The sequence below is a fragment of the Labedella phragmitis genome, from assembly GCF_004078635.1.
Classification (GTDB): Bacteria; Actinomycetota; Actinomycetes; order Actinomycetales; family Microbacteriaceae; genus Labedella; species Labedella phragmitis.
The window spans coordinates 57009-112023 of sequence record NZ_RZNB01000002.1 but is presented as its reverse complement, the minus strand read 5'-3'; the positions used below and the strand labels follow the sequence as shown (position 1 = coordinate 112023).

The 55015-nt window shown below is 70.8% G+C and carries 56 protein-coding genes and 2 pseudogenes (2 of these 58 only partly in view); 23 read left to right on the top strand and 35 right to left on the bottom strand.

Translation table 11 applies throughout. The features are described from left to right. Positions 1 to 442 carry the 3' portion of a GNAT family N-acetyltransferase gene (locus ELQ90_RS05235; protein ID WP_243696024.1) on the top strand. The gene continues 38 nt to the left of window position 1, outside the view, so only the last 442 of its 480 coding nucleotides appear in the window; the start codon falls outside the window, past its left edge; its stop codon occupies positions 440 to 442. A gap of 24 nt (positions 443 to 466) precedes the next feature. On the opposite strand, the gene ELQ90_RS05230 is transcribed toward ELQ90_RS05235, so the two are convergent. Continuing rightward, on the bottom strand, positions 467 to 1429 hold the full coding sequence (locus ELQ90_RS05230) for a cation diffusion facilitator family transporter (RefSeq protein WP_128494233.1): 963 nt from the start codon (positions 1427 to 1429) through the stop codon (positions 467 to 469). 270 nt (positions 1430 to 1699) lie between these two features. On the opposite strand from ELQ90_RS05230, the gene ELQ90_RS05225 reads away from it, so the two are divergent. Beyond that, complete coding sequence (locus ELQ90_RS05225) at positions 1700 to 2305, top strand: PepSY domain-containing protein (RefSeq protein WP_128494232.1); 606 nt, start codon at positions 1700 to 1702, stop codon at positions 2303 to 2305. Between the two features lie 84 nt (positions 2306 to 2389). Here the strand turns inward: ELQ90_RS05225 and ELQ90_RS05220 are convergent, their stop codons facing one another. The 3 genes from ELQ90_RS05220 to ELQ90_RS05210 all read right to left on the bottom strand — a co-directional run bounded on the left by ELQ90_RS05220 (position 2390) and on the right by ELQ90_RS05210 (position 4807). After that, positions 2390 to 3961: a bifunctional phosphatase PAP2/diacylglycerol kinase family protein gene (locus tag ELQ90_RS05220; protein ID WP_128494231.1), complete on the bottom strand. Its 1572-nt coding sequence runs from the start codon at positions 3959 to 3961 to the stop codon at positions 2390 to 2392. Positions 3962 to 3991: 30 nt separating this feature from the next. Beyond that, a complete protein-coding gene (locus tag ELQ90_RS05215) occupies positions 3992 to 4174 on the bottom strand; it encodes a hypothetical protein (protein ID WP_128494230.1) in 183 nt (60 codons plus the stop codon). Positions 4175 to 4255: 81 nt separating this feature from the next. Beyond that, the gene (locus ELQ90_RS05210) at positions 4256 to 4807 is read right to left on the bottom strand and encodes a hypothetical protein (protein ID WP_128494229.1); all 552 of its coding nucleotides are present in this window, start codon (positions 4805 to 4807) and stop codon (positions 4256 to 4258) included. 144 nt (positions 4808 to 4951) lie between these two features. Between ELQ90_RS05210 and ELQ90_RS16915 the strand changes: the two are divergent. Then, positions 4952 to 5407: pseudogene (locus ELQ90_RS16915) on the top strand (ribonuclease H family protein); the annotation flags it as partial. A gap of 304 nt (positions 5408 to 5711) precedes the next feature. Here the strand turns inward: ELQ90_RS16915 and ELQ90_RS05200 are convergent. From ELQ90_RS05200 to ELQ90_RS05180, 5 genes and pseudogenes are all read right to left on the bottom strand, one after another. Continuing rightward, complete coding sequence (locus ELQ90_RS05200; RefSeq protein WP_128494227.1) at positions 5712 to 6026, bottom strand: hypothetical protein; 315 nt, start codon at positions 6024 to 6026, stop codon at positions 5712 to 5714. Beyond that, positions 6023 to 6775, bottom strand: a complete 753-nt coding sequence (locus ELQ90_RS05195) for a class I SAM-dependent methyltransferase (RefSeq protein WP_128494226.1) — start codon at positions 6773 to 6775, stop codon at positions 6023 to 6025. The genes ELQ90_RS05200 and ELQ90_RS05195 overlap by 4 nt, the downstream gene beginning before the upstream one ends. 46 nt (positions 6776 to 6821) lie before the next feature. Then, positions 6822 to 7028, bottom strand: a pseudogene (locus ELQ90_RS05190) (DUF3072 domain-containing protein); the annotation flags it as partial. Positions 7029 to 7325: 297 nt separating this feature from the next. After that, positions 7326 to 7841 (bottom strand): YflT domain-containing protein, encoded by a 516-nt coding sequence (locus ELQ90_RS05185; RefSeq protein WP_243696023.1) that lies wholly within the window; start codon positions 7839 to 7841, stop codon positions 7326 to 7328. A gap of 53 nt (positions 7842 to 7894) precedes the next feature. After that, complete coding sequence (locus ELQ90_RS05180; RefSeq protein WP_208020575.1) at positions 7895 to 8080, bottom strand: PspC domain-containing protein; 186 nt, start codon at positions 8078 to 8080, stop codon at positions 7895 to 7897. 276 nt (positions 8081 to 8356) lie between these two features. On the opposite strand from ELQ90_RS05180, the gene ELQ90_RS05175 reads away from it, so the two are divergent. Then, positions 8357 to 8683: a hypothetical protein gene (locus ELQ90_RS05175; protein WP_128494224.1), complete on the top strand. Its 327-nt coding sequence runs from the start codon at positions 8357 to 8359 to the stop codon at positions 8681 to 8683. A 94-nt stretch (positions 8684 to 8777) separates the two neighbouring features. On the opposite strand, the gene ELQ90_RS05170 is transcribed toward ELQ90_RS05175, so the two are convergent. The 6 genes from ELQ90_RS05170 to modA form a co-directional block, all read right to left on the bottom strand. Then, a complete protein-coding gene (locus tag ELQ90_RS05170) occupies positions 8778 to 10583 on the bottom strand; it encodes a cation:proton antiporter (RefSeq protein ID WP_128494223.1) in 1806 nt (601 codons plus the stop codon). A gap of 107 nt (positions 10584 to 10690) precedes the next feature. Then, positions 10691 to 12094 (bottom strand): dihydrolipoyl dehydrogenase, encoded by a 1404-nt coding sequence (lpdA, locus tag ELQ90_RS05165; RefSeq protein WP_128494222.1) that lies wholly within the window; start codon positions 12092 to 12094, stop codon positions 10691 to 10693. A gap of 114 nt (positions 12095 to 12208) precedes the next feature. Then, the gene (locus tag ELQ90_RS05160) at positions 12209 to 15388 is read right to left on the bottom strand and encodes a DEAD/DEAH box helicase (protein WP_243696022.1); all 3180 of its coding nucleotides are present in this window, start codon (positions 15386 to 15388) and stop codon (positions 12209 to 12211) included. 73 nt (positions 15389 to 15461) lie between these two features. Next, positions 15462 to 16214 (bottom strand): sulfate/molybdate ABC transporter ATP-binding protein, encoded by a 753-nt coding sequence (locus tag ELQ90_RS05155; RefSeq protein ID WP_166408860.1) that lies wholly within the window; start codon positions 16212 to 16214, stop codon positions 15462 to 15464. Next, positions 16211 to 17041, bottom strand: a complete 831-nt coding sequence (locus tag ELQ90_RS05150) for an ABC transporter permease (RefSeq protein WP_243696021.1) — start codon at positions 17039 to 17041, stop codon at positions 16211 to 16213. Before ELQ90_RS05150 ends, ELQ90_RS05155 begins: the two co-directional genes overlap by 4 nt. Then, complete coding sequence (modA, locus tag ELQ90_RS16910; RefSeq protein WP_128494219.1) at positions 17031 to 17846, bottom strand: molybdate ABC transporter substrate-binding protein; 816 nt, start codon at positions 17844 to 17846, stop codon at positions 17031 to 17033. Before modA ends, ELQ90_RS05150 begins: the two co-directional genes overlap by 11 nt. A gap of 124 nt (positions 17847 to 17970) precedes the next feature. On the opposite strand from modA, the gene ELQ90_RS05140 reads away from it, so the two are divergent. The 4 genes from ELQ90_RS05140 to ELQ90_RS05125 are packed head-to-tail and all read left to right on the top strand — an operon-like array spanning position 17971 to position 21692. Further along, the gene (locus tag ELQ90_RS05140; RefSeq protein ID WP_243696020.1) at positions 17971 to 19056 is read left to right on the top strand and encodes a ThiF family adenylyltransferase; all 1086 of its coding nucleotides are present in this window, start codon (positions 17971 to 17973) and stop codon (positions 19054 to 19056) included. A gap of 6 nt (positions 19057 to 19062) precedes the next feature. Then, on the top strand, positions 19063 to 20274 hold the full coding sequence (locus ELQ90_RS05135; protein WP_128494217.1) for a molybdopterin molybdotransferase MoeA: 1212 nt from the start codon (positions 19063 to 19065) through the stop codon (positions 20272 to 20274). Positions 20275 to 20311: 37 nt separating this feature from the next. Beyond that, positions 20312 to 21286 carry a bifunctional molybdenum cofactor biosynthesis protein MoaC/MoaB gene (gene moaCB / locus ELQ90_RS05130; protein ID WP_341810220.1) on the top strand — a complete coding sequence of 325 codons (975 nt, stop codon included), beginning with the start codon at positions 20312 to 20314 and terminating at the stop codon, positions 21284 to 21286. Continuing rightward, a complete protein-coding gene (locus ELQ90_RS05125) occupies positions 21279 to 21692 on the top strand; it encodes a molybdenum cofactor biosynthesis protein MoaE (protein WP_128494216.1) in 414 nt (137 codons plus the stop codon). The genes moaCB and ELQ90_RS05125 overlap by 8 nt, the downstream gene beginning before the upstream one ends. Before the next feature lie 19 nt (positions 21693 to 21711). Here ELQ90_RS05125 and ELQ90_RS05120 read toward each other — a convergent pair whose 3' ends face one another. Continuing rightward, positions 21712 to 21966: a MoaD/ThiS family protein gene (locus tag ELQ90_RS05120; RefSeq protein WP_128494215.1), complete on the bottom strand. Its 255-nt coding sequence runs from the start codon at positions 21964 to 21966 to the stop codon at positions 21712 to 21714. After that, complete coding sequence (gene moaA, locus ELQ90_RS05115) at positions 21959 to 23026, bottom strand: GTP 3',8-cyclase MoaA (protein ID WP_128494214.1); 1068 nt, start codon at positions 23024 to 23026, stop codon at positions 21959 to 21961. Before moaA ends, ELQ90_RS05120 begins: the two co-directional genes overlap by 8 nt. Positions 23027 to 23095: 69 nt before the next feature. Here moaA and ELQ90_RS05110 point away from each other — a divergent pair, with 69 nt between their 5' ends. The 4 genes from ELQ90_RS05110 to ELQ90_RS05095 all read left to right on the top strand — a co-directional run bounded on the left by ELQ90_RS05110 (position 23096) and on the right by ELQ90_RS05095 (position 26559). Continuing rightward, the gene (locus ELQ90_RS05110; protein ID WP_341810219.1) at positions 23096 to 24805 is read left to right on the top strand and encodes a molybdopterin-dependent oxidoreductase; all 1710 of its coding nucleotides are present in this window, start codon (positions 23096 to 23098) and stop codon (positions 24803 to 24805) included. Between the two features lie 98 nt (positions 24806 to 24903). Next, positions 24904 to 25497 (top strand): sulfite oxidase-like oxidoreductase, encoded by a 594-nt coding sequence (locus ELQ90_RS05105; protein WP_128494212.1) that lies wholly within the window; start codon positions 24904 to 24906, stop codon positions 25495 to 25497. 64 nt (positions 25498 to 25561) lie between these two features. Continuing rightward, the gene (locus ELQ90_RS05100) at positions 25562 to 26275 is read left to right on the top strand and encodes a ferredoxin reductase (RefSeq protein WP_128494211.1); all 714 of its coding nucleotides are present in this window, start codon (positions 25562 to 25564) and stop codon (positions 26273 to 26275) included. A gap of 2 nt (positions 26276 to 26277) precedes the next feature. Then, positions 26278 to 26559, top strand: coding sequence for a DUF6510 family protein (locus tag ELQ90_RS05095; RefSeq protein ID WP_128494210.1), 282 nt, complete (start codon positions 26278 to 26280; stop codon positions 26557 to 26559). Between the two features lie 17 nt (positions 26560 to 26576). On the opposite strand, the gene ELQ90_RS05090 is transcribed toward ELQ90_RS05095, so the two are convergent. Beyond that, positions 26577 to 28991, bottom strand: coding sequence for an ATP-binding cassette domain-containing protein (locus ELQ90_RS05090; protein WP_128494209.1), 2415 nt, complete (start codon positions 28989 to 28991; stop codon positions 26577 to 26579). Between the two features lie 99 nt (positions 28992 to 29090). Between ELQ90_RS05090 and ELQ90_RS05085 the strand changes: the two genes are divergently transcribed. Further along, a complete protein-coding gene (locus ELQ90_RS05085) occupies positions 29091 to 30992 on the top strand; it encodes a DEAD/DEAH box helicase (protein ID WP_128494208.1) in 1902 nt (633 codons plus the stop codon). A 48-nt stretch (positions 30993 to 31040) separates the two neighbouring features. Here ELQ90_RS05085 and ELQ90_RS05080 read toward each other — a convergent pair whose 3' ends face one another. After that, positions 31041 to 31592, bottom strand: coding sequence for an MOSC domain-containing protein (locus ELQ90_RS05080; protein ID WP_128494207.1), 552 nt, complete (start codon positions 31590 to 31592; stop codon positions 31041 to 31043). Positions 31593 to 31733: 141 nt separating this feature from the next. Here ELQ90_RS05080 and ELQ90_RS05075 point away from each other — a divergent pair, with 141 nt between their 5' ends. From ELQ90_RS05075 to ELQ90_RS05065, 3 genes are read left to right on the top strand one after another with little or no spacing between them, the layout of a single operon-like run. Next, complete coding sequence (locus ELQ90_RS05075; RefSeq protein WP_128494206.1) at positions 31734 to 32807, top strand: LolA family protein; 1074 nt, start codon at positions 31734 to 31736, stop codon at positions 32805 to 32807. Further along, positions 32804 to 33760 (top strand): ABC transporter ATP-binding protein, encoded by a 957-nt coding sequence (locus ELQ90_RS05070; protein WP_128494205.1) that lies wholly within the window; start codon positions 32804 to 32806, stop codon positions 33758 to 33760. The genes ELQ90_RS05075 and ELQ90_RS05070 overlap by 4 nt, the downstream gene beginning before the upstream one ends. Further along, complete coding sequence (locus ELQ90_RS05065; protein ID WP_128494204.1) at positions 33747 to 34613, top strand: ABC transporter permease; 867 nt, start codon at positions 33747 to 33749, stop codon at positions 34611 to 34613. Before ELQ90_RS05070 ends, ELQ90_RS05065 begins: the two co-directional genes overlap by 14 nt. Positions 34614 to 34660: 47 nt before the next feature. Here ELQ90_RS05065 and ELQ90_RS05060 read toward each other — a convergent pair whose 3' ends face one another. Continuing rightward, the gene (locus tag ELQ90_RS05060) at positions 34661 to 35218 is read right to left on the bottom strand and encodes a TetR/AcrR family transcriptional regulator (protein WP_128494203.1); all 558 of its coding nucleotides are present in this window, start codon (positions 35216 to 35218) and stop codon (positions 34661 to 34663) included. A gap of 77 nt (positions 35219 to 35295) precedes the next feature. Between ELQ90_RS05060 and ELQ90_RS05055 the strand changes: the two genes are divergently transcribed. Further along, positions 35296 to 36366, top strand: coding sequence for an SDR family NAD(P)-dependent oxidoreductase (locus ELQ90_RS05055; RefSeq protein ID WP_128494202.1), 1071 nt, complete (start codon positions 35296 to 35298; stop codon positions 36364 to 36366). A 63-nt stretch (positions 36367 to 36429) separates the two neighbouring features. Here ELQ90_RS05055 and ELQ90_RS05050 read toward each other — a convergent pair whose 3' ends face one another. Next, the gene (locus ELQ90_RS05050; protein ID WP_208020574.1) at positions 36430 to 37359 is read right to left on the bottom strand and encodes an aldo/keto reductase; all 930 of its coding nucleotides are present in this window, start codon (positions 37357 to 37359) and stop codon (positions 36430 to 36432) included. Between the two features lie 96 nt (positions 37360 to 37455). Between ELQ90_RS05050 and ELQ90_RS05045 the strand changes: the two genes are divergently transcribed. Both ELQ90_RS05045 and ELQ90_RS05040 read left to right on the top strand, forming a co-directional pair. Continuing rightward, positions 37456 to 38088, top strand: a complete 633-nt coding sequence (locus ELQ90_RS05045) for a TetR/AcrR family transcriptional regulator (protein ID WP_128494201.1) — start codon at positions 37456 to 37458, stop codon at positions 38086 to 38088. Then, positions 38085 to 40292, top strand: a complete 2208-nt coding sequence (locus ELQ90_RS05040; RefSeq protein WP_128494200.1) for a YhgE/Pip domain-containing protein — start codon at positions 38085 to 38087, stop codon at positions 40290 to 40292. Before ELQ90_RS05045 ends, ELQ90_RS05040 begins: the two co-directional genes overlap by 4 nt. 81 nt (positions 40293 to 40373) lie before the next feature. Here the strand turns inward: ELQ90_RS05040 and ELQ90_RS05035 are convergent, their stop codons facing one another. Next, positions 40374 to 41327 carry a helix-turn-helix transcriptional regulator gene (locus tag ELQ90_RS05035; protein WP_128494199.1) on the bottom strand — a complete coding sequence of 318 codons (954 nt, stop codon included), beginning with the start codon at positions 41325 to 41327 and terminating at the stop codon, positions 40374 to 40376. 133 nt (positions 41328 to 41460) lie between these two features. Here ELQ90_RS05035 and ELQ90_RS05030 point away from each other — a divergent pair, with 133 nt between their 5' ends. Continuing rightward, a complete protein-coding gene (locus ELQ90_RS05030) occupies positions 41461 to 41778 on the top strand; it encodes a DUF7882 family protein (RefSeq protein WP_128494198.1) in 318 nt (105 codons plus the stop codon). A 68-nt stretch (positions 41779 to 41846) separates the two neighbouring features. Next, positions 41847 to 42710: an Fpg/Nei family DNA glycosylase gene (locus tag ELQ90_RS05025; protein WP_128494197.1), complete on the top strand. Its 864-nt coding sequence runs from the start codon at positions 41847 to 41849 to the stop codon at positions 42708 to 42710. Here the strand turns inward: ELQ90_RS05025 and ELQ90_RS05020 are convergent. The 6 genes from ELQ90_RS05020 to ELQ90_RS04995 form a co-directional block, all read right to left on the bottom strand. Further along, on the bottom strand, positions 42703 to 43299 hold the full coding sequence (locus ELQ90_RS05020) for a uracil-DNA glycosylase family protein (protein WP_243696019.1): 597 nt from the start codon (positions 43297 to 43299) through the stop codon (positions 42703 to 42705). The two genes, ELQ90_RS05025 and ELQ90_RS05020, sit on opposite strands and share 8 nt — an antisense overlap. An 82-nt stretch (positions 43300 to 43381) precedes the next feature. After that, a complete protein-coding gene (locus ELQ90_RS05015; RefSeq protein WP_166408858.1) occupies positions 43382 to 44356 on the bottom strand; it encodes an NAD(P)-dependent alcohol dehydrogenase in 975 nt (324 codons plus the stop codon). Positions 44357 to 44421: 65 nt separating this feature from the next. Beyond that, positions 44422 to 44643, bottom strand: coding sequence for a helix-turn-helix transcriptional regulator (locus ELQ90_RS16905; protein WP_279432121.1), 222 nt, complete (start codon positions 44641 to 44643; stop codon positions 44422 to 44424). Next, entirely contained in the window at positions 44640 to 45077 is a 438-nt protein-coding gene (locus tag ELQ90_RS05005) for a hypothetical protein (RefSeq protein WP_128494194.1), read from the bottom strand. Before ELQ90_RS05005 ends, ELQ90_RS16905 begins: the two co-directional genes overlap by 4 nt. A gap of 144 nt (positions 45078 to 45221) precedes the next feature. After that, positions 45222 to 46025: a sulfite exporter TauE/SafE family protein gene (locus ELQ90_RS05000; protein WP_128494193.1), complete on the bottom strand. Its 804-nt coding sequence runs from the start codon at positions 46023 to 46025 to the stop codon at positions 45222 to 45224. A 103-nt stretch (positions 46026 to 46128) separates the two neighbouring features. Further along, a complete protein-coding gene (locus ELQ90_RS04995) occupies positions 46129 to 46623 on the bottom strand; it encodes an Lrp/AsnC family transcriptional regulator (RefSeq protein ID WP_243696018.1) in 495 nt (164 codons plus the stop codon). 68 nt (positions 46624 to 46691) lie between these two features. On the opposite strand from ELQ90_RS04995, the gene ELQ90_RS04990 reads away from it, so the two are divergent. Both ELQ90_RS04990 and ELQ90_RS04985 read left to right on the top strand, forming a co-directional pair. After that, positions 46692 to 47162 (top strand): DUF2000 domain-containing protein, encoded by a 471-nt coding sequence (locus ELQ90_RS04990; RefSeq protein WP_128494192.1) that lies wholly within the window; start codon positions 46692 to 46694, stop codon positions 47160 to 47162. An 84-nt stretch (positions 47163 to 47246) separates the two neighbouring features. Continuing rightward, positions 47247 to 47483 carry a DUF1653 domain-containing protein gene (locus tag ELQ90_RS04985; RefSeq protein ID WP_128494191.1) on the top strand — a complete coding sequence of 79 codons (237 nt, stop codon included), beginning with the start codon at positions 47247 to 47249 and terminating at the stop codon, positions 47481 to 47483. A gap of 42 nt (positions 47484 to 47525) precedes the next feature. Here the strand turns inward: ELQ90_RS04985 and ELQ90_RS04980 are convergent, their stop codons facing one another. The 7 genes in view from ELQ90_RS04980 to ELQ90_RS04950 are tightly spaced (at most 3 nt apart) and all read right to left on the bottom strand, a layout consistent with a single transcriptional unit that may run on beyond the window. Beyond that, positions 47526 to 48716: a M20 metallopeptidase family protein gene (locus ELQ90_RS04980; RefSeq protein ID WP_128494190.1), complete on the bottom strand. Its 1191-nt coding sequence runs from the start codon at positions 48714 to 48716 to the stop codon at positions 47526 to 47528. Beyond that, positions 48713 to 49354, bottom strand: a complete 642-nt coding sequence (locus ELQ90_RS04975) for an FMN-binding negative transcriptional regulator (protein WP_128494189.1) — start codon at positions 49352 to 49354, stop codon at positions 48713 to 48715. Before ELQ90_RS04975 ends, ELQ90_RS04980 begins: the two co-directional genes overlap by 4 nt. Next, positions 49347 to 50210, bottom strand: a complete 864-nt coding sequence (locus ELQ90_RS04970; RefSeq protein WP_166408856.1) for an alpha/beta fold hydrolase — start codon at positions 50208 to 50210, stop codon at positions 49347 to 49349. The genes ELQ90_RS04975 and ELQ90_RS04970 overlap by 8 nt, the downstream gene beginning before the upstream one ends. Next, complete coding sequence (locus ELQ90_RS04965) at positions 50210 to 51697, bottom strand: amidohydrolase (protein ID WP_128494187.1); 1488 nt, start codon at positions 51695 to 51697, stop codon at positions 50210 to 50212. The genes ELQ90_RS04970 and ELQ90_RS04965 overlap by 1 nt, the downstream gene beginning before the upstream one ends. Further along, positions 51694 to 52482, bottom strand: coding sequence for an ABC transporter ATP-binding protein (locus tag ELQ90_RS04960; RefSeq protein ID WP_128494186.1), 789 nt, complete (start codon positions 52480 to 52482; stop codon positions 51694 to 51696). Before ELQ90_RS04960 ends, ELQ90_RS04965 begins: the two co-directional genes overlap by 4 nt. Continuing rightward, positions 52479 to 54221 carry a dipeptide/oligopeptide/nickel ABC transporter permease/ATP-binding protein gene (locus tag ELQ90_RS04955; protein WP_128494185.1) on the bottom strand — a complete coding sequence of 581 codons (1743 nt, stop codon included), beginning with the start codon at positions 54219 to 54221 and terminating at the stop codon, positions 52479 to 52481. The genes ELQ90_RS04960 and ELQ90_RS04955 overlap by 4 nt, the downstream gene beginning before the upstream one ends. Positions 54222 to 54224: 3 nt before the next feature. Continuing rightward, on the bottom strand, positions 54225 to 55015 hold the 3' portion of the coding sequence (locus tag ELQ90_RS04950) for an ABC transporter permease (RefSeq protein WP_128494184.1). It continues 265 nt past the right edge of the window; the window shows 791 of its 1056 coding nt (coding positions 266–1056); its start codon lies off the right edge, out of view; its stop codon occupies positions 54225 to 54227.

The window sequence follows — 55015 nt, the reverse complement described above, 5'->3', positions numbered from 1 at the left end:
CGACCGCCCGGACGTCCTCGCCCTGCTCGACGAGCACCTCTCGGACATGTTCGCGACCTCGCCGGCCGAGAGCGTGCACGCTCTCGACCACGGCGCGCTGGGACGCGCCGACATCACCTTCTACACGGCGCGCGACGGCGACGGCGCCCTGCTCGGCTGCGGTGCCCTCGCCGAACGCGGTCCGGTGGACGGGGAGATCAAATCCATGCGGACGACCGCAGCGGCACGCGGGCGGGGTGTCGCGAGCACCATCCTCACCGCGATCCTCACGGCCGCACGGGAACGCGGATATAGCGAGGTCCGACTCGAGACGGGCGCCGAGGACTACTTCGCGGCGGCCCGTCGCCTCTACGCCCGGCACGGCTTCACGGAGTGTCCGCCGTTCGCCCCGTACGTCGAGGACCCGCACAGCGTCTTCATGCGGCTCGCCCTCTCCGACTGAACCGACTCGACGCCGCGCTCGCCGTCAGAACGTGAGGGAGGCCTCGTCCTCCACGGAGAGCGTCAGGACGGCCGAGCCGATCGCCGGAATCTCCTCGATCCTCCGCTCGAGCGTCCGGAGTCTGAGGGCGATGCCGCTCTCGCGGTCGTCGCCCGCGAGGTCCACGGCCGCGACGAGCGACAACCGTTCGGGACCGATGAACTCGAGATGGAGGTACGTGATCCGCTCGATCTCCGGCAGCTCGAGGAGCGCGGTGCCGACCCGCTCGCGCACCTCCGACGGCGGTACGACGCCGACGAGGAACCGTCGGTTCCGACCGATGAGGACGATCGCGACCACGCCGAGGAGGACACCGATCGCGATCGAACCGATCGCGTCGAAGACCGCGCTCCCCGTGATCTCGTGGAGTGCGATGCCCGTCGCGGCGAGCACGAGCCCGATGAGCGCGGCGGCGTCCTCCGCGATGACCGCGCGCAAGGTGGAGTTCGAGCCGTTGAGCGCGAAGTCGACGGCCGACCGCCCGAGCCGTCGAGCGTCCCTGCGCACCTGGACGATGGACTGGACGAACGACGCGCCCTCCAGGACGAACGCGACAGCGAGGACGATGTAGGCGATGAGGAAGTCGCTCGCCGGCTCGGGCTCGAGCAACTCCTGGACGCCATGGGTCACGGACACGACGGCGCCGGCCGTGAAGAGTCCGACCGCGGCGAAGAGCGACCAGACGTACGACTCCCGGCCGTACCCGAGCGGGTGACCGGCGTCGCTCGGTTTCGCGGCCTTGCGATCGGCGACGATGAGGAAGATCTCGTTGCCGGCATCCGCCCACGAGTGTGCTGCCTCCGCGAGCATCGACGCCGAGCCCGTGAGGAGCGCCGCGATGGATTTCGCGATGGCCACGAGGACGTTGGCGACGAACGCGACGACGACGGCGATGGACTTCTTCGGTGGCTCCGGCGACGGAGCGGGGACGGCCGATGACGCGCTCATGCATCGACGCTATACCCACCTGAACGCGCGTTCAGGTGGCTTCAGGGGCGGTTCAGCACCACCACGGCACCATCGACTCATGACCACGAACTCCGACTCCCCCGAGAACCGCCCCAGCCCTCCGACGCCGGCACGACGCCCATCGCGTCGTCGGGCTCCACACCTTCGAACGCCGAGCCGGTCGAGGGCACCCCGACCGCCGGCGCCGCTCAGCACAACGCCACTGCGCACGCGTCCGCCGCTCCTGCGACGCCCCCGCGCCGCCGCCGGGTGAGCAAGCGCACCCTCTGGATCGGCGGCGCCGTCGCCGGTGTGCTCGCCCTCGGCGGCGCGGGCATCGCGATCGCCGACGAGCTGAACGACGGCGGAGACGCCCTCGACGACGCGACGCGCGACCGTGTGGCCGCAGCGGCGACCGCGTACACGAAGGGCGGCGAGCTCATCGACGCTGAACGCGACGACGACGGCGGCTACGACGCCGAGGTCCGGCTCGACGAGGGCACCGAGGTCGACGTGCAGCTCGATGACGACTTCACCGTGCTCCCCGGTGCGAGTGAGACCGCCGACGGCGGCCGGTCCGACGACGCGGACGACCGCACGGACGACGAGGACACGAGCGGTCGCGGCTCCGGCGATCAGGGCGCCGACTCGCGGAACTCCACCGACGCCGACGACGTCCCGCCCACTGCCGACGAGACGGCTCGGGCATCCGACGCCGCTCTCGCCGAGACCGGCGAGGGAGAGGTCGTCGACGTCGACCGCAGCGACGACCGCGACCACGCCTTCGAGGTCGAGATCCGCCTCGCCGACGGTTCCGAGGTCGACGTCCACCTCGACGCCGACTTCACCGTCGTCAGCAGCACTCCCTCCGACTGACCACGAGAGGCGGGCCACCCGACGAACGCCCCGCCGAGCGCTGAGCTCGACGGGGCGTTCGTCGTCCACCGCGAACGGGCCGCGTCACTCGGGCCGCGCGTAGACCGCGAGCCCCCCGGGAACGATGCGCAGACGAGCTGAATAGTCCGACCGGGCGAGCTCCTCCTCCACCTCTCCGTCGCGACCGAAGGCCGCGAGGTCCGCTTCCGTCGACCGAACACGGATCTCCACGCTCTCGGCCGTGAACATCGTCGTCGCGCTCCTCAACGGCAGCACCCTCAGCGCGCGGAGGACGGCGCTCGTCTTCCGACCGAAAGCGAGAGACGCGATCGCGTGGAGCCGCGAGCGCGCGTGCAGGATGCGCACGTCGAGCTCTCCGCCCTCCAGGCGCAAGCGGCGCATCGGGGCGACGGTGTGCGAGAAGTTGGGATCGACGCCCACGAAGACGCTCCACACCCGCATGTCCTCGCCGTCGACCGATACCTCGAGCGGTTCGGCGTGCCGCAGGACGCGCCAGAGCGCGACGACACCCGCCGCCCACTTGCCGAGGCGCTTCTCGAGCTTCTCCCGCTCCACCACGAGAGCCGGGTAGACGCCGACGGATCCGGCGTTCAGGACCGTCACGGGATCGCGGTCGTCGAAGGCCACCTCGGCGACGTCGGCGGTCACGCCAGATCCGACCTGGACGGCGTCGATCGCCTCGTCGACCGACTCGATCCCCGTCGCGCGCACGAAGTGGTTGAAGGTGCCGCCGGGGAAGGCCGCGAAGGGGATGTCGTCGGCGCGGATGCGATCCGCCACCGTCGCCACCGTCCCGTCGCCGCCGCACACACCGATCGCGAGGGGTCGCGGATCCGCGGCCGCCGCCTCGTCGACGAGGCGCGCGAGGTCCTCGTCACCGCTCAGGACGTGGACGCGGGCGTCCGGCAGGCGCCGGCGGATGATCTCCTCGGGATCGGCGCGCACGACGCTCTTCCCGGAACCCGGGTTGAGGAAGACCACGAGTCCCTCGCCCGTCGCGAGCGCGGGCAGCTCGACGCGGATTCCGGGCGTCGGCCCGCCGCGTTCGTTCTTCGGGCGCATCGGCAGCGCGAGCCGCCCCAGAAGCGCGACGGCCGCGCCGATCGCGACTCCGCCCACGACGTCCGAGAGCCAGTGCGCCCCGACGTGCACGCGCGAATACGCGACGCCGGCGGCGAGCGGCGCGACCACGGCGGCGGAGCGCGGTGACTCGAGGGCGACGCCCGTCGCGAAGGCGGCGGCGCTCGCCGAGTGGCCGGATGGGAACGACGGCGAGGTCGGCGGCGTCCGGAGGCGCCGACCGACGGGGATGTCGTCGAGCAGCGGTCGGTCTCCACCGAAGACGCGCTTGCCCACGAGATTCGCGATCATGCTCGCGACCGTCAGGGACGCGACGCCGCGCAATGCCGCCCGTCGGCTGCCGACCACGGCGAGGACCGCTGCGATCGCGAACCAGAGCATTCCGCGATCCGCCGCACGACTCAGCGCGACGAGCGCCGAATCGGCCGCGGGGTGGGTCCGTCGGCGATTGACGCGGCGTCCCGCCGCGGCGTCGACACGACGGACCCAACGAGGCAGATGCCGGAGACGCCGGATCGCGACGATCGGCTGACGCCACCTGCTGGGCGTCGTCATCCGGTCACCTGTGCACGCATGCCTCGAACGTTACCCGTCGACGCGGGAATCGTCCTCGCCCTCGGCCTGCGAGGGGTGTCCGAGCTCCTCGTCGCCGGCGTTCTGCGGCTCCGGCGACTCCGCGTCCGTGTCCTCACCCTCTGCTTGCGACGGCTTGTCGAGCGCGGGGTCGTACTCCTCGTCGGAACCGGTCGTGGGGGTCGATTCGGTCATGTGCCGCTCCTTGTCGTGGTGTCTCGGTGAACGTCTCCCACGCTACGCGGGGCGCTCCCCCACGCACCACGGGGTTGCGCGTCACGCGCCGGCGGGAGGGTCGACGAGCAGACCGACTCGATCGTCCAGGTAGTCGCGGAGCGGTGTCGGGATCGCGGAGCCCTGCCCCCAGCGGACGACGGGCACCCCGTCCACCACGACGATCGGTCCCGACGATGCCCGCAACGAGGCGTCGTCGAGATCGAGTGCGCGCCACCCGAAGTTGACGGTCTCACCCTCGGGGAATCGGCCGCGCGCCGCGGCGGCGCGATACTCGGCGCGGTCCCGCGCGGATTCGGACGTGTAGCCGCGCCGGCCCGGGTCGACGGCGCGCGTCGTCGATCCCGTCGCGAAGGCCGCTCCGTCGGCGTCGATCAGGAGGACGCCGAGGCGCCACGCACGACCGACGGGCACCATGACGGGTTCCCGGGGGACGAGGAACCGACGACGTCGGCCGATGTATTCCGCGAGCGCCTCGTCGCGAGCGCCCGCCGCCGTGAGCCGGGCCGCAGCCTCCCCCAGGAGCGCTCGCACGATATCGCCGACGTCGACGCCGTCCGGCCGCGCCGACGGTTCCGCGGGGTCGAGATCCATTCCCCCATCATGCCGACCGGCGGCCCCAGCCGCTCCCTCTTGCGGATGCTCTCGTGCTCCTGACCGCCGGGGCGGGTACTCGCGGGACCGGACGGCGCGTCCTGCGCGGATACGATGGGACGGCACCACGACGGAAGGGCTCGAATGACCATCACGGCCGCGGCGGACGGATCGGCGCTCGGCAACCCGGGGCCGGCGGGGTGGGCCTGGTACGTCGACGACGACAACTGGGCGGCGGGCGGGTGGAAGCACGCGACCAACAACCAGGGCGAGCTCATGGCCGTCCTCGACCTGTTCCGGTCGACGGCGCACCTCCCCGACGACCTCCACATCCTGTGCGACAGCCAATACGTCATCAATTGTGTGACCAAGTGGATGCCGGGCTGGAAGAAGAAGGGCTGGCGGAAGGGTGACGGCAAACCCGTCATGAACGTCGACCTCCTCCGGGAGATCGACGAGGCGATCGTCGGGCGCTCCTATCGCTTCGAGTGGGTGCGCGGGCACGTCGGGCACGTGCTCAACGAGGCAGCCGACACACGCGCTCGCGCGGTCGCCGAGGCGTTCCAGCGGGGCACGGCGGTGCCGACGGGGCCGGGGCTCACGCTCGGCGGCGCGGCCGCGGGCGCGCGTCCGTCGAGCCGAGTGGAGCCGACCTCGTCCGAGCGGACGGTGACCTCGTCTCCGTCGGCCTGTCCGACGCGCACCACAGGCGGGGACGCGGATCGATCGCTTCGTGCGGAGGCCCCCAGCCTGTTCAGTTTCGACGACCTCCCGGACGACGGGACTGCGGGCAGGGAACTCACGGGCAGGGAACTCACGCTCACCCTGACCGACGCCGACTACGCGCGGCTCGTCGAGCGCGCGCGTCGAGCGGGACGGACGCCGGAGCAACTGCTCCGCGACCTCATCTGACGGGCGGTCCCTCGGTCGAGGTCGTGATCCGACCGCGACCGAACGGCAGCCACGGCGCGACGTACACGACGTGTGTCGTGCCGGCTGGAACCCGGGCCTCGGCAGCGCCGTACCGCCAGATCCTGTTGAACAGGTAGATCGCAACGCCGGTGTCTCCGGCGGGCAGCTGCCATGTCCCGACACCCCACTGTGCAGGCTGGCCCCGGCCATCGACGACGACGGTGGGACGCACGCCGAGGTGGAGCGACAGCCGCGGTCGCACGAGGTCGAGGACGACGCGGTGCGGCGCCGGGTCCGCGCGGCTCATCGAGCGGCCACCGGTGCCCGGCCGACGGCGTACCGGAAGACGTTGGCCAGGAGATAGCCGCCGTCCGGACGCCGGAACGGGGCGGCAGCGGCGAGGACGACGCCGCTGTCGTCGGAATGGGGGTCCTCGTCGAGGAGCACGCCGCGGAGAAGCGCGTCGTCGTCGGCAGGTTCCCACGGCACGTCCACCACCCCGGCTTCCACGAGCCCGAGCCCGGCGTCCTCGAGAACGGCCTCGAGCCCGCCCGGAAGGCGCAGGTCGCCGTCGGGCGGCGTTTCGTCGCCGGATGCTGCGGCGAGGGCGCTCTCGATCGCGTCGAGGTCGTTGAGCACCCGGTCGGCCCAGTTCGCGATCGCGATCACACCTCCGGGTCGGACGACGCGGAGCGCCTCGGCGATGGCAGCCGACGTGTCGTCGGCGTACTGCAGCGCGTTGACGGCCGTCACGACGTCGAAGGTCGCGTCGGGCCACGGCACGGACTGCCACGAGCCCTCTCGCACCTCCGCCTCGGGAGCACGTCGACGTGCCCGATCGACCATTCCGGCGGCCGGGTCGAGCCCTGCCGCTCGGGCGCCGCGTTCCCCGAGCGCGGCCAGCAGCTCACCGCTTCCGCACCCCACGTCGAGCACCCGGGCGCCGGCCTCCACGCCGCATGCCTCGAGGAGGCGGAGGTGGACGGGGCGGGGGATGCTCCCCCACGAGTGCGACCACTCCTCCGCGATCTCGGACCAGTCCTCAGCGTCGCTCATCGGCGCATCCTCGGACGCCCGTTCCCCACGTCCGATCGATCAACGGTTACTGTCCCCGACCCGTCTTCGCCTGCAGACGCTCGATGTGCTCGGAGGCCTCGGCCTTCGTGAGGTCGGCGGAGATCTCCTCGCCTGCCTCGCGGGCGAGCGTGTCGAGGTAGCTGCGCTGGGCACCCGTCATCGGCTCGTCTCCGGTCACCCAGTCCTCCGGGTCCTTCACCGCCGTGTCGCCGCTCGCACCACCGAGCGTCTCGTCGCCGAGCGCGTCTCCGTGGGTCGTGGCGTCGGGTGCGCCGGCCGAGCCGCTGTCGTTGCCCGGGTTGGTGTTGCCGGGGTCGGGCTCGTTGTGGGGCTGCGTGTCGTTGCCCGGGTTGGTGTTGCCCGGATCCGGCGTCGCCGTGGCCTCGGTGTCGTTCCCGGGATTCGTGTTGCCCGGGTCGGCCGCGTCGGTGGTGGCGTCGACGGGATTGTTGTTCTCGGGGACCGTGTTCTCGTTGCTCATGGTGGTGACGCTACTCCGCACCACCGACGACGAGGAGGGGTTGCGTGCTCAGCTCGACCGGCGTGCGAGGATCTGCTCCGCCCGCGTCGCGTACTCGGCCTCGACCTGCAGTTCGTAGCGGCCGGCCTGCAGGCTCTGCACGGACGTGAAGTCGCGACGTCCGCCCGTGGCGACGTGACCGAGGAAACCGAAGAGGGCGCCCCACAGCGCGCCGAGGGCCAGCGCGGTGAGGATGATCCCGATCCAGACGACACCGGGGACGAAGAGGCTGAAGAGGAGTCCGGCGAGGAGGCCGAACCAGGCTCCACCGGCGAGGCCCCGGAGGGCGGCCGTGCCCTTCGTGAGTCGACCGGAGACGTCCTCGACGGTTCGGACGTCGAAGCCGACGATCGACACCCGCTCGACCGGGAACTCCTGATCGGAGAGGAAGTCGACCGCCGCCTGGGCGTCGAGGTACGCGGTGAAGCTCGCCACGGTCCTCTTCCAGGCGGGGTCGAGGGGCTGTCCCGTCGTGCCGCCGAATACGGGGGCGCCGGGGGTGCCGGACGGATCTGCGTTGGACATGATGCGACTCCTTCGATGAGCGGTGCTGTCGGCGGATGGTGGCGCGCAGTCGGTCAGACCTCTTGAGGGATGAGGATCCAGAGGACGACGTAGATGATGAGCTGCGTCCCCGGCAGGATGAAGCTCAGCAGGGTGAGGACGCGAACCGTTGTCGGGTTCCACTGGTAGCGATTGGCGATGGCGGCGCAGACACCGGCGATGACGCGGCCGCGACCGCGGCGGGGACGGACGAGATTCATGGCCACAGCCTGACAGACCCTACCTCCGCCTTCCAGGGGGTGGACCCCCGTATCCGCACTCGAACACCTGACCTCGCACTCCTCGCCGCCGGAACCGACGAGCACGACCACTGCGCGCCGACCTGGGGTACTGCGGTCACGTGGCGCCGACAGCCCACCTGACCGGTTGGCCCTCTGGATCATCGGGTCGACGTCGTCGCGCCATCCGGTTGCGCACACGCCGCCGCGGGGTCAGGCTGGAGAGGTGGAGCCGAGCCGACGAAGGAGGACGAGCGCATGACCGACCGATCCGATCGACCTGACCGTGAAGCCACGCCCGCCGATCTGCCCGGACCGGGCGACACCATCGACCCCGACGCGCATCCCGCTCACCTCGAGGAGTGGCGCAGTGATGCCGTCCCCCCGTCGGACGTCGACGAGGAGGCCATCATCGACGAGGATTCGCCCGCGACGATCCAGACGGACCGCGGGGACACGATCGTCGTCCCCGACGAGGACCGCCCCGTCGACCTGGCCGACGACGGGCTCGCCGACGACGCGCTCGTCGACGACGGGTTCACCGACGAGGAATCCATCGAGGACGGCTTCGTCGAGGAGCAGTGAACGTCGAGGAGCAGTGAACGCCGAGGAGCAGTGAACGCCGAGCAGCAGCGGCCGAACAGAGAACGCCGGGCGGTGAGCACCCGCCTCCCGCCCATCACAGTTCCGGTGGCGCCCCTTGGAGCTCGATGCTGATCTGCGCGGCGTCGAGAGTCGCAAGAGCGGTGTCGAGGGTCTCGGCATCGAACGTACCGTCATCGCGGGCATCGAGGAGGGCCTCGCGCTGAGCCGTCACGACGGCGAGGGCGACGGCGCGGACGCGGGCGTGTCGCTCGACGCGCTCGCGTTCCGCGGCCCCGCCGGCGAGGGCATCCGTCTCCTCGACCTCCGGAGACAAGGCGCCGTCGTCATCCCGGGCGCGATCATCCACAGCGCGATCGTCGACGGCGCCGTACTCCGACAGCGACCGCTCCCCCGCACCGATGTCGGCCTCGGGACGACGAACGGCGGGTACGCCGTTCTCCTCGCGTACGCGATGCGCCACGTCCGCGAGCATCGCGAGGAGTTGAGCGCGTTCGGCGCGTTGCGATTCCGGATCGGGCCCAGCGGGCCGCAGCCGCTTCACGACGAAGCCGAGAGTCCCGCCCTGAACGAGGAGCGACGCCGCCGCGACGATGAAGGCCACCAGCACGAGCAGTGAGCGGTTCGGAGTGTCCGCCGGCAGGGTCTGGGCCGCCGCGAGGGTGATCGCGCCGCGCATTCCCGCCCACACGAGCACGCCACCCTCACGCCAGCCGAGTGGTGCCGTGAGGTAGTAGTCGAAATCGGCGAGCAGCCGCCGCATCCGGATCCGCGTCCGATGCACGCGGTCCGGTACCGCGTCCTGATGGAAAGGCCAGTCGACCGGTTCGCCCGATTCGCCGATGCGTTCGTTGAACGCCTCGATGCGCGGCTTGATCCGCTCCCTGCGCAACCGCCGGCGACGCAAGTAGCCGAGCAGCGGCGCGATCACCGCCGCTCGGACGAGGAGCGTGAGCAGGAGCGCCCCGAGGGCGACGAAGACGGCGTTGTGGACGCCCTCGTGCGCGCGCTCGACGTCCTCCATGAGGGCGGACAGCTCGAGCCCCATGATGAGGAAGATCGCACCCTCGAGCACGAGTTCGACCGTGCGCCAGTTCTGCGCATCGGAGGCGCGGTGTTGCGGGGGCAGGCGCCGCGCACCGCCGTGGCCCGTGATGAGCCCCGCGACCACCGCCGCGACGAGACCGGACGCGCCGAACTCCTCGGCCGGGATCGAGGCGAGGAACGGGACGGCGAAGGAGATGGCCGTGTTGACGGTGGGATCGGTGACCCGCTGACGCACCCACAGGTTCGCGTGTCCCACGACGAAGCCGATGACCACGGCGACCGCGACGGCGTAGGCGAACTGCCCGACAACCTCCCAGAACGACAGGGCCGCGGCCGTCGCCGCGACCGCCGAGCGGAGCAGGACGAGAGCCGTCGCGTCATTGAGCAGGCTCTCCCCCTCGAGCACGGAGACGACCCGACCACCGACGCCGAGTCTCTTGACGATCGACGTGGCGACCGCGTCCGTGGGGCTCACGATCGCCCCGAGCGCGATCCCCCACCACAGACCGAGTCCCGGGATCGCCCACGAGAAGAAGAACCCGAGCACGACGGCCGAGATCACGACGAGGACGATCGAGAGACCCCCGATCGCGTTGAGCTCGCGCCGGAAGTTCATCGCGGGCATCGACACCGCCGCCGAGTAGAGCAGCGGCGGCAGGATGCCCGCGAGGATCCACTCCGGGTCGACCTCGAAGTCCGGCAGGATCGGCGTGAAGCTCACGGCGATCCCGAGCACGACGAGGATGAGCGGCGACGCGATCCGGAGCTTCGGGCCGAGCGCCGTCGCCGCGGCGATGACGAGGAGCGCGGCCACCCCGACGATGAGGATCTCCATGGGTCCTTCCGGGACGGGCGGTCAGGGGGCGCAGACGCGGACGGGCGGCCGATCGAGGACCGGCCGCCCGTTCAGTCACATGCTCCCGTCGACGGGAGCACGGCCGATCAGAAGTTGATCATATGACCCGTGAGGCCGTGGAAGCCCTCCTGCAGCGCCTCGCTCAGCGTGGGGTGCGTGTGCACGTTGCGAGCGAGCTCGGTCGCGGTGAGGTCCCATTTCTGCGCGAGCGTGAGCTCGGGGAGCAGCTCGGAGACGTCGGGGCCGATCATGTGCGCTCCGAGGAGCTCACCGTACTCGGCGTCGGCGACGAGCTTGACGAAGCCCGTCGGCTCGCCGAGACCGTGCGCCTTGCCGTTCGCCATGAACGGGAACGACGTGACCTTGACGTCGTGCCCCTCGTCGCGCGCCTGCTGCTCGGTGAGGCCGAAGCTCGCGACCTGCGGCTGGCAGAAGGTCGCGCGCGGCATCATCCGGTAGTCGCCGAGCTCCTGCGTCTCCGCGTCGGCGATGGTCTCCGCCGCGACGACGCCCTGAGCCTCCGCGACGTGCGCGAGCTGCAGCTTCGCCGTGACGTCGCCGATGGCGTAGATGTGCGGGACGTTCGTGCGCATGCGGCCGTCGATCGCGATCGCGCCGCGCTCCGTGAGCTTCACGCCCGTCTTCTCGAGGCCGTAGCCCTCCACGCGGGGAGCGAAGCCCACGGACATGAGGACCTTGTCCGCGGTGAGCGTGCCCGTGGAGCCGTCCTTGGCCGTGTAGGTGACCGTGACCTGCGAGCCCTCGTCCGTCACCTTCTCGACCTTGGTCGAGGTCATGATCGGGATGCCGTAGCCCTTGTACTGCTTCGTGATCTCCTTGGAGACGTCGACGTCCTCGTTGGGGAGGGCGCGGTCGAGGAACTCGACGATCGTGACCTCGACCCCGTAGTTGCGCATGACGTAGGCGAACTCCATGCCGATCGCGCCGGCACCGACGATCACGATCGACGAGGGCAGCTCGCGCTCGAGGATCTGCGACTCGTACGTCACGACGTTGTCGCTCAACTGGACGCCCGGGAGCAGGCGCACGACCGAGCCGGTCGCGATGATGACGTTGTCGAACGAGACGGACGTCGTCTCGCCGTTCGAGAGGGCGACCGACAGCGAGTGGTCGTCGACGAACGTGCCCCGACCGTCGAACTCGGTGATCTTGTTCTTGCGCATGAGGAAGTGAACGCCCTTGACGCGGCCGTCGGCGACGGTGCGGCTGCGGTCGAACGCCACGCCGTAGTCGAAGGAGACGTCACCGCTCATGCCGAAGGTCTTGGCCTGGTGGGTGAAGATGTGGGCGAGCTCCGCGTTGCGCAGGAGCGCCTTCGACGGGATGCACCCGACGTTGAGGCAGACCCCTCCCCAGTACTTCTCCTCGACGATCGCCACGGACTTCCCGAGCTGGGCCGCGCGGATCGCGGCGACGTACCCGCCGGGTCCCGCTCCGAGGACGACGACGTCGAAATGCTGATCGGTCATAGTGAGTGCCTCCCGCTGAAACTGTCACCGTCAACTCTATTCGCGCCGAGGACCGTCGGCGCCCACCCGCTCGAAGGCGGAGCACGCCACGAGAGAACGGCCGGCGGAGGATCGTTAGGACAACAGCTCCCGGATGTCGTCGGCGTCTATCGCCGAGCCGAAGGCGTCGCCGTCGTCGAGCACCCTGTCGACGAGGATCGCCTTGCGCTCCTTGAGCGCCATGACCTTGTCCTCGATCGTGTCCGTCGCGATGAGGCGGTAGACGACGACGTTCTTGTCCTGACCGATGCGGTGGGTACGGTCGATGGCCTGCTCCTCGCTCGCGGGATTCCACCACGGGTCGAGCAGGAAGACGTAGTCGGCCTCCGTGAGGGTGAGACCGAAACCCCCCGCCTTGAGGCTGATGAGGAACACCGGTGCCCGACCGGACCGGAACTCCTCGACGACGCTCGCGCGATCCCGCGTCGAGCCCTCGAGGGTCACCGTCTCGACGCCCTCCGCCGCGAGCCGCGCCCTCACACGGTCGAGGTAGCTCGTGAACTGGCTGAAGACGAGGGCACGGTGCCCCTCCGAGATGACCTCCCGCACGTGATCGACGAGTCCGTCGAGCTTGCTCGACGGGACGTCCGCGAAGTCGGGACTCACGAGCGACGCGTCGAGCGCCAGCATCCGCAGGAGCGTGATCGAACGGAACACGATGAACCGGTTCCGGTCGAGATCCTCGATGAGGCCGAACAGCTTCTGCCGCTCCCGCTGGAGGTAGAGGTCGTAGATCTCCCGATGCTCTGGTGCGAGATCGATCGAGATCGTCTGCTCGATCTTCTCGGGGAGTTCGGGCGCCACGATCTCCTTCGTCCGGCGGAGGAGGAACGGCGAGATCCGCCGGCGCAGCCGCTGCAATCGCTCCTCGCGCAGTGATTCCGTCACCGCGGGCGCCGATCCGGCACCGACGCCCGATGTGATGCCGCCGACGGGGTTCTCGATGACGCGCACGTACTCCTGGGTGAATCGGCGAGCGGATGGGAACAGACCCGGCGATGTGAGGGACAGCAGGGCGTGCAGTTCCGTGAGCGAGTTCTCGATGGGGGTTCCCGTGACGGCGATGACGACCTCGGCCTCGAGATCGCGTACGGCTTCATGAATGAGCGATGCCTGGTTCTTCACGAATTGCGCCTCGTCGAGGATGACGCCGGACCAACCGACGGTCGAGCGATACGCCTCGGCGTCGAGGCGGAGCAGCGCGTAGCTCGTCACGACGATGTGCGCGCCAGCGGCCAGCTCCGCGATGCGGGGACCTCCGGCGGCCTCGGTCGTGGTCGCACGCCGGACGTCGAGCCCGGGAGCGAATCGAGCGGCCTCGGCGACCCAGCCCGGCGTGACCGAGGTGGGAGCGACCACGAGGAACGGGCGGAACCCCGGTGCACTTTCCGCGTCGGAGGCGGACGACCCCGCCTCCGCCTCAGCCTCCTCGACGACGTGCTGCACGAGGGCGAGGCACTGCAGCGTCTTCCCGAGCCCCATGTCGTCGGCGAGGATGCCACCGAGCCGATGCCGCCAGAGGAAGGCGAGCCACGAGAATCCCTCGTGCTGGTACGAGCGCAACTCGGCGGCGATTCCCCGCGGGATCGGGACCGGCACGGGTCGATCGCCGCGCGCCTCCTCGACGAGCGCTCGCCATTCGGCGGCCGGCACCGACTCGTCCGCGAGGTCCTCGAAGTCCGCCCAGAGACTCACGTGCCGACGACTGATCGAGGGCGTCGTCTCCCACTCCGCGAGGTCCTTCGCCTCCTCGATGAGCTCGGCGAGCCGCGCGAACGCGGGATGCGACAGCGACAAGTACGTGCCGTCGACGAGGAGCAGCCGCTTGCGCCCCTTGGCGAGTGCGGTGAAGAGCGGGAGGAATGGGATCGTCCGGCCGTCGACCGTGACGCTCACGCCGAGGTCGAACCAGTCGCGCTTGTCGCTCGGGATCGTCGACACGACGAGCTCCGGCTCGCCCGTGAGCCGCGTGTAGGCGGGCTGAGTCCCGACCGTCTCCACGCGCACGAGGGGCAGCGATCGGAGGCGCGGCAGCAGCTCGGTCGCGAACTCGGCGGACTCCGTACCGTCGAGCAGGATGTCGCGCGGAAGGGGCGGCTCCGCGTCTCCCCCGGTCGGAGGCATGACCGACACGTCGGGCGATCGGGTCTCGACGGCCGGGAGCCAGGACTCCGGCAGCAGTCCGTCCGGAAGGACCTCGTCGAGGGCCGGAACCGGTCCGCCGCCACGGGAGCGACGCCATCGCCACGAGAGCTCCGTCTCGTGACGTGCGCCGAACCGCACGAGCAGCACGAGGGTCGCGGGAGCGGCGGCGGGCAACGCGACGGAGGCGTCGTGGCTCGCGACGTCGACGCGTTCGCGCAGAGCCGGGACGTACCCGGAGACGAAGTCCTCGATGTCGCCGGATGGCACGACGAGACCGGCGGCGAGCGGTCCCGAGCCGCGGAGTATCGCGAGTTCATCCGCGCCGAGCGGCCGATCGGTCGGCGCGATGAGGACGTTCCGCGGGTTGACCGCGTCGACGACGGAGACGCCATGGGTCCCGATCGGCCGCGCGTGCGCGAGGTCGATCTCGGTGGCGTCGATCGTGAGCCGAGGCGCGAGCCGCAGCCCCGCCGTCGTGAGCGTCGCGTCGAGCGCGAGCCGAGCCGAGTCGCCGATCGTGACGCTCGACCCCGACCCGGTGCCCACGAGGGCGATCCCGAGCTGCGTCGTCTGATCGAGCATCGCCCACAGGACGGGGTTCGCGAACTCGTCGAGGAAGACCATGCTCGCGTCGGGGTCGAGGGTGAGCGCCCCGACGGCGCGGTGGAGGGCGCCGAACTCGGAGAACCACCGGTGCTGGTCCGGATCGAGGTTCATGCGGTTGAGCAGATGCGGGAGGTTGGTCCATGTCATCTGGCCGCGCGCCCACCCGCGCGAGGTCTCGGCGGTGGGACGCACGGCGAGCCGGTACTCCCCCGTTCCGGGAGGGTCACCGCGCTTGACCGGGGCTCCCGCCGAGCGGGTCGTCGGACCGTTCCAGCGGTGCGCGTTGCGCGGGATGAGCTCGCGCAGTTCGAACTGGAGCGCGAGCCGCGTGTACGGACGCCGACCGGCCGCGCCAGGACGGGAGCTCGAGGGCGGATCATCGGAGCCGCCCTCGCGTCCACCCTCCCTCGGCCCGTAGGCCGCGAGCGCGTCGCGCCAGGAGGCTCCCGCCGTCTCGTCGCTGAGACCGCCGCGCTCCTCCGTGGTCGGGCGCGCAGGGGTCATGGCTCGATCCTGCCACCCGGCGGCGACATCGAGGTTCCGCGGGATGCGGCGCGACGAGCGCGGGAGGATCGGCTCAGGCGCCTGCTCGCCCGACGAGTCGTCGCGCGTACGCCGTCGTCGGCCCGTCGAAGACGGCCGCGACCGGGCCATCGTGCGTGACGGCTCCGCGCTCGAGGATGACGAGGTCGTCGGCGAGGGTCCGGATGTCGGCGGCGTCGTGCGTCACCACGATGGTCGCGCCGCCGAAGTCCGCGAGGTGGTCGGCGAGTTCGAGGCGGACGTCGTCACGCACCTCGACGTCGAGCGCCGCGAGGGGTTCGTCGAGGAGCAGCACGTCGGGCTCCGTCACGAGCGCGCGTGCGAGGGCGACGCGTTGCCGCTGGCCCCCCGAGAGCCGGTGAGGCCGCCTGTCGGACAGGCCCGACAGGCCGAACCGGTGCAGCCACTCCGCCGCCCGCTCCCGTGCCTCCAGCCGACCGGCTCCGGTCGAGCGCGGGCCGAACGCGACGTTGTCGAGCACCGTGAGATGCGGGAACAGCAGGTACTCCTGGAAGACCATCCCGACCCGCCGCGCCTCCGGCGGCACGTGCGTTCCGACGTCGTCGAGCACCCGCTCGCCGACGCGGACGCCGACGGTGTCCGCGACGGTCACTCCCGCGATGCACTCGAGGACGGTCGTCTTGCCCGCGCCGTTCGGTCCCGCGATCGCGAGCGTGCGCCCGGCCAGCGCGAGGAACGCCGCATCGAGCGCGAACGACCCGCGGCGGAGCGAGACGTGCACGTCGAGATCCCCGGCTCCGCGGCGCTCGCCGCTCGTCGCGCTCACGCCGTCGTCCCCGGCACCCAGCGGTCGCGCAGCGCGACGAGGACGACGACGGACACCACCATGAGGACGAGCGACAGAGCGATGGCCGCTTGCGGGTCCCGCTGCAGTTCCAGATACGTCGCGATCGGGAGGGTCTGCGTGACACCGGGGAAGCTCCCCGCGAACGTGACCGTGGCGCCGAACTCGCCGAGCGCCCGAGTGAAGCACAGTACGGCGCCGGCACTCACCCCGGGAGCGACGAGCGGCAGGGTGACACGCCGGAACACGGTGGCCCGCGACGCGCCGAGGGTCGCTGCGACCTGCTCGAACCGCCGATCCGATGCCCGGATCGCGCCTTCGACGGCGAGTACGAGGAACGGCATCGCGACGAAGACCTGCGCGATCACGACCGCTGTCGTCGTGAACGGGATCGTGACGCCCCAGGCGTCCTCGAGCGGTCCTCCGAGAAGACCACGACGACCGAGCAACAGGAGAAGGGCGACGCCGCCCACCACGGGAGGGAGCACGAGCGGGACGGTCACGAGGGCGCGGAGCACCCTCCGCGGCACGACTGGCCATGCCGCCGACCGCGCGAGGACGAGAGCGAGCGGGACGCCGAGCGCGAGGGCGATGAGAGTCGAGAGCAGCGCGGTCCCGAGCGAGAGCGTGAGCGCGCTCACGACCTCCGACCGTCCGAGCAGTTCGGGCAGTTGCGCCCACGGTGCGCGGACCGCGAGGGCCGCGAGCGGGAGGACGAGCAGGGCGAGAGCGACGCCCGCCGCGATCCAGACGAGCGGGGACAGTCGAGGTGTGGACCGATCACTCCGCCTCCCCGCGCTACGGGGCACCGAAACCGGCCCCGTCCAGGATGCCGCGCGCCTCGTCCGAGAGCACGAAGTCGACGAAGGCGTCCGCGGCGTCGGGATTGGGCGCGTCGGCGAGCACCGCGATCGGGTAGACGTTGACGACGTCGTCCGCCCCGTCGACGGCGATGCCCTCCACCGCGTCACCCGCGGCGAGGACATCCGTGCGGTAGACGAGTCCGGCGTCCGCCTCCCCCAGTCGCACCTTCGTGAGCACGGACGTGACGTCCTGCTCGAGCGTGTCGGGAGCCGCCTCGACGTCGACCGCGTCGAGCAGCGTCACCGTCGCTGCGCCGCACGGCACCTCCTCGGCGCAGAGGGCGATGGCGAGGTCCGACCGCGCGAGGTCCGCGAGCCCCGTGACACCCGCCGGGTTCCCCACGGGCACCACGAGCTCGAGCGAGTTCGAGGTGAACGCCGTCGATCCCGACACGGCGCCGTCGTCCTCGACCGACGCCATCGTCGCGAGGTCCGCCGACGCGAAGACGTCGGCGGGAGCGCCCTGCCGGATCTGCTCGGCGAGCGACGAGCTGCCCGCGAAACTCACGAGAACGTCGACGCGCGGGTGCAGCTCCTCGAAGCGCGTCTCGAACGTGCCGAAGACATCGGAGAGGGAGGCCGCCGCGAAGACCGTCACCTGGCCCGTGAGTTCCTCCTCGGCCGCGGTCCCGGCAGACGACGATCCCGGCACCGTGTCGACGCCACCGGCGCAGCCCACGAGCGGGAGGACGAGGGCCGACCCGACGGCGAGGCGTCGAGCCGCCGACCATACCCCGCCGAGTGCCGTCATGATGTCCTTCCGCGGACACACGTCCGTCGCGAGCCGATCCTACCGAGCGTTCGAGGCGACGGCCCCGGTGGATCGGGCGTCCGCCGCCCGGCCGACGTCCGCGTCCGGGTGCGATAATCGCGACATGCCCGATTCCGCCCGGTTCGCCCGCCAGATCGTGCTCCCCGGATTCGGCGACGCCGCACAAGACAGGCTCACCGCGAGTCGTGTCCTCGTGGTCGGGGCCGGTGGCCTCGGCAGCACCGTCATCCCGACCATCGCCGGAGCGGGTGTCGGCACGATCGGGATCGTGGACGACGACGTCGTCGAGACGAGCAACCTCCACCGTCAGCTCGTGCACGGCACGGACGATGTGGGGCGTCGCAAGGTCGATTCCGCCGCCGACCGGGTCAGGGAGCTCGCTCCCGACGCGACGGTCGTGCGCCATCCCGAGCGCCTCACCGCCGCCAACATCGAGGAGATCCTCTCCGGCTACGACCTCGTCGTCGACGGCAGTGACAACTTCCCCACGCGCTACCTCGTCAACGATGCGACGACCCTCGCCGACCTCCCGTCGGTGTGGGGCGCGGTGTCGCAATACGGCGGGCAGGTCGGCGTCAGCTGGGCGTCGCGCGGGCCGCAGTACCGCGACCTCTTCCCCACGCCGCCGCCGCCGGGCTCGGTCCTGTCGTGCGCCGTCGGCGGCGTGCTGCCCACGACGGTCGGCGTCATCGGCTCGCTCATGGCCACGGAGGTGATCAAGATCATCACGGGTGTCGGCGATCCGCTCGTCGGTCGCGTGACGGTCTTCGACGGGCTCTCGGGAGGCTTCCGCGAACTCGCGTATGGGGCCGACCCGGATGCCCGACCGGTGACGGAGCTCATCGACTACGACGCCTTCTGCGGCATCGCCCCGGCCGACGCCGCGACGACGATCTCGGCCGAGGACCTCGCCTCCCGTCTCGACGATGTGACGCTCGTGGATGTCCGCGAGCCCTGGGAAGCGGCGATCGCCAGTCTCCCGGGTGCCGTCCTCCTCCCGCTCGGGGAGCTGCCGTCCCGACTCGACGAGATCGACACCTCGAGACCCGCCGTCGTCTACTGCCATCGGGGAATCCGATCGGCCTCGGCGCGCGAACACCTCGAGGAGAACGGGATCGACGCCGTGCACCTCGACGGAGGCATCGACGCGTGGTCCCGGCTCGTCGACCCGTCGATCGTGAGGTACTGAACCGCCATGGCTTCCTTCCACCGCCGCTCCGTCGAGGAGCACGCCGCCAGCATCGCGGAGCTACTGGCCGGAACTCTCGAGCCCCGCGAGGAGATCGTCGTGCTCGACGACGCCCTCGGCCGCGTGACGACGGCACCGGTCGCGTCGCCCGTCGATCTGCCGCTCTTCCGCAACTCGCAGATGGACGGGTTCGCCGTCCGGGCCGCCGAGGTCGCCGACGCACCCGTGTCGTTGCCCGTCGTCGGCGAGGTGGCGGCCCGCGCCGGAGAGCCGGCCGCCCTCCGCCCCGGCACGGCCGTCCGGATCATGACGGGCGCCGTGGTCCCCGAGGGCGCCGACGCCGTCGTCCCGGTCGAGGACACGCATCCCGCGGACACGGATCCTTCCGCGCCCGCCGGCGTGGTCGTCGAGCGCTCTCGCCTGGCCGGCGAGTACGTCCGCGACCGCGGCAGCGACGTGCGGGAGGGGGACGAACTCCTCCCCGCCGGTACCCTGCTCGCCTCCCGCCACCTCGCGGTCCTCGCCGCCGCCGGCCTCGCGACCGTGACCGTGCGGGCTCGCGTCCGCGTCGCCGTCGTCACGACGGGCGCCGAACTCGTCGCCCCCGGTTCCGACCCTGGACCGGGGCAGGTGTTCGACTCGAACGGGCCGGCCCTCGTCGCCGCCGTCCACGCAGTGGGCGCCGAGGTCGTCGTTCGAGAGAGCGTGGCAGACGATCACGACGATTTCCGTCGCGCCCTCGCCGCGGCGACGGCGTCCGCCGACCTCGTCGTCACGTCCGGCGGCATCTCGATGGGCGACTACGAGGTCGTGCGCGAGACGCTCGAGCCCCTCGGGGCGGACATCGGTTCGGTCGCGATGCAGCCCGGCGGGCCGCAGGCCGTCGCGACGGTCGACGGCGTCCCTGTCGTGTGCTTTCCCGGCAATCCCGTGAGCACGCAGGTGTCGTTCGAGGTGTTCGTCGCTCCGCTCCTGCGCCGAGCGGCCGGCCGCCCTGAGCGCGTCGTGTCGACGCGGACCCTTCGCGAGGACGTGCGTTCCGTCCCGGGGAAGCGGCAGTTCCTCCGCGGCCGCAGCGACGGCGCCGCCGTCGGACTCGTGTCCGGCCCCGGTTCGCACCTCGTCGCGGGGCTCGCCGCGGCGGACGTCCTCGTGGTCGTCCCCGAGACCGTGCTCGAGCTGCAGGCGGGCGACCAAGTGGAGACGTGGGAGCTGTGACCGCGCCGTCGAGTCACGACGCCGCGAGCGTGACAGCATGAAGGACATGACCGACGCTCCGCGTTCCCCGCTCACCCACCTCGACGCGGACGGCCGCGCCCGCATGGTCGACGTCGGCGGCAAGGACGTGACGGACCGGTCGGCGACGGCCGCCGCGCGTTTCCTCACCCGCCCCGACGTCGTCGCCCTCGTGCGCTCCGACGACCTGCCGAAGGCCGACGTGCTCGCGACCGCCCGCATCGCCGGCATCCAGGGCGCGAAGCGGACGAGCGAGCTCATCCCCCTGTGCCACCCCCTCGCTCTCTCGTCCGTCTCCGTCGACTTCGAGTTCGAGGAGTCGTCGATCGTCGTGACGGCGACGGTCACGACGACCGGCCGGACCGGCGTCGAGATGGAGGCGCTCACCGCCGTCGCGATCGCCGGGCTCACCCTCCACGACATGGTCAAGGCCGTCGACCCCGAGGCGATCCTCGACGACCTCCGTCTCATCGCGAAGAGCGGCGGAAAGCGCGGTCACTGGACGCCCGGCCCCCTGCGAGCGGGGACGGCCGCCGTCCTCGTCGCCTCGACCGCTGGAGCGGCCGGAACGCGCGAGGACACGACCGGTCCCGCCATCGCTGCGTGGCTGAGCGAGCGCGGCTACAGCGTCGACGGCGTCGAGGTCGTCGCGGATGCGGACGTCGCGGCGGCTCTCGAAGCCCTCGTCGCGACGTCTCCAGCGGTCGTCATCACGACGGGAGGCACCGGGATGTCGCCGAGCGACCGCACGCCGGAGGCGACTCGGCGGGTGCTCGACCGCGAGCTGCCCGGCGTAGCCGAGGCCATCCGCGCCGCTGGAGCGGCGAAGACGCCCACGGCCGCGCTCAGTCGCGGCCTCGCAGGGACGTCGGGCGGCACCGTCGTCGTCAACCTGCCCGGCTCGCGCGGGGGCGTCGCCGACGGCCTCACTGTGCTCGACGGCCTGCTCGATCACCTCGTGGCCCAGATCGCGGGCGGCGGTGCTCATGAGTGATGCACTCGAGCTCATCAGCTCCGTCGACATCGACGTCGCGGCCGTCGAGAACGCTGTCCTGACCGATCACGACGGCGCGCTCGTGACCTTCCGCGGCATCGTCCGCGACCATGATCACGGCGAGTCCGTCTCGGCCCTCGACTACCAGGCGCACCCGGAGGCCGCGCGTTTCCTCGCGGAGTGCTGCGAGACGATCACGCGGGAGACGGGTGTCCGCGTCATCGCCGTGCACCGCGTCGGTTCCCTCGAGGTCGGCGACACCGCTCTCGTCGCCGCGGCAGCAGCGGCCCACCGGCACGAGGCCTTCGACGCGTGCGAGCGCCTCGTCGACCTCATCAAGAAGACCGTGCCGATCTGGAAACGCCAGCACCTCGCCGACGGCGCGACGGAGTGGGTCGGGCTCTAGCCTCGCCCGGTCGGAGATCTCAGCCGCCGGCGAACGGCGGGAGCACGTCGACCCGCGCGCCGAGCGCTCGGGAGTCGTCGCGGCTCACGACGCCGTCGACGAGGAACGAACCGGACGCGAGCACTCGCGCCATCGCCTCGCCGTAGCGCTCGACGAGGACAGCGCGGAGTTCGCCCACCGTCGCCGTCCCCTCGATGCGCTCCTCCTCGAGTCCGGCCGCCTCGGAGGCCGCGGCGAAGTACCGCACGACCACGCTGCTCCCGGCCTCAGCCACCGATGGCTCCCATGCTGCGCGCGGGACGGACGAAATCCGCCGACGCCATGCCGTGTCCGGCCTGCTTCCCCCACATCGCGGCGCGCCAGCGATCGGCGATCTCCGCGTCGTCCGCTCCGCCGCGGAGGAGGCCGCGCAGGTCCGTCTCGTCGTCGCCGAAGAGGCACGAACGCACCGTGCCCTCCGCGGTGAGGCGGGTGCGGTCGCACGTCTCGCAGAACGCGCGCGTCACCGAGGCGATGATTCCGACGGTCGCGGGGCCGCCGTCGACGAGCCACTCCTCGGCGGGGGCCGACGGGTCCTCGCGATGCGGGCTCGTGAGCGTGAAGCGCGAACCGAGTACCCCGAGCAGCTCGGCGGCGTCGACCATGTTGTCGCGCGCCCACGCCTCGTCGGCGTCGAGAGGCATCTGCTCGATGAAGCGCAACCGGACGCGATTCTCGAGCGCCCACGCGAGCAGATCCGCCGATCCCGCGAGGGTGTCGCGCATGAGCACGGCGTTGATCTTGACGGGCGTGAGACCCGCGCGCTTCGCCGCCTCGATCCCGGCGAAGACCGCCGGCAGACGGTCGCGTCGTGTGAGCCGCGCGAAGTGGTCGCGATCGACGGTGTCGAGCGAGATGTTGACACGCGTGAGACCAGCGGCCATGAGTTCGTCGATCCGCTTGTCGAGACCGATCCCGTTCGTCGTGAGCGAGATCGAGGCGCCTCTCGCCACGGCGGAGCTCTTCGCGAGGATCTCGGCGAGGTCGGCACGCATGAGCGGTTCCCCGCCGGTGAAGCGGACGTCGTGCACGCCGAGGTCGCGAGCCGCGATCGCGACGAGACGGGCGATCTCGTCGGGCGTGAGCAGATCCTTGCGCGCGATCGCCGGCAGGCCCTGCTCGGGCATGCAGTAGGTGCAACGCAAGGAGCACTTCTCGGTGATCGACACGCGTAGGTCGCGGGCGACCCGTCCGAACCGATCGACGAGGCCGTCCGCGTCGGGGCGGCCGGTCGTGTCGGGACGCACGTCGGGAGCACGCCGGATGCCGGGGAGCCCGAGCGCGATACTCGTCATGGCTTCACCCTAGTTCCCGTGGCGCCGGCATGGTGCCGCATCACAGTCCCGGTGACTAGCATGACGCCCATGTCGACTCGCCGCCCGGAGCGCCCCGCCACGCCGTCGGAAGGCCGCATCCCTGCGGCCGTCTCGACCCCGCCGCCTTCGGTGCTCGCCGGTGCCGTCGGAACCCTCGCCGCCCTCGTGACACTCGCCGTCGCGGAACTCGTCGCCCTGATGATCGACCCGGCGTCGAGTCCCCTCCTCGCCGTCGGCTCGCTCGTGATCGACCTCGTGCCCTCATGGGTCAAGGACCTCGTGATCGCGCTCTTCGGAACGAATGACAAGATCGTCCTCCTCCTCTGTCTCGGCGTCGTGGTGGCGGTCCTCGCCGTCGTGGCGGGTGTCCTCGAGTGGCGCAGGACCCCGTGGGGCACCGTCGTCCTCACTGTGGTCGGGGTCGTCGCGGTCATCGCCGCGACGACCCGCTCGGGGGCGACAGGCACTTGGGCCGCTCCGACCGTCGTCGGTGTCGTCGTCGGCGTATTCGTCCTCCGCGTCGGTTCGGAGCGGTTGCGCGCGTGGATCGGCGCGGACCCCCGGCCGCGCGTCGCGCCCGCCCTGCCTCCGCTCCCCGGGAACGATCCGACCGCCCCGGTGGGGTCGTCCGGCGGGTCGGCCGCGACCGCCTCCTCGCGTCCGGACCCGTCGCTCGCGGAGACGGCCGTCGACCGACGCCGCTTCCTCGTCTTCACGGCGGCCACCGCCGTCGGTGCCCTCCTCGTCGGCGTCGGCTCCCGCGTCGCCAACGCCGCGTCGGCAGCGGCAGGCGCTGCACGGCGCACCCTGCGGCTCCCCACGGCGGCGACGGCGGCGGCGCCCGTCCCCGCTGGAGCGGAGCTCGGCATCGACGGCCTCTCCCCCGTCGTGACGCCCAACGCCGGGTTCTACCGCATCGACACGGCGCTCCAGGTCCCGAGCATCGATCCCGCCGAGTGGACGCTACGCGTCTTCGGCGAGGTCGAGGAGGAGTTCGAGCTCACGTTCGACGAACTGCTCGACCTGCCGATGCAGGAGAGCGTCGTCACTCTCGCGTGCGTCTCGAACGAGGTCGGCGGTGACCTCATCGGCAACGCCGTCTGGCTCGGCTATCCCCTCCGGGAGCTCCTCGCTCGAGCCCGACCGCGCGAGGGCGCCGACATGGTGCTCTCGCGGAGCATCGACGGCTTCACAGCCGGCACGCCGCTCGCCGTCCTGCAGGAGGAGGACCGCGACAGCCTCATCGCCGTCGGCATGAACGGCGAGCCGCTCCCGCTCGAGCACGGATTCCCCGCGCGACTCGTCGTCCCGGGACTCTACGGCTACGTCTCCGCGACGAAGTGGGTGACGTCCCTCGAGGTGACGCGCTTCTCGGAGGCGAGGGCCTACTGGACGGACCGGGGGTGGTCGGCGGAGGGACCCGTGAAGACGCAGTCCCGCATCGACGTGCCGACGAATCGAGCGCGCGTCTCCGCTGGCCGCGTGGCCGTCGCCGGGGTCGCGTGGGCGCAGCACACGGGAATCGATCGCGTCGAGGTGCGGGTCGACGGCGGGGCGTGGGCGGCGGCACAACTCGCGATGGCGATCTCCGCCGACACCTGGGTGCAATGGGTGTACCCGTGGGACGCGACGACGGGCGATCACCTGATCCAGGTGCGTGCGACGGACAACGGCGGCACGACACAGGGCGAGCGCGAGGTGCCCGTCGTCCCCGACGGCGCCGAGGGGTGGCACACGATCGAGGTCACGGTCGCCTGACGACAGCGGTCACGACCGCGATCCGCTGTATCGCCGGACCCGTCGGCTCAGTACGATGAGCGGGACGAGCGTGCGTCGGCGACGAGTGGAGGAACGACATGGCCGTGTTCAGTCGCGGATTCGGGGGCCGCACCCGGGAGAGCTCTCCGGACCTCCCGCCCGGACAGTTCCTCACCGAGGACTTCCCCGTCCTGTCGGCGGGTCCGACGCCCCGAATCGACACCGCCGAGTGGTCGTTCTCCATCCGCACCGAGACAGGCGCCCAGCACGCGTGGAACTGGGACGAGTTCCGGGCGCTCCCGTCGGAGCTCGTGTCGACGGACATCCACTGCGTCACCCGCTGGTCGAAGCTCGGGACGTCGTGGCGCGGCGTCTCCCTCGACACGCTCTTCGAGGAGGTCGAGTCGAGTTACGACTACGTCATGGCCCACTCGTACGGCGGATACACGACGAACCTCCCGCTCGAGGACCTGCTCGACGGCAAAGCCTGGATCGCCTACGAGTTCGACGGCGAGGACCTCGACCCCGAGCACGGCGGCCCGGCCCGACTCCTCGTCCCGCACCTGTACTTCTGGAAGAGTGCGAAGTGGGTGCGCGGTCTCGTCATGATGAAGGACGACGAGCCCGGTTTCTGGGAGCAGAACGGCTACCACACGTACGGCGACCCCTGGCAGGAGCAGCGGTACTGGTGAGCGCGGCACGATTCGCCACGGACGAGCCGCGGACCGCTCCGAACGCTCGCCGGGTGAGCGGACGGTGACGGACTGGAAGGTCGGGACGGTCACGGACACGCGCACGGAGACACCGACGGGACGCAGCATCACGATCTCCGTCGACGGCTGGCCCGGCAACCTCGCCGGACAGCATCTCGACCTGCGGCTCACGGCTCCCGACGGCTACCAGGCGGTGCGGTCGTACTCGATCGCGAGCGTCGGCGACGCGACCAGCGTGCAGCTCGCGGTCGATCGCTTTCCCACGGGCGAGGTCTCGCCGTATCTCGTCGACGAGGTCCTCCCGGGCGACCAGCTCGAGGTCAAGGGCCCGCTCGGCCGGTGGTTCGTCTGGACACCGGAGGACACCCGTCCGATCCAGCTCATCGCCGGCGGTTCCGGGATCGTGCCGCTCATCGCCATGGCTCGGGCGCACGCGATGGCGGGCAGCACCACGCCGTTCCGGCTCCTCTACTCGGTCCGCACGCCCGAGGACCGGTTCTTCGCCGACGATCTCGCCGCGCTCGAATCGGAGACCTTCCACGTCGACTACGTCTACACGCGGTCGACGCCCGCCGACTGGCCCACTCCGCCCGGGAGGGTCACGCGCGAGGTCATCGAGGCCGTGACGATCCCGGCCTCGGACTCTCCCGGGGTGTTCGTGTGCGGACCGACGGGTTTCGTGGAGGCGGTCGCCCGGTCCCTCGTCGACCTGGGGCACCAACCGCAGTCCGTCAAGACCGAACGTTTCGGAGGCTGACCATGTCGAGTCATGTGGACGGAAACGCCCTCGCCGGCCCCTTCTCGGAGGTCTTCCGGACCGACATGACGACGGCGGTGTGCTGCTGCGGGGGATGCGGCGACACCACGACTCTCGCGACCGAGATGGTCTACGGGACCGATGCGCTCGCGCACGGCTCCATCGTCCGGTGCCGGTCGTGCGACGACGTGCTCATCACACTCGTCGAGACGCCCGACCGTCTCGTCGTCCGCTTCCCCGGCATCGCGACGCTGAGCGTCGATCGCGACACCCCGCCCGCCTGATCGGCGCTCGTCGCTGCTCAGACGCCGACGTAGGCGGCGAGGTGCTCGCCCGTGAGGGTCGAGCGGTCTGCGACGAGGTCGGCGGGCGTGCCCTCGAAGACGATCGACCCGCCGTCGTGCCCGGCCCCCGGTCCCACGTCGATGATCCAGTCGGCGTGCGCCATGACGGCCTGGTGGTGTTCGATGACGATGACGGAGGTGCCGGAGTCGACGAGCCGGTCGAGCAGGGCGAGCAGGTTCTCGACGTCGGCGAGGTGCAGTCCCGTCGTCGGCTCGTCGAGGATGTAGACGCGGCCCTTCTCCCCCATGTGCGTCGCGAGCTTGAGCCGCTGGCGCTCCCCGCCCGAGAGCGTCGTGAGTGGCTGCCCGAGGCTCACGTATCCCAGGCCGACGTCCGCGAGCCGGTCGAGGACGGCGTGCGCTGCCGGGGTGCGGGCATCGCCGGCGCCGAAGAACGCCTCGGCCTCCGTGACCGACATCGCGAGCACCTCGCTGATGTCCTTGCCGCCGAGCGTGTACTCGAGCACTGACGCCTGGAAGCGCTTGCCCTCGCACACCTCGCACGTCGAGGCCACGCTCGCCATGACCCCGAGGTCGGCGTAGACGACGCCGTTGCCGTTGCAGTTCGGGCACGCGCCCTCCGAGTTGGCGCTGAAGAGAGCAGGCTTGACGCCGTTGGCCTTGGCGAATGCCTTCCGGATGGGCTCGAGCAGCCCCGTGTAGGTCGCGGGGTTGCTGCGCCGGGACCCCTTGATGGCGCCCTGGTCGATCGAGACGACGCCATCACGCCCCGCGATCGAGCCGTGCACGAGCGAGCTCTTGCCGGAGCCGGCGACACCCGTGACGACCGTCAGCACGCCGAGCGGGACGTCGACGGCCACATCCTTCAGGTTGTTCGCCGAGGCGCCGCGCACCTCGAGCGCACCCGTCGGGGTGCGGACCGTCTCCTTGAGGGCCGCCCGGTCGTCGAGGTGACGCCCCGTGAGGGTGTCGCTCGCTCGCAGCAACTCCACCGTGCCCTCGAAGCAGATCTCGCCGCCGTGGACGCCCGCGCGCGGGCCGAGGTCGACCACGTGGTCGGCGATGGCGATCGTCTCCGGTTTGTGCTCGACGACGAGGACGGTGTTGCCCTTGTCGCGCAAGCGCAGCAGGAGCTGGTTCATGCGCTGGATGTCGTGCGGGTGCAGCCCGATCGTCGGCTCGTCGAAGACGTAGGTGACGTCGGTGAGCGACGACCCGAGGTGACGGATCATCTTCGTGCGCTGCGCCTCCCCGCCGGACAGCGTGCCCGCCGGTCGGTCGAGGGACAGGTAGCCGAGACCGATCGACACGAAGGAGTCGAGCGTGTCGGACAGCGCGGTGAGGAGCGGGGCTACCGACGGCTCGTCGAGGCTCCTGACCCATTCGGCGAGGTCGCTGATCTGCATCGCACTCGCCTCGGCGATGTTGACGCCGCGGATGCGCGAGGAGCGCGCGCCCTCATTGAGCCGCGTGCCGCCGCACTCCGGGCACGTCGTGAAGGTGACGGCACGGTCGACGAAGGCGCGGATGTGCGGCTGCATCGCCTCGCGGTCCTTCGAGAGCATCGACTTCTGCAGCTTGGGGACGAGGCCCTCGTACGTCATGTTGATGTCGGAGACCTTCACCTTCACGGGCTCCTTGTAGAGCAGGTCGTGCAGTTCCTTCTTCGTGAAGTCGCGGATCGGCTTGTCGGGGTCGAAGAATCCGGATCCCGTGTAGATCCTCACGCCCCAGCCGTCAGCGGTGTACCCGGGGATCGTGATGGCGCCCTCGTTGAGCGACTTCGACTCGTCGTAGATCTGGGTCAGATCGATGTCGTTGACCTTGCCCATCCCTTCGCAGCGCGGACACATACCGCCGGTGATGGAGAAGTCCCGGCGCTCCTTCGTCGTGACGCCGCCCTTCTCGAACGTGACGGCGCCCGCGCCGGAGATGGAGGCGACGTTGAAGGAGAACGCCTGCGGCGCACCGATGTACGGCTCGCCGAGGCGACTGAAGAGGATGCGGAGCAGGGCACCCGTGTCCGTCGCGGTGCCGACCGTCGAACGGACGTTCGCGCCCATGCGCTCCTGATCCACGAGGATCGCCGTCGTGAGGCCCTCGAGCACGTCGACATCCGGTCGCGACTGGCTGGGCATGAAGCCCTGCACGAACGAGCTGTACGTCTCGTTGATCATGCGCTGCGACTCCGCGGCGATCGTCGCGAAGACGAGGGAGCTCTTGCCGGAGCCCGAGACGCCCGTGAACACCGTCAGCCGCCGCTTCGGCAGGTCGACCGACACGTTCTTGAGGTTGTTCTCGCGCGCGCCGACGACGCGGATCAGGTCGTGTCGATCGGCCGGGTGCCGGGGACCGTCGGAAGGGTGGGAAGAGGAAGCGGCGGGAGCGGAGACTTCGGGCGTCGTCGACATGGTCCGATGGTAGCGACGACAGCGGACAGCGCGCGTCCTGACTCAGCCTCCCAGAACGCGGCGGTCGGCCGATCGGCGGGCACCGAGTACCCTTAAAGGATGACTTCCCTTCAGGACACGACGGAGCCGGGCGACGCGGCGTCGACGGACACCGTGAACGCCGCCGCAGAGCAGATCCCCGAGACCCAGACATTCGCCGACCTCGGGCTCGCCGACACCGTCCTGAAGGCCGTCAAGGACCTCGGCTACGAGACGCCGTCGGCCATCCAGGCCGCCACGATCCCGACCCTGCTCGAGGGGCGCGACGTCGTCGGCCTCGCGCAGACCGGTACCGGAAAGACGGCGGCGTTCGCGCTGCCGATCCTCTCGCGGCTCGACACGTCGCAGAAGAAGCCGCAGGCCCTCGTGCTCGCGCCGACGCGCGAACTCGCCCTGCAGGTGTGCGAGGCGTTCGAGAGCTACGCAGCCCACCTCCGAGGCGTGCACGTCCTCCCCGTCTACGGCGGACAGGCCTACGGCGTCCAGCTCTCGGCTCTCCGCCGCGGCGTGCACGTCGTCGTCGGAACACCCGGCCGCATCATGGACCACCTCGAGAAGGGCACCCTCGACCTCTCCGAGCTCAAGTACCTCGTGCTCGACGAGGCCGACGAGATGCTCCGCATGGGCTTCGCCGAGGACGTCGAAACGATCCTCGCCGACACCCCGTCCGACAAGCAGGTCGCGCTCTTCTCCGCGACGATGCCGGCACAGATCCGCCGCATCTCGCAGAAGTACCTCAACGACCCCGAAGAGATCACCGTCAAGAGCAAGACGACGACCTCCTCGAACACGACGCAGCGCTACCTCGTCGTCTCCTACCCGCAGAAGGTCGACGCCCTCACGCGCATCCTCGAGGTCGAGAACTTCGAGGCGATGATCGTCTTCGTCCGCACGAAGAGCGAAACCGAGACGCTCGCCGAGAAGCTCCGTGCCCGTGGTTACACGGCGGCCGCGATCAGCGGCGACGTCGCACAGGCGCAGCGCGAGCGCACGGTCAACCAGCTGAAGTCGGGCAAGCTCGACATCCTCGTCGCGACGGACGTCGCCGCTCGCGGCCTCGACGTCGACCGCATCAGCCACGTCGTCAACTACGACCTGCCGATCGACACCGAGTCCTACGTGCACCGCATCGGCCGCACCGGCCGTGCCGGTCGCACGGGAGACGCGATCAGCTTCGTCACGCCGCGCGAGCGCCGCATGCTCACCTCGATCGAGAAGGCGACGCGTCAGCCCCTCACGCAGATGCGCCTCCCCACGGCCGAGGACGTCAACGCCACGCGGCTCTCGCGCTTCGACGACCAGATCACGGCGGCGCTCGGCCAGACGGAGCGCATCGACCGATTCCGCGACATCATCGGGCATTACGTCTCGCACCACGACGTGCCGGAAGCCGACGTGGCCGCGGCCCTCGCGGTCGTCGCGCAGGGCGACGAGCCGCTCCTGCTCGACCCCACTCAGGACCGCTCGGAGAGCTTCACCGAGCGGCGCGACCGTCCCGAGCGGGGCGACCGCGACGACCGCTTCGGCGGCGGCGGACGCTTCGGTGGAGACGACCGGCCGGAGCGGCGTCAGCGCCCGTCGAGCGGGCCGATGGCGACCTACCGCATCGCGGTCGGTCGCCGCCAGCGCGTCGAACCCCGTCAGATCGTCGGAGCCCTCGCGAACGAGGGCGGGCTCAGCCGCGAGGACTTCGGCATGATCGACATCCGTCCGGACTTCTCCCTCGTGGAGCTCCCGGCGGACCTCTCCGAGGACAAGCTGGCGAAGCTCGCCGAGACGCGCATCAGCGGGAAGCTCATCGAGCTGCGACCGGATCGTGGCGCGCCGGGCAAGCGCCCCCGCACCGACGGTCCGCGCGGCGGAGGCGACCGTGGCGGGTACCGCGATCGCAACGACGACCGCGGCGGCGACCGACGTGGCGGATCCCGCGACGACCGGCCGGAGCGCAAGCCCCGCTACTGAGCCGAGAGCGAACCGCACGAGCCTCTTTCGACCGCCGGCCCTCCCGGGTCAGACGGTCGAGAGGGGCTCGTGCGGTTCGGGCGGGAGGACGACGGTGATGCCGTCGCCCGGTCGGATGACGCCACTCGAGCGGACGACGGCCATCACACCCGTGCGGCGCTCGACGGTGCCGTCGTCGTCGACGCGGATGCACGACTTCATCAGCCCGTCCTGGAAGCGGTCGATCTGGACGCACGGGTTGCGCAGTCCCGTGATCTCGACGCTCGCGTCGCCGCCGAGGCGCAGTACGGTGCCGCGCGGAAGGTCGAGGAGCTCGACGCCCGTCGTCGTCACGTTCTCGCCCAACTGACCGGGCCCCACGGAGAAGCCCTCGTCCGCCAGTTCGGCGAACAGCTCACTGTGGATGAGGTGCACCTGACGGAGGTTCGGTTCGTCCTTGTGCCAACGCTTCCGTGACAGGTGCTGGACGGTCGTCCCGGCATGGGCGTCGCCTTCCACACCGAGGCCCTCGAGGAGCACGATCTCGGGCACCGTCGGCTTGCTGAAGTGATGGCCGCGGTCGAGACTCACGGACACGACCGCGGGGGCTGCAGGGCTCATGCACCGATTCTGCCCGCTGCGGCGCGTCGCCCGCCCGCTGACACACCTCGATGCCATCGAGCGACCACAAGCGGAGTACGTCGTCCACAGATGCGCCCCTGGTCGGATGCGGATCACAGTTTCACCTGCGATTCTGAGGACATGAACACGTCAGTGAAGCGCTGGGTTCCGTTCGCCTCCGTCCCCCTCGTCGCCGTCGCCGCGGCGATCGCCATCCCCCTGTCGACGAACGCCGCCCAGGACCTCCCCGAGAAGACCCCGGAGGAGCTCCTGACCTTCGTCGCGCAGAGCGACGTGCGCGCCTTCTCGGGCGAGTTCACGCAGACGTCCGACCTCGGCCTTCCCGACCTCTCCGCGCTCGGTGGTTCCGGCACCGGCGCCACGAGCGACGACTCCTCGATCGCCGCAGCCATCATGGAACTCGCGACCGCGTCGCACGATGGGCGCGTCTACGTCGACGCCGACAACGGCGCCCGTCTCCAGGTGCTCGACCGGCTCGGAGAGCGCGACGTGATCGCCACGGAGGACGACGGCCTGTGGGTCTACGACTCGGGCGAGAAGTCGGCCATCCACATCACCGCCACGGGCGACGTCCCCGACTCCCCCACGTTACCGCCGGCCGACGTCCCCACTCCGTCCTCCGTCGCGGAGGACCTGCTGGCCTCGCTCGACGGCACCACGACGGTCGCCGTCGGCTCCACCGCGACGGTGGCCGGGCGCAGTGCATACGAGCTGCTCCTCACCCCGCGCGACGACGCGTCGCTCGTCGACTCGATCACCGTGTCGATCGACGGCGAAACGGGTCTGCCTCTCGGGCTCGCCGTCACGGCCGACGGTTCCTCCTCTCCGGCCATCAGCGTCGCCTACACGAGTATCGACTTCAGCACTCCCGATGCCGACCTCTTCTCCTTCACACCCCCGAGCGGTGTCGAGGTCACCGAGAAGACCTCCCCGGCGAACGAGCACTCCGACCCGGCAACGCCCGAACCCGGAACCGGGCTGCCCGGCGCCACCACCTCCGGCAGCGGATGGACGACGATCGTCGAGCTGCCGGCCGGTGACGCATCGGCGTTCGAGGGCCTCGACGCCGTCACGACGGCCGTCGACGGCGGCCGTGTCCTCTCGTCCTCCCTCGTCAACGTGCTCTTCACGGACGACGGCCGCGTGCTCGCCGGAGCGGTGTCCATCGACGCGCTGGAGGCGGCCGCCCGATGACCACGAGTGGGCTCGCGGTCGAGACCCGCGGTCTCACCAAGCGATTCGGTCGCCACGAGGCCGTCTCCTCCCTCGACCTCGATGTCCCGACCGGATCGGTCTTCGGCTTCCTCGGACCCAACGGATCGGGCAAGACCACGACCATCCGCATGCTCCTCGCCCTCGCGGCGCCTACAGCCGGCACCATCTCGGTGCTGGGTTCGGAGATGCCGTCGCGATCGGCCGACGTCCTGCCCCGTGTGGGTGCTCTCGTCGAAGGGCCCGGGTTCTACCCGTTCCTCTCGGGCGAGGCCAACCTCACGCGCTTCGACGCCGCCGAGCCCGGGACCTCGTCCCGAACGCGGGAGGGTCGCGTCGCCGACGCGCTCGCACGGGTCGGACTCCCTGCGGCGGCGCGGAAGAAGGTCGGTTCGTACTCGCTCGGCATGAAGCAGCGGCTCGGAATAGCCGTCGCTCTCCTCTCGCCGCGCGACCTCATCGTGCTCGACGAACCGACCAACGGTCTCGATCCGCAGGGCACCCGCGAGGTGCGAGCGCTCATCCGCGGACTGAACGCCGACGGCACGACCGTCCTGGTGTCGAGCCACCTCCTCGCCGAGATCGAGCAGCTCTGCTCCCACGCCGCCATCATGCGGACGGGTCGGCTCGTCGCTCAGGGCGGGCTCGACGAGTTACGGGGCACGACGGCCGCGTTCGAGCTCGAGACCCCCGATGCGGAACGCGCCGTCGGTGTGCTCGCTCGGCACGGCCTCGCAGCTCTCGTGACGGACGACGTGCATGTCGGCGACGGCCGCCGCGTCGACGCGGCGCTCCCCGGCGACGTCCTGTCCGAGGACCTCGTGTCGGCCCTCGTCGCGGCCGACGTGCGTGTCCGCGGTGTCGCCGTACGACGCCCGTCGCTCGAGGAATGCTTCGTCGAACTCACCGGGGAGGGATTCGATGTCGAACGCTGAAGTCCCCGCCGCGGACCACGGCCGTGCGTCGAGCACCGCGCGGCCCCGCGGGATCGGCGCCCTGCTCCTGTCGGAGTTCGCCTTGTTGTTCCGGCGCCGCCGTACGTGGGCCCTGCTCAGCGCGCTCGCCGCGATCCCCGTCCTCCTCGCGGTCGCCGTGCGCTTGTCGGGCGAGGGAGGAGGTCCGTCGTTCGTCGGCGAGATCGCCGGCAACGGGCTCTTCACCGGGTTCGCCGCGATCACCGTCGCGGTTCCGCTCTTCCTCCCGCTCACGATCGGTGTCGTCGCGGGCGACTCGACGGCGGGCGAGGCGTCGCTCGGCACGCTGCGATATCTGCTCATCACCCCCGTCGGCCGCATCCGGCTGCTCCTCGTGAAGTTCGCCGCCGCGGCCCTGTTCTGCCTCACCGCGGCTCTGACCGTCATGGTGGTCGGCATCCTGATCGGCCTCGCGCTCTTCCCGGTCGGGCCCGTCACGCTGCTCTCGGGGACCCAGGTCCCCGTGATCGACGCGATCGCGCGAGCACTGCTCATCGCCGTCTACGTCGCCGTCTCGCTCCTCGGACTCTCGGCGATCGGGCTCTTCATCTCGACGCTGACGGACGTGCCCGTCGGGGCGATGGCGGCCACGGTCGTGCTGTCGATCACCTCGCAGATCCTCGGCTCGCTGTCGCAGCTCTCCGCCATCCACCCCTACCTCTTCACGACGCACTGGTTCGGCTTCGGCGATCTGCTGCGCGACCCCATCTCGTGGACGAGCTTCGGCGAGAACGCGCTCCTGCAGTTCGGCTACGTCGTCGTCTTCGGCTCGCTCGCGATGGGACGATTCGTCACGCGCGACATCCTGTCCTGACGCCGCGCGGCAGCGCGTCAGCGGCAGCGCTGTCAGCGGCAGCGCTGTCAGCGGGAGGCGAAGGCGGAGCGGAGCAGCGCGCGGGCGCGGGCGGCCGCGGCGGGACGCTCGGCGGCGGGCGTCCGCGCGAGCAGTCCGGCGAGCATCTCGACGGCGAGGATGACGTCGTCCGTCGCGACGGTCGACGAGATACGTCCGGCTCGCCGCTCGTTGTCCGTGACCGTCTCGGCGACCTCGCGGAAGCGTGCGCCGATGTGCTCGACCCGGGGATCGCCCCGCTCGGCGACGAGGAGGTCGACGAAGGCCGTCGAGACGATGGCCTGCTCGACGACGAGGGTCAGGAGGTCGTCGAGGGTCGAGCCCTCCGCCTCGGCGACAGCTTCGAGCTCGACGATGTTCTCGTCGAAGACGGCGACCGCGAGCGCGACCCGATCGGGGAAATGCCGGTAGAGGCTTCCTTGCCCGACACCCGCGCGACGGGCGACCGCGCTGAGCGGGGCCGACAGCCCGTCCTCGGCGAAGACGGTCCGGGCTGCGGCGATGAGCGCCCGACGGTTCTCGGGGCCCGCGCTCGGCCCCCTGTTCGCCTTGCGTTCCGATGGCACGGGTGTAGCCTATACCGGACAGTGTTGTCCGGTTGTGTGCCGGGCCGCCGCACCCGAGAAGAAAGCAGGACCACAACATGGCCGCGTCACCGTCTCCCCTGTCCGCATCGTCGCCCGTCGGGACATGGCTCGACCACCCCGTCGGCGGACCGATCCTGCGCGATCTGCTCGCGCACTCCGGCCAGACCGCCGACGCGCTGCGGCCGGTCCGCAATCTCGCACTGTCCCGGCTCGTCGCCGTCAGCAACGGCCAGTTCCCCGCGGAGCTCGTGGACGAGCTCGTGCGTCGCGTCGAGGCCGGAGAAGTGCCGACCGGAGCGGCTCCGGAGGGCGCCGCCGCGGCGTCCGAGACCTCCTCGACTGCCTCGGCTGCCGCCGAGCTCCCCCAGTGGACCGAGCGGATCGACGCCGGCCGCTTCGTCGGCAAGACCGTCATCGTGACCGGAGCGGGTTCCGGCATCGGTCGCGCGACGGCCTCGCGCGTCGCCCGAGAAGGCGGTCGCGTCGTCGCCGTCGACATCTCGCAGGAGCGACTCGACGAGTTCGCCTCGGCACACGCCTCCGCCGAGGTCGTGACGGTCGTCGGCGACATCACCGACGACGCGTCGATCGCATCGATCCTCGAGGCGGCGGGCGACCGTGTCGACGCCCTCGCGAACGTTGCGGGGATCATGGACGACATGACCCCCGTCGGCGAGGTGAGCGACGCCGTCTGGTCGCGCGTCTTCCGCATCAACGTGGACGGCACGATGAAGCTCATGCGCGCCGTCATCCCCGGCATGCTCGAGCGGTCGGCGGGCGCGATCGTCAACGTCGCCTCCGAGGCCGCGCTCCGCGGCTCGGCCGCCGGAGCCGCCTATACCGCGTCGAAGCACGCCGTCGTGGGCCTCACGAAGAGCAGCGCGTTCATGTACGGCCCGAGCGGCCTGCGCATCAACGCCGTCGCCCCCGGCCCCACCATCACGAACATCCAGGCGTCATTCGGCTCACCGCTCGGAGCGGAACGCGTGCGCACGGGGATGGCCGTCATGCCCGCAGCGGTCGAGAGCGACGCGCTCGCCGCATCCATCACGTTCCTGCTGAGCGACGACGGCGTCAACGTCAACGGTGTCGTGCTCGCGTCGGACGGCGGCTGGTCCGCCGCCTGACCCCATAAATGCGGCGATGGTGCGCGTCGTTACGCGCACCATCGCCGAATCAATGTTCCGGGGTCAGGGCAGGATGTGGCCGGCCGCGGTGAAGAGGCGGTACCACTCCTCGCGCGTGAGGGTGATGTCGGATCCCGCCGCCGCCTCCCGGACGCGTTCGGGCTTCGTCGTGCCGAGCACGACCTGCATCTTCGCGGGGTGCCGGGTGATCCAGGCCGTCGCGATGCCCGTCGGCGTGACATCGTACCGGGCGGCGAGCTCGTCGAGCACGTCGTTGAGCTCCGCGAAGTTCTCGCGGTCACCCAGGAAGACGCCGTCGAAGAAGCCCTTCTGGAAGGGCGACCACGCCTGCAGCGTGATGTCGTGCAGTCGCGCGTAATCGAGGATGCCATTGTCGCGGTCGATCGACTGGTCGAGACCGACCATGTTCGTGGCGATGCCCGAGGCGATGATCGGCGCGTGCGTGATGCTGAGCTGCACCTGGTTCACGACGAGCGGCTTCGTCACGAAGCGACGGAGAAGGTCGAGCTGGCCGGGGGTGTGATTCGAGACGCCGAAGTTGCGGACCTTGCCGGCATCGGCGAGCTCGTCGAACGCCGCGGCCACCTCTTCGGGCTCGACGAGGGTGTCGGGACGGTGCAGCAGCAGGATGTCGAGGTAGTCGAGTCGGAGGGCCGCGAGCGATTCGTCGACCGTGCGCAGGATGTGCTCCCGCGAGAAGTCGAACGAGCCGTCGCGGATGCCGACCTTGCTCTGAACGATGACGGATTCGCGCTCGGAGGGGCTGAAGCTGACGGCGTCACCGAAGCGCTTCTCCGCGCCGTGTCGCTCGTCGCCGTAGATGTCGGCGTGGTCGAAGACGGTGACGCCCGCGTCACGGGCGGTGCCGACGAGGGTGCGGATCTCCTCGTCACTCAGGGGGCTGATGCGCATCAGTCCGAGGATCACATCGGAGGCGGTCAAATCGGTTTGCGGCAGTGCAATGTTCTTCACTCCCCCATTCTCCCGTGCGCTCGGATCATCCGAGCCGTTGACTCCGCAATTTTACAGTCGTAAGATTTCTTACATGCGTAAGAAAGGAGGCCGCACATGTCGTTGGCCGACCCGCGTCTCGCTCGCACGCGGAACGCACTCATCGCCGCAGCGACGGCCGCGCTCGACGATCGCGACCCGGAACTCGTGAGCATCACCGATCTCGTCGCGTCCGCCGGCGTGAGTCGGCCGTCGTTCTACCAGCACTTCGGTGATCTCCCGACCCTCGTGCACGCCGCGGCGCTGTCGCGCGTGCGGGAAGCGTTCGAGACGATCGCGACGCCCGACAACATCGGCGACTCGTGGACGGCTTTCACGCAGCGCACGGTGCACGAGCTCATCGCCCACTTCGCCGAGCACTCCGCCTTCTACCTCCGCGCCGTCTCGGGCCCCGGCGGCCAGCACTTCGCCGCGAGCGTCATCCGCTTCCTGTCCGAGCGGCTCCGCACCGTGTCGCCGCTCGCTCCCGTCATCGGCGTGTCCCTCCTGCCCCTCGAACTCGCGGACTTCCTCGCGGCTGGCGTGTTCTGGACGATCACGTCGTGGCTCTCGACGGACGCGGCCGAGCGCGCGAGCGTCGACGAGATGACCCGCCGCGTCGGCGTCCTCCTGCTCTCCTCGACGGGGTCGTCACCCGACCGTATCGACTCCATCCTCCGCATCACGATCCCGGAAACGACCACTCGATGAGCACCGCATCACCCCACAAGCCCACCCTCCGCGAACGGTTGCTCGGTTCTCGCCGACTGTTCGTCGTGCTGTTCGGGATCGCGATCATCCCCCTCATCTACGCGGGAGCGCTCATCTGGTCGAACGAGGACCCCACGCACAATCTCGACGCCGTTCCCGCGGCCATCGTCGACCTCGACACCGGCGCGACACCGAACACGGACGACGCGAAGCCCATCGACCTGGGCCGTGACCTCGCCGACGAGCTCCTCTCGAACGACGAGTCGACCAACTTCGACTGGAGGGAGGAGAGCGCCGACGAGGCGACCGCCGACCTCGCGGCGGGCGACGTCCTCGTCGTGCTGACCGTCCCCGAGGACTTCTCGTCGGCGGCGGTCTCCCCCGCCGCCGACGACTCCGCCGACGCCCGCGCCGCGAGACTCTCGATCGAGACGAACGACGGTGCCAACGTCGTCGTCGGTTCCGTCGCGACGAGCGTCGGGACGGCGGTGACGGAGACCCTGTCCTCCCAGGTCTCCGCCGAATACCTCGAGAACGTCTACCTCGGCTTCTCCGAGATCCACGACCGGGTCGCCGACGCCTCCGACGGAGCGGACGAGCTCGCCGCGGGAGCCGCCGACGCGTCGAACGGTGCCGGTGACCTCGTGGTCGGACTCTCGGACCTCACGAGCGGGGCCGTCGACCTGTCCGACGGTGCCTCGACCCTCGCTGCGGGTGCCACGTCCGCGGAGGACGGCGCGCAGCGGTTGAGCTCGGGCCTCTCGGACCTCGAGGACGCGACGTCGGCCCTTCCCGGGAAGACGGCGCCGCTCGACACCGGATCGGACGCCGTCGCGGGCGGCGCGCACGACGTGGCCGTCGGAGCATCCGAGCTCGCCTCGAAGGCTGCGCTCGCGGCCACGAGCGCCGAGACGATAGCGACCGGCGCGGCGGACCTCCCCCGCGCGACCCAGCAACTCGAATCCGGGACCTCCGCGGTGTCCTCCGGTCTCTCCGCGCTCATCGACGACTACGCCGGCCTGACCGACGCGGAACGCCTCGTCGCTCTGCAGCGACTCGCGGCGACGGCGTCCGCGCTCGACTCGGGCGCGCAGACGCTCACCGAGAAGTCCGCCCAGCTCGCCGGCGGCACCGCGGCACTCGTCGGAACCCCCGCGAAGCCGGGCCTCACGGCACTCGCGGCGGGAGCCGACACTCTCGTGTCCGGAGCCGCCGACGTCGATTCCGGCGCCGGCGAGCTCGCGGCGGGCGTCGACACGCTCGTCGGAGACCTCGACTCCCTCGTGACCGCCGTCTCCGACGCGGCGACCGGCGCATCGACACTCGCCGACGGAACGGCGCAGGTGTCCGCCGGTGCCGCCGCGCTCGCGAGCGGTGGAGCGACACTCGCCGACGGCGCCTCCTCGGCGTCGGACGGAGCCCGGCAGCTCGACGACGGCCTCGCGTCCCTCCGCTCGGGATCGACCGACCTCTCGGACGGGCTCTCGAGCGGCGTCGACGACATCCCCGACTACTCCGAATCCGACGCCTCGCGCGTGAGCGAGGTCGCGTCGGCCCCCGTGCGGCTCAACGCCGAGCGCGTGAACGAGGTGCCCGCGTACGGTTGGGGACTCGCGCCCTACTTCATGTCGCTCGCGCTCTGGGTGGGGGCGCTCGCGTTCTACCTCATGATGAAGCCGCTCCGCGAGTCCCTCGTCGCGAGCGGGCGCCCCGCGTGGTTCGTCGCGCTCGGCAGCTTCGTTCCCGGTGCCGTCATGGGCGTCGTGCAGAGCGCCCTCATGGTCACGATCGTGCACCTCGCCCTCGGGATCGAGGCGGCATCGCTCGGCGGCCTCTACGCCATCGCCGCCCTCGCGAGCGTCACCTTCGTCGCGATGAACCAGGCCCTCGTCTCGCTCCTCGGCGCGCCGGGACGCTTCATCGGGCTCATGCTCGTCGTGCTGCAGCTGTCCTCTGCCGGAGGCACCTATCCGATCCAGACGGCGGCGACGTTCTTCCAGACGCTGCACGGGTGGTTCCCCCTGACCTACGCGGTCGAGTCGTTCCGCTCGCTCATCGCGGGAGGGGAGATCGGGATCGCGCCGGGCATCGGCGTCATGTCGGTGTGGCTGCTCGGCTCGCTGCTCGTCACGACGGTCGCGGCCGCGCGAGCGCGCCGAGACCATACGCCCACGGGAGTCTCGGCGCGCGCGGCGTCCGCCTGACGACGCGGGTGCCGACCGCACGCCCGAGCGAGCCGCCACCGCCACCGCCACCGCCACCGAGTGACTGCGCGCGACGCGGGTTCAACTGCGAATCGTCATGCGCGGGTACTCGCCGAAGCGTGCGTGATAAGCCTGGGAAAAGCGCGACAGGTGGGCGAAGCCCCACCTCCTGGCGACCTCCGCGACGGTCACGACGGCCGGGTCGGAGGCGATGAGCTCGAGCCGGACGGCGTCGAGGCGGCGATCCCTGAGATAGCCGAGCGGCGTCGTACCGACGTGTCGACGGAACACGTGCTGCACCGACCGGACGGAGAGCCGAGCGGCCTCCGCGACGTCGGGGAGCGTGACGTGTTCGGCGATGTGCTCGTCGAGATAGGCGATCGCTCGACGAACACCGGACGCCGCAGGAACCGCCGAACCGTCATCCCACGGCCGCCCCGGCACGATCTCGAAACTCGTCAGCAGGACCCGCACCATCATGTCGAAGAGCCGCTCGCGGACGAGCGCCGACGCGACGGCCTCCTCGTCCGTGACGGTGGCGAGCGCCCGATCGGCCGCGATCCTCCAGCTGCGCGCTGCGGCAGGAGTGAGGGGCGCCGTCCTGCCCGGTCGCGGCAGGAGCGACGGGAGCCGGTCGTCATCGACATAGCGCCGAGCAGCGGCCGAGAACGCCTCGAGGTCGAGCGTCACGAGGTCGACGTGGGCGTCGTCGAACACGATCGTCGACTCGCCGGGAGGGCGGAGGTACGGCCGGGCCGTGTCGACCACGTCGTGACCGTAGGCGACGTCGAAGCGGCCACGGCGGACGCCGCCGACGGCGATGCCCTCCGGCATCGTCCCGTGCCCGGTCGCCGATCCCGCGATCACCAGCGAGTAGGTCATCAGCCGACCGTCTCCCGCAACCGAATGCCGGAAGCGGAACGGTCTGTCGTCCTCCGCCGCAACGAGCGAGATGCCCGGGAAGGCCGCCCGGAAAAGTTCGTTCGCGTCCTCGCGATCGCTCGTGACGACATCTCTCCGCTGAACCGCCGGCATCCCCCCATTTTAGGCGTTCATCACCGCGATCCGGACCCCCCGGCGCGCCGAGGTGAGCGGCGCCGCCCGCCCCGACCTCCCACCGGGAGTGCGCATTATGGATAGGCTCGCCCGGGAACCGCGGAAGGGAAACATGGGTTCGGTCATCTACAACGATTCAGTGCTGTATGTCGACGACGCGACCCTCGCGCACCTGCAGTACGCCATCGTCCAACGGTACCGACGGGGCGAGTCCTTCCTCCTCACCTGGACCGACGACGGCTCCGTCGACGGGCGGGAACGCTCGCTCTGGCTCAGTCCCAACGCGCCGCTGAGCTTCGAGTTCGACGCCCCCGGCGACGTCCCGCTCGAGCTCGTCTGGGTCGACGCCCTCAACAAGACGGCCGATGCGACCGGCGGCTTGCGCATCGTCGACCGTGACGGCGAGCCCGTCGCCGTCACGACGCGCTGACGCACCGGCGCAAGACACGGCGGGTCCTGATTCTCGCGGGTGTCGGCGGTTCGGCGCATCATGGGAACATGCCGGAGCTTCCCGAGGTGCACGCTCTCGTCACAGCGCTCGACAGACGACTGAGTGGTCGCGTCGTCGCTCGCCTCGACGTCTTCTCGTTCGCCGCTCTCAAGACGTTCGATCCGCCGGCATCGGCCTTGGCCGGCACCGCCGTGCACGGGGTGGCCCGCCACGGCAAGTTCCTCGACCTCGCCATCGGGGACGTGCACCTCGTGATCCACCTCGCGAGGGGCGGCTGGATGCGCTGGCGCGAGGAGACGCCCGACCGACCGACGGGCCGGCCGGGCACGGGCCCGCTCGCGGCGCGACTCGTCCTCGAAGGCGGCGGCGCCGTCGACATCACCGAGGCGGGCACCACCAAGCGCCTCGCCCTCTCGATCGTGCGTGTCCCCTCCGAGGTGCCCGGTATCGAGCGGCTCGGCCCTGATCCCCTGAGCGACGACTTCACGGAAGCGGTCTTCGCGGACATCCTCGCCCACTCCGGTCGGTCACAGATCAAAGGACTGCTGCGCAACCAGGCGGTCATCGCAGGAATCGGCAACGCCTACTCCGACGAGATCCTCCACGTCGCCCGGATGTCCCCGTTCGCGCCGGCATCGATGCACCCGGACGACGTCTCGCGGCTCTACACGGCGATGCGCAGCACGCTCGAGGACGCGGTGGAACGGTCCGACGGACTCGACGCCACCGAGCTCAAGCGCGAGAAGAAGTCCGGCATGCGCGTGCACGGGCGAACGGGCGAGGCCTGCCCGGTGTGCGGCGACACCGTCCGGCAGGTGACCTACTCGGATTCGAGCCTGCAGTACTGCCCGACCTGCCAGACCCGCGGAAAACCGCTCGCGGACCGCGTGCTCTCGCGACTGCTCAAGTAGCGGCGTCGCCGTCGAGCGCAGCGGCGACGAGGGCGCGGAGTGCCGGGATCGTGTCGGTGTCGAACCACGCGTTGCGCGCTTGCCAGCCGAGGGTGAGCGGTGAGGGATGGACGACCGGGAAGTACGGCAGGAACTCGGGTGCACGACGCACGGTCTCGGTGAGTGTCGGTGCCCGCCGGGACCCGAGGTAGTACCGCTGAGCGTACGATCCGACGAGGATCGTGAGCCGCACGTCGGTGAGCGCGGCGAGGATGCGCGGGTGCCAGAGCGGTGCGACGTCGCGCCGCGGTGGCAGGTCGCCGCTCGCGGGAGCCTTGCCCGGGTAGTAGAAGTCCATAGGCACGATCGCGAATCGTTCGGTGTCGTAGAACTCGGCGTCCGAGACCCCGAGCCACGACCGTAGCCGCACTCCGCTCGCGTCGTTCCAGGGGATGCCGCTCTCCTGCGCCCGTCGCCCGGGGGCCTGGCCGATGAGGAGCACGCGCGAACGCGGCGAGCCGACGACGAGGGGCCGCCAGCCCTGCTCCGTCGCCCAGGCGTTGGACGGGTGCGCGGCGATCTCGGCACGGAGGTCGAGGAGCGAGGTCACCCTCCCAGTGTTCCACTCCCGCTCTCGCGGCATGGCGCGGAGGAGGGCGGCGTCGGGTCGAGGTCGACGGCCCGGACCGCGCTCAGGGGACGACGACGAGCTTGCCCGGGTGAACCGCGCCCCGGAGGTCCTCGATCGCGAGGGGAACCTCGTCGAGGCCGTAGGCGCGGGCCACGAGAGGTCGAAGCACGCCGCTCTCGAGATCCGCGGCGATCCGTTCGAGGTCCGGGAGGTTCGTCGTGGCCAGGAGCGTCGTGACGCGAGCGGCGCGGGTGAGCGTGGCGAGCGCTCCGGGCAGGGCCCGATCCAGGGGACCGACGATCGGGTTGCCGCCCTCGCCCCCGCCGAGGACGAGATGACCGCCGGGAGCGAGCACCCTCCGCCAGGCCGAGACCGGGCGAGCACCGGCGAAGTCGATGACGACGTCCCACGTCTCGGGTCCTTGCGTGATGTCTCGACTCGCGTAGTCGACGACCTCGTGGGCACCGAAGGCGCGAGCCGCGTCCGCCTTCGCCGCGCTGCAGACCGCGGTGACGTGCGCCCCTCTGGCGCTCGCGTACTGCACGACGAAACCGCCGACTCCTCCCCCGGCCCCCGTCACGAGCACACGCACGTCGCCGACCGGCGCGTCGATCGACGCGACCCGCAGCGCGTGCAGCGCCGTGAACCCCGCCATGGGGCTCGCCGCGGCGACGCGATCGTCCACTGCGGCCGGAGTGCGGACGAGACGGTCGGCGCGGGCGACCACGAACTCGGCGAACGCAGCCGATGCCGACCCGAAGACCCGATCGCCGACGGCGAAGCGATCGATCCCCTCGCCGACGGCCTCGACCGTGCCGGCGACGTCCTCTCCTCGCGTCGTCGCGCGCGGGCGGCGGAGTCCGAGGGCGAGGCGCGCCAGGTAGGGCTTCCCCGTCATGAGGTGCCAATCGGCCATGTTGAGCCCAGCAGCACCCACCCGGACGAGCACCTCGCCGGCACCCGGCTCGGGGACCGGTCTCTCGTCGACTCGCAGGACGTCGACGTCCCCGTAGTGGTCCTGCACGACTGCTCGCATCGTCACTCCTTCTCGCGTGGCATCGTTCCGGTCGGAGGCCGGGTCCGGCGCTCCCCTTGCGGCCGTCATCGCTCGTCCTCCGGGTAGGCGAAGACGTCGTCGAGCGGGACGCCGAACACCTTCGCGATCTGGAACGCCATCTCGAGCGAGGGCGAGTAGCGTCCCTGCTCGATTGCGATGACCGTCTGTCGGGTGACGCCGAGATGCTCCGCGAGTTGCGCCTGGGTCATCTCGTCGTGTTCGAAACGCAAGGCGCGGACTCGGTTGGTGACGCGGGTCGGCTTCACGCGCGCAGCCCGCCCCGGTAGACCGCGAGCCGCGCGACGGTGCCGAGGACGGCGGAGAGCACGAAGCCGAGGTACAGCGCGTTCGCGATCCAGAACGCGTCGGCGTCGACGATCGCGAGCACGAGAGCACCGAGTGCGGCGAGGACCAGGGGCGCGTTGCCGACTCGCTCCCCGAGTTGCGAGATCTCCTGGTCGCGGACGTCGACGCGGCCGGCGCCACGCCCGCCGATCATCCCCGCCACGATCCCGAGCACGATGTTCGCGACGATCCCGACGACGATCGCTCCGACGACGGTGCCGATGAGGAGCGGTTCGTACGGAGCGTCCTCGAGCGGGCCGCCGCCCGAAACGGTGAGGAGCACGACGACGTAGGTGACGTACCCTACGATCGCCACGACTCCGTACAGCCACGTGGAACGTTCGTGAGCGCTCATGGGATCCTCCCGACAATGTCAGCAATGTTTGACATCCCCAGTGTCGACTATTTTCGACGTGGCGTCAAGGATTTTTTACATCGCTGTGCGCGCGCGGGGCGGAGCACGACAGAGCGCCGGCAGGGCGCGGGCAGGTGGCTCGACTCAGGCGGGCCGGGACCGTCGCGACCGGACGTGCCGCACCACGAGCTGCACGACGACCGCGATCATGAGCACCGAGAACGCGATGTTCGACCAGAACGGCGAGATGGCGGTCGCGGTGACGATCCCCATTGGGGACCCGAAGCACGCCGCCCCACCGACGAGCGCGGCGATGCGCCAGTCCACGTTCGCTCGACGCGCGTTCCCGACCGTCGCGGAGATCGACCCGGGAACCATCATGAGCAGCGATGTCCCCTTCGCGACGAGGTCGCCGGCGCCGAAGAACGCGATGAGCACGGGGACGACGATGATGCCGCCGCCCACGCCCATGAGGCCCGAGAGCACTCCCGTGACGCCGCCCGTGAGCACGAGGGCGATGGCCGTCCACACGTTCAGCCCGATGGCATCGCCGCGCTCGGGGACCGAGAACCACAGACTCACGGTCACCACGAGGAGGAAGACGACGAACGCCCAGAACAGTGCGTTCCGCGGAATGCGCGGGAGCAGGTACGTCCCGAGCTGCGCGCCCGCGATGATCCCGACGGCGAGGAGCACTCCCGCGATCCAGTCGACTTGACCGGAGATCGCATATCCCACGGCACCCACCACGGACGTCGGCAGGATGGCCGCGACGGAACTGCCCGCCGCGAGGCGCTGATCGACGCCGAGGAGCAGGAGGGCCGGGACGACGATAATGCCGCCACCGACGCCGAAGAGCCCCGACAGGAAACCCGCGACGAGGCCGAGGGCGATGAGTGCACCGATGGAGGCCCTCGCGACCGCCGCCGACTGCCCGTCCGATGTCATGCCGCCCCCTTTGTTCCCGTGCAACTGTTGCACCCGGGGCCGTCGTCGTCAAAACCACGCCGTACCCGTTCGGAACGGCCGCCCCGAGCGACTGACGGTGGCGTCAGCTTCGGCGGCGGACGGGCCGCACGACGTCGGCGTGGGGCTCGACGACCTTCCGCCTCACGTGCTCGTAGACGACGGACGTGCGGACGTCGGCGATCTCCGGGCGGCTCGTGAGCTTGTCGATCACGAAGGCGTAGAGCGCGTCGTTGTCGGGCACGGCCACGTGCACGATGAAATCCTGGTCGCCCGTCGTGACGAAGACGCCGATCGTCTCGGGCAACCCCCGCACCCAGTCCCGGAACGCCTCGATGACTTTCCGCGACGGCGGCCGGATGCGGACCGCCACGAGCGCCTGGACGGACCGGCCGATCGAGGAGAGCTCCACGTCGAGACTCGCGCCCGTGAACACCCCCGCCTCCCGCAGCGCGCGCGTTCGGTCGAGCGCGGTGGTCGGCGACACCCCGACGGCGTTCGCGACGTCTCGATTGCTCATCCGTGCGTCGTGCTGCAGGAGGGTCAGAATCCGTGCGTCGAGTTCGTCGATGTCAGGCATATCGCGATTGTAGTGAGCACTCATTCGGACGAATTGATCGCGGTTCGTATGTATGAATAGCTGGAGGCATGACGAACAGCACGATCGGCTTCTTCCCCGACGAGATCGACACCGCGAGCCCCACCCGTTCCGCCCGACTCAAGTGGGTTGTCGCGGTGGACTCGAGCCTCCCCGGCGGACGCGCCGTGAACGCCGCGGTGTGCGTGGCGGCGGCGACGAGCACGGCGGTCGCCGGTCTGCTCGGACCGGACGCGATCGACGCGGACGGCTCGGCGCACCCCGGCCTGCCCTGGGCCGGTTGCACCATCGTCGGCGCCACGTCCGAGCAGTTGCACACGATCCGCGCGAAGGCCGAGGGGTCGGCGGACGTCTTCGTCGCCGACATGCCCGCGGCCGCGCAGTCGACGCGGGTCTACGACGAGTACCTCGGCGAGGTCGCGGGCTCGGGCACGGAGGCGCTCGAACTCCTCGCGGTGAGCATCGTGGGGCCTCGGAACCGGGTCGACCGCCTCGTCGGTCGCCTTCCGCTGCTGCCCTAGGACGCACGGGGCGAGGGTCAGAGGTTGACGACCGACCCGGGCGTGCGCCGCTGGCTCGAGGGCCGGCATCGGTAGGGTGGCGATGTGACCGACGCGACCCCCTCCAGCGACGACGCCGTCTCCCCCGGCATCTACGAGCACTTCACGGGTTCCCGCTACGAGGTGCACGGCGTCGGCACCCACACCGAGACGGGCGAGGCGCTCGTCTTCTACCGCACGCTCTACGGCGATTACTCGTTCTGGGTCCGGCCGCTCGCGATGTTCATCGAGCACGTGGATCGCGACGGGTACAGCGGGCCCCGCTTCCGACGCATCGCCTGACGCCGCCGCGACCGGCGGCGCGGCGGCCTCGGTCAGGGAGCGTCAATCGCGGCGAAGACGAGCGAGAGCGAGCTCGGCGAGCACCTCTGCGTGCGTGGCGAGGATCGAGTCGTCGAACACCGCGTGATCCGAGTGCATACCGGGCGCTCCCGCGACGGCGACGTCGCTCGGCCGCGCCCCGAGGAAGACGAGGGTCCCCGGCACCTCCTCGAGCACGTAGGCGAAGTCCTCCGACGCCATGGAGGGAGCGGGCATCCGCACGACCCGATCGGCGCCGCGGAGCTCGTCGAGCAGGTCGAGGACGATCGCCGTCTCCGCCGGATCGTTGACGGTCACGGGATAGGAGTCGATGTACTCGGTCGTCACCTCGCACCCGTGCGCCGTACCGATGCCGACGACGAGAGGGGCGAGCCGCTCCCTCACGAGCGCGAACGTCTCCCGAGAGAGCGTGCGGATGTTCACCTCGATCGTGACGCCCGTGGCGAGGACGTTGGCGGCCGTCGATTCGGTCGCGATGCGGGTGACCGAGACCACGGCGGGATCCGTTGCGGGCACACGACGCGCGACGAAGCTCTGCAGCGCGAGCACGATCTCCGCCGCGACGGGGACCGGATCGATCGCCTGCTCGGGGAACGCCGCGTGACCGCCGGTGCCGCCGACACGGATCCGCATCCCGCTCGCGCTCGCCATGATGGGGCCCGATCGCGTCACGACGTCTCCTCGATCGGTCACGCAATCCACGTGCACGGCGTACGCGGCCACGGGACGCGTCCCCGCGGCGTCGAGCACACCCTCCTCGATCATGATCCGACCGCCGGCGAAGCCCTCCTCGCCGGGCTGGAACATCGCCACGACGGTGCCCGGCAGGTCGGGTCGGCGCTCGTGCAGCAGGCGGACGGCGCCGAGCAGCCCCGCCATGTGCAGGTCGTGTCCGCACGCGTGCATCGCCCCCGTCGTCGAGGCGAACGGGAGCCCCGTGGCCTCGACGATCGGGAGCGCGTCCATGTCGGCTCGAAGCAGCACGACCGGGCCCGGCCGATCGCCGCGCAGGACCGCCGTCACCGACGACAGCTCGCGACCGAGGGTGATCTCGAGATCGAGGCCCGAGAGCTCCTCGAGCAGGAGAGCCTGCGTCATCGGGAGATCGAGTCCCACTTCGGCTCGAGCGTGCAGTCGGCGCCGGACCGCCACGAGGTCGTCGAGGAGCGGCGACGCGTCGAGCCGCGCACTCACGAGGATCGGTCCGTCAGGAGCACGTGCCGCATACGCTCCGCGAGCGCTTCGTTCCGGTAGGGACCGGGGGCCTCGAGCGCCGTCACGACGCGCTCGACGACCTCGGCGGGCTTGTCCTGACTCATCTTCTCCTTCGCCACGACGCGCGAGACGCGCATCCGGAACCCGACGGTCCCGTGCACGATGCGTTCCGCGTACGCGGTGTTCTCGAGCGTGCGTCGCATCCGGAACGGATTCGGCAGAGGATTCTCGAAGTGGTCGACGAGGCGCTCGAGCACCGCGAGATTCTCCTCGTCGCTCAGGATCTCGGGTGTGCCGTACGCGTGCACCGTCGCGAAGTTCCACGTCGGAACGGCCGCCGGCACGTCGTACCACCCCGGCGAGACGTAGCCGGAGGGGCCGTAGAAGATCACGAGGAGCTCGTGCGAGCCGAGTTCGTGGAGCCGCTCGTCGGGGCGTCCGACGTGCGAGACGACCGTGATGTCGTCGCTGTCGTCCCCCTCCTCGAGGAGGAACGGGTAGTGCGAGGCGACGAGCCCGTCCGCCGTGGCGCTCACCATCGTCGCCCACGGCGCGGAGCGGATGAGCGCCCGCACCTCGTCGGGATCGGTCATCGCGTAGTCGGCGTTCTCACGCATCGGTTCCTCCCGTCGCTCGGCGCGCTGTGCGCACGATGATGTCGACGTACTCGGGCCAGAGCGCCCGTTCGAGTCGATGTCCCATGCCCTCGAAGATCCGGAGCTCGGCGCCGGGGACGGCCTCGGCCGTGAGCTCGGCGGCGAGCGGCAGCAGGAGTGTGTCCTCACTGCCGTGGACCACGGCCACAGGGATGGACAGGGAGCGGAGCCGCTCGAGGCGATCCGTCGCGCGGACCAGGGCGGCGCCGTGACGCAGGAACCCGTTCGGCTCGTAACCGCGATCGATCTGGCGGGCGGCGTGGCGTCGCTCGTCCTCCTCGTCGAATTCGAACGCCGGAGCGTGCATCGAGCGCTGGTAGCCGACGAACTGCTCGATCGCGTCCTCGCGCGCGAGCGCCACGGCGGGCACCGGCGTGCTCTCGGCCGTCGCGGCCTCCGCCGCCGAGAGGTAGACGGGATCGAGTCCCGGGATCGAGGACAGCAGCACGATGCTCCGCACGCGGTGGGCGTGATCGAGCGCGAGGTACTGCGCCATGATCGCGCCCATCGAGTGCCCCGCGAGGTGCGCGGAGGGCAGCCCGATCGTGTCGAGGATGCGCAGGACGTCCTCGGCCGCCTCCGCGACCGAGTAGCCGCCGTCGACGTCGCCGACCCCTCCGAAGCGCTGCGAGAGGCCGGTGTCGCGGTGGTCGAAGCGGATCACCCGGAAGCCCTCGGCGACGAGGAGGTCCACGAACTCGTCGCGCCAGTCGATGAGTTGCGTCGCACCCCCGCCGATGAGCACGAGGGGTTCGCCGCGCTCGTCGCCGGCCACCTCGAAGTGGATGCGGACGTCGTCGACCATCGTGACGGGCATCAGAGGCCGCCCTCGAGGTCGTTCCACGTCCATCGCCCGCCGAGCATGGTCGCCGCGACGGGCATCTCGCGGAGTTCCGTCGCCGGGGCCGTCAGCGGGTCGGCGTCGAGGACGACGAGGTCCGCGACCTCCCCCTCCGCGATCGTGTAGCGGCCGCGCGTGCTCGCGGAGACGGCCAGGTCGACGGGCAGCGTCTGCTCGGGGTGCCACGGGTCGCGGCCGTCACGCGATCGTGAGACGGCCGCGGAGATCGCGAGCCACGGGTCGAGCGGCGCCACGGGCGCGTCGGAACCGAGGTGCACGGTCGCACCGGCCTCGTGGAGGGAGCGGAACGCGAATGCCCGATCGGTGCGACCGTGCCAGTGCCGGTCGGCGACGTCGCGGTCGTCCATCGCGTGCTCCGGCTGCACGCTCGCCACGAGACCGAGTCGTCCGAAGCGCTCGAAGTCCTCAGCCGCGACGAGCTGAGCGTGCTCGACGATCCCCGCGATCCCGAGACTCTCGAACGCGTCGATGACCTCGGCGTTGGCCTGGTCGCCGATCGCGTGCACCGCGGGGGCGATGCCGTTCTCGTGCGCACGGCGGAGCAGCCCGACGAGTTGCTCAGGGCTCACCGCCTGCACCCCGTAGGAGTGCGGGTCGGCCGGGTCGAGACCCGGATACGGCGCCCAGCAGAACGCCGTCCGCGTGTTGAGGGAGCCGTCGACGACGATCTTCAAGCGTCCGAAGGAGACGAGCCCGGCGTCGTCGAGGGGATCGCCCGTGCGGAGTCCCCGCTCGATCGCCTCCTCGAGCCGCTCCGGCCACACCGATCCCTCCACACGGAGGGAGTCGACGCCCGCGGCGACGCGGTCCGGCCAGATGGTGGCGTTGTCCTGGTTCTCGAACTCGACGATGCCGACGACGCCGCGGCTGGCGGCATCCGCTGCCGCCGCCCGGTAGGACGCGAGCCCCGGCTGTGCACCGCGGTCGTGCACACCGAGCGCGCCGATCCACTCGGTCTCGCGCAGCACGCCGTCCTCCGGCAGCGTGAGCCCGTACAACCGACCGGCGGCGGAGTTGAGCCATCCGCAGTGCAGATCGCCGCTGATGAGCATGAGGGGCCGATCGGGGGCGATCTCGTCGAGCGCGGCGAGGGTCGGTGCGTCCGGCCAGAGGGCATCGCGGAAGCCGTAGCCGACGAGGATCCGGGCGTCGGAGCCGGGCAGTGCGGCCCGCATGATGGCGACGGCCGCCGCGGCGCTGTCCGCGGGGGCGAGGTCGACGCGCTCCCGCTTGACGACCCACTGCGTGAAGTGCACATGACCGTCCCAGAGCCCGGGCGCGAGGGTGCGCCCGTCGAGGGCGAGCTCCGGCACGCCGGGCACGACGAGCATGCGGCGGGCGCCGATCCGGGCGATCCGTCCGTCGACGACGAGCACGTCGCGGGGTTCGTCGACCCCGAGCAGCCGCGCATCGCGCAGCAGGATCGAGGGGGTGGCGGTCATGCGTCCTCCAGTTCGAGCGGTTCGCCCATGACGGGCACGGAGCGCAGGAGCTCCCGGGTGTACGGGTCGGTCGGGTGCGCGAGCACCGTCGACGTCTCTCCGTGTTCGACGATCCGGCCGGCACGCATGACGCTCACCTCGTCGCTCACGTAGCGCACGACGGCGAGGTTGTGGGAGATGAAGAGCATCGTGAGGTCGAGTTCCTGCTGCAGGTCGCGCAACAGGTTGAGGACGACGCCCTGGACCGAGACGTCGAGGGCCGAGGTGATCTCGTCTGCGATGAGGACGGCGGGCTCCGCTGCGAGGGCGCGCGCGATCGTGATCCGCTGGCGTTGACCGCCGGAGAACGCGGACGGCGATTCGCCGGCTCTCGAGGGATCGATCTGCACGCGGTCGAGGAGCGCGTGCACCCGGGCCTCGCGGTCGAGTCGGGAGTATGAGCGCCCCGTCGCGAGGAGGCCCTCGGCGATCGACGCGCCGATCGGCATGCGGGGATCGAGAGCACTGAACGGGTCCTGGAACACCATCTGCACGCGTCGTCGGGCGAGCCGCGCCTCCTTCGCGCGATCGGTGATGTCCACACCGTCGAGCAGGATCGACCCGCCCGACACGGGTGTGAGGCCCACGGCGATGCGGGCCATCGTCGACTTGCCGCTCCCCGACTCCCCCACGAGGCCGTGTGTCGTGCCGCCTCGCACGACGAGGTCGGCGCTGTCGACGGCGAGGTGCGCCGAACGGCCGTGGCCGTACCGCACGCTCACCTGGCGGAACTCGAGCTCGCTCATGCGACGATTTCCTTCTGCTCGGGGACCGGCTCACCGGCGTCGATCACGGGGAGCGGTTCGTCGCGGTCGGTGCCCATGTCGGGGACGCACGCGATGAGCCCGCGGGTGTACGGGTGACGGGCCTCGTCGAGCCGATCGGCGGCGAGCTCCTCGACGACGCGCCCGTGCCGCATCACGATGACACGATCGCAGAATCCGCTCACGAGCGCGATGTCGTGCGAGATGAGCAGGATCGCGGCGCCCGTCGAGCGCTGCGCGTCGCGCAGGGCGCGCAGCACTTGACGCTGGACCGTGACGTCGAGCGCGGTCGTCGGTTCGTCGGCGATGATGAGGCGGGGCGAGCCCATGAGTCCCATCGCGATCATCGCCCGCTGCCGCATGCCGCCCGAGAACTCGTGCGGTAGCTGGCCGAGCCGCCGGGCGGCGTCGGGGATGCGGACGAGCGTGAGCGCCTCGACGGCTCGCGCGAGCGCGGCGGCCCGGCCGGTCCGCCCATGGATCTCGCTGACCTCGCGCAACTGCCGACCGACGGTGAGCGACGGATTCAGCGAACTCAGCGGGTCCTGGAAGATCATCGCCTGCTCGAGGGCGAGCCGGCGCTTCTCGACCGACGTGGGCTCACGCGTCATGTCGATGCCGCGGAAGACGAGCGTGTCGCTCTCCACGAGTGAATCCGGTCCGAGGAGGCCCGCGATCGCCATGGCCGTGACGGACTTTCCGGAGCCGGACTCCCCGACGATCCCGACGATCTCCCCCGGTGCCACGCTGAGCGAGACGCCGTGCACGCGTTCGACGACGCCTCCGTCCTCCGCCCGGAAGGAGACGCGCAGGTCGACGGCCTCGACGACGGGTGCGGTATCGGGGACCGTGAAGATCGCCCGCGTCTCGGCGCGCGACCGACGCGGCAGCGCGCGGAGCGTCCGACCCGAGCGCTTCTCGCTGAAGAGCGCCCCGAGCAGCGAGAACACGACCCCCGTCAGCACGATCGCGATGCCGGGGCCGATCGCCGCCATCGGGTCGACGTAGATGCGTCGCGCCCCTTCGTTGAGCAATCGGCCCCAGTCGTACTCGGGGGCCTGCACGCCGAGCCCGAGGAACGACAGCGCCGCGAACGACAGCAGGGTGACGGAGGCGTGCGACGCCGTGTTGACGAGGAGCGGCGGCAGGATGTTCGGCACGACGTGACGCACTGCCGTGCGCAACGGACTGCTGCCGAGGATGCGTGCGGCGTGCACGAAATCGCTGCCCGCGACGGAGGAGGCGAGCGTCGAGACGAGGCGCCCGAAGACGGGGATGCCCGCGAAGCCGACGGCGAGCATCGCTCCTGTCGCCGTCGTGCCCCAGATGACGGAGAAGAACAGGGCGAGCAGCAGCCACGGGAACGACAGCAGGATGTCGATGAGCGCGTTGACGAGTCGGCGCGCGAACGACGGCAGCACCGCCGCGACGATGCCGACGATCACGCCGCCGACGACCGAGATCCCCGTCGCGCCGAGCGTGAGCAGCACGGAGATCCGTGTCGCGACGATGACGCGGGCGAGCAGGTCGCGACCGAGCTCGTCGGTCCCGAAGGGATGCTCGAGGCTCGCTCCCTGCTGCCGCCCCGCGATGTCCCGGGCTGACGCGGCCTCGCCGAACAGGACGGGCCCGAAGACCGTGGCGAGGAGCACGATGACGACCCCGGCGATGACGGTGATGCCTGCCGGAGTGCGGAGCGTGCGGACGAATCGAGACGACATGGATCAGGCCTCCGCGATCGCCGAGCGCGGGTCGAGCGCTGCCAGGGCGAGGTCGATGAGCAGGTTGGCGGCGAGGACGAGGATCGCGTACACGAGCACGACGCCTTGGATGAGCGGGTAGTCCTTCGCCGTGATCGAGGAGACGATCGTCGACCCGATGCCGGGGATGACGAAGACCGTCTCGATGAGCACGGTGCCCGCGACGAGGCCGACGAGCACGACGCCTCCGGCCGTGAGCGTCGCTGCCACGATGTTCGGGAGCGCATGCCGCACGTAGAGGATGCGACCGGGCAGCCGCTTGCTGCGCGCGGTCGTGAGGTACGGCTCCTCGAGCACGCGCAGCATCTCGACGTGCACGATGCGCGAGAGGTACGCGAGCGGGCCGATCGCGAGCGCGATGACCGGGAGCACGACCTGGGACGGCTGCCCCCAGCCGGCGGGTGGGAACGCCTGCAGGCCGACGCTGAACACCGAGATGAGCAGCACGGCGAGGAGGAAGTTCGGCACCGCGATGAGGACGCCGAGCAGGCCGGAGACGCCCAGGTCGGCCGCCCGGTGGCGCCCGCTCCGCGAGGAGACGGCCGTCGCGACGCCGATCGGGAAGGCCCCGAGAGCCGCGACGACGAACGAGACGACCGCAAGCAGCAGCGTCGTCGGCAGCCGTTCGGCGAGGGTCGCCCCGACGGGTCGCTGCGACGTGACGGAGACACCGAGGTCGCCCGTCACGAGTCCCCTGAGGTAGTCGAGGAACTGCTGCCCGAGCGGGAGATCGAGGCCGAGCTCGCGACGGAGCG

Coding starts and splice junctions, on each gene's coding strand:
- ELQ90_RS05230 (WP_128494233.1), bottom strand. CDS start 1,429: ATGAGCGCGTCATCGGCCGTCCCCGCTCCGTCGCCGGAGCCACCGAAG.
- ELQ90_RS05220 (WP_128494231.1), bottom strand. CDS start 3,961: ATGACGACGCCCAGCAGGTGGCGTCAGCCGATCGTCGCGATCCGGCGT.
- ELQ90_RS05215 (WP_128494230.1), bottom strand. CDS start 4,174: ATGACCGAATCGACCCCCACGACCGGTTCCGACGAGGAGTACGACCCC.
- ELQ90_RS05210 (WP_128494229.1), bottom strand. CDS start 4,807: ATGGATCTCGACCCCGCGGAACCGTCGGCGCGGCCGGACGGCGTCGAC.
- ELQ90_RS05200 (WP_128494227.1), bottom strand. CDS start 6,026: ATGAGCCGCGCGGACCCGGCGCCGCACCGCGTCGTCCTCGACCTCGTG.
- ELQ90_RS05195 (WP_128494226.1), bottom strand. CDS start 6,775: ATGAGCGACGCTGAGGACTGGTCCGAGATCGCGGAGGAGTGGTCGCAC.
- ELQ90_RS05185 (WP_243696023.1), bottom strand. CDS start 7,841: ATGTCCAACGCAGATCCGTCCGGCACCCCCGGCGCCCCCGTATTCGGC.
- ELQ90_RS05180 (WP_208020575.1), bottom strand. CDS start 8,080: ATGAATCTCGTCCGTCCCCGCCGCGGTCGCGGCCGCGTCATCGCCGGT.
- ELQ90_RS05175 (WP_128494224.1), top strand. CDS start 8,357: ATGACCGACCGATCCGATCGACCTGACCGTGAAGCCACGCCCGCCGAT.
- ELQ90_RS05170 (WP_128494223.1), bottom strand. CDS start 10,583: ATGGAGATCCTCATCGTCGGGGTGGCCGCGCTCCTCGTCATCGCCGCG.
- lpdA (WP_128494222.1), bottom strand. CDS start 12,094: ATGACCGATCAGCATTTCGACGTCGTCGTCCTCGGAGCGGGACCCGGC.
- ELQ90_RS05160 (WP_243696022.1), bottom strand. CDS start 15,388: ATGACCCCTGCGCGCCCGACCACGGAGGAGCGCGGCGGTCTCAGCGAC.
- modA (WP_128494219.1), bottom strand. CDS start 17,846: ATGACGGCACTCGGCGGGGTATGGTCGGCGGCTCGACGCCTCGCCGTC.
- ELQ90_RS05140 (WP_243696020.1), top strand. CDS start 17,971: ATGCCCGATTCCGCCCGGTTCGCCCGCCAGATCGTGCTCCCCGGATTC.
- ELQ90_RS05135 (WP_128494217.1), top strand. CDS start 19,063: ATGGCTTCCTTCCACCGCCGCTCCGTCGAGGAGCACGCCGCCAGCATC.
- moaCB (WP_341810220.1), top strand. CDS start 20,312: ATGAAGGACATGACCGACGCTCCGCGTTCCCCGCTCACCCACCTCGAC.
- ELQ90_RS05125 (WP_128494216.1), top strand. CDS start 21,279: ATGAGTGATGCACTCGAGCTCATCAGCTCCGTCGACATCGACGTCGCG.
- moaA (WP_128494214.1), bottom strand. CDS start 23,026: ATGACGAGTATCGCGCTCGGGCTCCCCGGCATCCGGCGTGCTCCCGAC.
- ELQ90_RS05110 (WP_341810219.1), top strand. CDS start 23,096: ATGTCGACTCGCCGCCCGGAGCGCCCCGCCACGCCGTCGGAAGGCCGC.
- ELQ90_RS05105 (WP_128494212.1), top strand. CDS start 24,904: ATGGCCGTGTTCAGTCGCGGATTCGGGGGCCGCACCCGGGAGAGCTCT.
- ELQ90_RS05095 (WP_128494210.1), top strand. CDS start 26,278: ATGTCGAGTCATGTGGACGGAAACGCCCTCGCCGGCCCCTTCTCGGAG.
- ELQ90_RS05090 (WP_128494209.1), bottom strand. CDS start 28,991: ATGTCGACGACGCCCGAAGTCTCCGCTCCCGCCGCTTCCTCTTCCCAC.
- ELQ90_RS05085 (WP_128494208.1), top strand. CDS start 29,091: ATGACTTCCCTTCAGGACACGACGGAGCCGGGCGACGCGGCGTCGACG.
- ELQ90_RS05080 (WP_128494207.1), bottom strand. CDS start 31,592: ATGAGCCCTGCAGCCCCCGCGGTCGTGTCCGTGAGTCTCGACCGCGGC.
- ELQ90_RS05075 (WP_128494206.1), top strand. CDS start 31,734: ATGAACACGTCAGTGAAGCGCTGGGTTCCGTTCGCCTCCGTCCCCCTC.
- ELQ90_RS05070 (WP_128494205.1), top strand. CDS start 32,804: ATGACCACGAGTGGGCTCGCGGTCGAGACCCGCGGTCTCACCAAGCGA.
- ELQ90_RS05065 (WP_128494204.1), top strand. CDS start 33,747: ATGTCGAACGCTGAAGTCCCCGCCGCGGACCACGGCCGTGCGTCGAGC.
- ELQ90_RS05055 (WP_128494202.1), top strand. CDS start 35,296: ATGGCCGCGTCACCGTCTCCCCTGTCCGCATCGTCGCCCGTCGGGACA.
- ELQ90_RS05045 (WP_128494201.1), top strand. CDS start 37,456: ATGTCGTTGGCCGACCCGCGTCTCGCTCGCACGCGGAACGCACTCATC.
- ELQ90_RS05040 (WP_128494200.1), top strand. CDS start 38,085: ATGAGCACCGCATCACCCCACAAGCCCACCCTCCGCGAACGGTTGCTC.
- ELQ90_RS05035 (WP_128494199.1), bottom strand. CDS start 41,327: ATGCCGGCGGTTCAGCGGAGAGATGTCGTCACGAGCGATCGCGAGGAC.
- ELQ90_RS05030 (WP_128494198.1), top strand. CDS start 41,461: ATGGGTTCGGTCATCTACAACGATTCAGTGCTGTATGTCGACGACGCG.
- ELQ90_RS05025 (WP_128494197.1), top strand. CDS start 41,847: ATGCCGGAGCTTCCCGAGGTGCACGCTCTCGTCACAGCGCTCGACAGA.
- ELQ90_RS05015 (WP_166408858.1), bottom strand. CDS start 44,356: ATGCGAGCAGTCGTGCAGGACCACTACGGGGACGTCGACGTCCTGCGA.
- ELQ90_RS05005 (WP_128494194.1), bottom strand. CDS start 45,077: ATGAGCGCTCACGAACGTTCCACGTGGCTGTACGGAGTCGTGGCGATC.
- ELQ90_RS05000 (WP_128494193.1), bottom strand. CDS start 46,025: ATGACATCGGACGGGCAGTCGGCGGCGGTCGCGAGGGCCTCCATCGGT.
- ELQ90_RS04995 (WP_243696018.1), bottom strand. CDS start 46,623: ATGCCTGACATCGACGAACTCGACGCACGGATTCTGACCCTCCTGCAG.
- ELQ90_RS04990 (WP_128494192.1), top strand. CDS start 46,692: ATGACGAACAGCACGATCGGCTTCTTCCCCGACGAGATCGACACCGCG.
- ELQ90_RS04975 (WP_128494189.1), bottom strand. CDS start 49,354: ATGCGTGAGAACGCCGACTACGCGATGACCGATCCCGACGAGGTGCGG.
- ELQ90_RS04970 (WP_166408856.1), bottom strand. CDS start 50,210: ATGCCCGTCACGATGGTCGACGACGTCCGCATCCACTTCGAGGTGGCC.
- ELQ90_RS04965 (WP_128494187.1), bottom strand. CDS start 51,697: ATGACCGCCACCCCCTCGATCCTGCTGCGCGATGCGCGGCTGCTCGGG.
- ELQ90_RS04960 (WP_128494186.1), bottom strand. CDS start 52,482: ATGAGCGAGCTCGAGTTCCGCCAGGTGAGCGTGCGGTACGGCCACGGC.
- ELQ90_RS04955 (WP_128494185.1), bottom strand. CDS start 54,221: ATGTCGTCTCGATTCGTCCGCACGCTCCGCACTCCGGCAGGCATCACC.